The sequence below is a fragment of the Saccharothrix tamanrassetensis genome (assembly GCF_014203665.1).
In the GTDB taxonomy this organism is placed as follows: domain Bacteria; phylum Actinomycetota; class Actinomycetes; order Mycobacteriales; family Pseudonocardiaceae; genus Actinosynnema; species Actinosynnema tamanrassetense.
In genome coordinates, this window is the sequence record NZ_JACHJN010000003.1 from 740030 (window position 1) to 797185 (window position 57156).

At 71.6% G+C, this 57156-nt stretch carries 52 protein-coding genes and 3 pseudogenes (2 of these 55 only partly in view); 26 read left to right on the forward strand and 29 right to left on the reverse strand.

Translation table 11 applies throughout. The annotated features are described in order from the left end of the window. From FHS29_RS12605 to FHS29_RS12625, 5 genes are all read left to right on the forward strand, one after another. Window positions 1–1327: the 3' portion of a S9 family peptidase gene (locus FHS29_RS12605; protein WP_184690754.1), read on the forward strand. The gene continues 581 nt to the left of window position 1, outside the view; the window shows 1327 of its 1908 coding nt (coding positions 582–1908); the start codon falls outside the window, past its left edge; it ends in the stop codon at window positions 1325–1327. A gap of 215 nt (window positions 1328–1542) precedes the next feature. Then, the gene (locus tag FHS29_RS12610) at window positions 1543–2256 is read left to right on the forward strand and encodes a Crp/Fnr family transcriptional regulator (RefSeq protein ID WP_184690755.1); all 714 of its coding nucleotides are present in this window, start codon (window positions 1543–1545) and stop codon (window positions 2254–2256) included. 41 nt (window positions 2257–2297) lie between these two features. Next, on the forward strand, window positions 2298–2903 hold the full coding sequence (locus tag FHS29_RS12615) for a nucleotidyl cyclase domain-containing protein (protein WP_312864886.1): 606 nt from the start codon (window positions 2298–2300) through the stop codon (window positions 2901–2903). A gap of 33 nt (window positions 2904–2936) precedes the next feature. Beyond that, entirely contained in the window at window positions 2937–3497 is a 561-nt protein-coding gene (locus FHS29_RS12620; protein ID WP_184690757.1) for a GNAT family N-acetyltransferase, read from the forward strand. Window positions 3498–3693: 196 nt separating this feature from the next. Then, window positions 3694–4698, forward strand: coding sequence for an IS30 family transposase (locus FHS29_RS12625; RefSeq protein WP_184690758.1), 1005 nt, complete (start codon window positions 3694–3696; stop codon window positions 4696–4698). Window positions 4699–5199: 501 nt separating this feature from the next. Here the strand turns inward: FHS29_RS12625 and FHS29_RS12630 are convergent. Together FHS29_RS12630 and FHS29_RS12635 are read right to left on the reverse strand one after the other, a co-directional pair. Continuing rightward, the gene (locus tag FHS29_RS12630; RefSeq protein ID WP_184690759.1) at window positions 5200–5856 is read right to left on the reverse strand and encodes an RES family NAD+ phosphorylase; all 657 of its coding nucleotides are present in this window, start codon (window positions 5854–5856) and stop codon (window positions 5200–5202) included. A gap of 20 nt (window positions 5857–5876) precedes the next feature. Next, the gene (locus FHS29_RS12635) at window positions 5877–6461 is read right to left on the reverse strand and encodes a DNA-binding protein (RefSeq protein WP_184690760.1); all 585 of its coding nucleotides are present in this window, start codon (window positions 6459–6461) and stop codon (window positions 5877–5879) included. A gap of 249 nt (window positions 6462–6710) precedes the next feature. Between FHS29_RS12635 and FHS29_RS12640 the strand changes: the two genes are divergently transcribed. After that, window positions 6711–7874: a glycosyltransferase 87 family protein gene (locus FHS29_RS12640; RefSeq protein ID WP_184690761.1), complete on the forward strand. Its 1164-nt coding sequence runs from the start codon at window positions 6711–6713 to the stop codon at window positions 7872–7874. A gap of 5 nt (window positions 7875–7879) precedes the next feature. Here FHS29_RS12640 and FHS29_RS12645 read toward each other — a convergent pair whose 3' ends face one another. Then, complete coding sequence (locus tag FHS29_RS12645) at window positions 7880–8707, reverse strand: hypothetical protein (RefSeq protein WP_184690762.1); 828 nt, start codon at window positions 8705–8707, stop codon at window positions 7880–7882. A gap of 446 nt (window positions 8708–9153) precedes the next feature. Continuing rightward, the gene (locus FHS29_RS12650) at window positions 9154–9522 is read right to left on the reverse strand and encodes an FKBP-type peptidyl-prolyl cis-trans isomerase (RefSeq protein ID WP_184690763.1); all 369 of its coding nucleotides are present in this window, start codon (window positions 9520–9522) and stop codon (window positions 9154–9156) included. Window positions 9523–9659: 137 nt separating this feature from the next. On the opposite strand from FHS29_RS12650, the gene FHS29_RS12655 reads away from it, so the two are divergent. Next, window positions 9660–11579: a beta-propeller domain-containing protein gene (locus FHS29_RS12655; protein ID WP_184690764.1), complete on the forward strand. Its 1920-nt coding sequence runs from the start codon at window positions 9660–9662 to the stop codon at window positions 11577–11579. Here the strand turns inward: FHS29_RS12655 and FHS29_RS12660 are convergent. After that, entirely contained in the window at window positions 11572–12324 is a 753-nt protein-coding gene (locus FHS29_RS12660) for an EI24 domain-containing protein (protein ID WP_184690885.1), read from the reverse strand. The two genes, FHS29_RS12655 and FHS29_RS12660, sit on opposite strands and share 8 nt — an antisense overlap. 112 nt (window positions 12325–12436) lie before the next feature. Here FHS29_RS12660 and FHS29_RS12665 point away from each other — a divergent pair, with 112 nt between their 5' ends. After that, the gene (locus FHS29_RS12665; RefSeq protein ID WP_184690765.1) at window positions 12437–12667 is read left to right on the forward strand and encodes a hypothetical protein; all 231 of its coding nucleotides are present in this window, start codon (window positions 12437–12439) and stop codon (window positions 12665–12667) included. Window positions 12668–12796: 129 nt separating this feature from the next. Here the strand turns inward: FHS29_RS12665 and FHS29_RS12670 are convergent, their stop codons facing one another. The 4 genes from FHS29_RS12670 to FHS29_RS12685 form a co-directional block, all read right to left on the reverse strand. After that, window positions 12797–12979, reverse strand: coding sequence for a hypothetical protein (locus FHS29_RS12670; protein ID WP_184690766.1), 183 nt, complete (start codon window positions 12977–12979; stop codon window positions 12797–12799). Window positions 12980–13122: 143 nt separating this feature from the next. Continuing rightward, complete coding sequence (locus FHS29_RS12675) at window positions 13123–13572, reverse strand: DUF309 domain-containing protein (RefSeq protein ID WP_184690767.1); 450 nt, start codon at window positions 13570–13572, stop codon at window positions 13123–13125. Between the two features lie 40 nt (window positions 13573–13612). Then, entirely contained in the window at window positions 13613–14020 is a 408-nt protein-coding gene (locus FHS29_RS12680) for a VOC family protein (RefSeq protein WP_184690768.1), read from the reverse strand. A 22-nt stretch (window positions 14021–14042) separates the two neighbouring features. Next, on the reverse strand, window positions 14043–14450 hold the full coding sequence (locus FHS29_RS12685) for a helix-turn-helix transcriptional regulator (RefSeq protein WP_184690769.1): 408 nt from the start codon (window positions 14448–14450) through the stop codon (window positions 14043–14045). Between the two features lie 31 nt (window positions 14451–14481). Here FHS29_RS12685 and FHS29_RS12690 point away from each other — a divergent pair, with 31 nt between their 5' ends. After that, complete coding sequence (locus tag FHS29_RS12690; RefSeq protein WP_184690770.1) at window positions 14482–15528, forward strand: DNA polymerase IV; 1047 nt, start codon at window positions 14482–14484, stop codon at window positions 15526–15528. Between the two features lie 147 nt (window positions 15529–15675). Beyond that, complete coding sequence (locus FHS29_RS12695; protein ID WP_184690771.1) at window positions 15676–17079, forward strand: choice-of-anchor A family protein; 1404 nt, start codon at window positions 15676–15678, stop codon at window positions 17077–17079. A gap of 80 nt (window positions 17080–17159) precedes the next feature. Here the strand turns inward: FHS29_RS12695 and FHS29_RS12700 are convergent, their stop codons facing one another. Then, the gene (locus FHS29_RS12700; protein WP_221455954.1) at window positions 17160–17819 is read right to left on the reverse strand and encodes a S1 family peptidase; all 660 of its coding nucleotides are present in this window, start codon (window positions 17817–17819) and stop codon (window positions 17160–17162) included. Window positions 17820–18151: 332 nt separating this feature from the next. On the opposite strand from FHS29_RS12700, the gene FHS29_RS12705 reads away from it, so the two are divergent. After that, window positions 18152–18985: an ADP-ribosylglycohydrolase family protein gene (locus FHS29_RS12705; RefSeq protein ID WP_184690773.1), complete on the forward strand. Its 834-nt coding sequence runs from the start codon at window positions 18152–18154 to the stop codon at window positions 18983–18985. Here FHS29_RS12705 and FHS29_RS12710 read toward each other — a convergent pair. Then, window positions 18940–19824, reverse strand: a complete 885-nt coding sequence (locus tag FHS29_RS12710; RefSeq protein ID WP_184690774.1) for an SRPBCC family protein — start codon at window positions 19822–19824, stop codon at window positions 18940–18942. The two genes, FHS29_RS12705 and FHS29_RS12710, sit on opposite strands and share 46 nt — an antisense overlap. Further along, window positions 19821–20129 (reverse strand): ArsR/SmtB family transcription factor, encoded by a 309-nt coding sequence (locus FHS29_RS12715; RefSeq protein WP_184690775.1) that lies wholly within the window; start codon window positions 20127–20129, stop codon window positions 19821–19823. Before FHS29_RS12715 ends, FHS29_RS12710 begins: the two co-directional genes overlap by 4 nt. Window positions 20130–20270: 141 nt before the next feature. Here FHS29_RS12715 and FHS29_RS12720 point away from each other — a divergent pair, with 141 nt between their 5' ends. Together FHS29_RS12720 and FHS29_RS12725 are read left to right on the forward strand one after the other, a co-directional pair. Then, window positions 20271–21410, forward strand: a complete 1140-nt coding sequence (locus FHS29_RS12720; RefSeq protein WP_312864887.1) for an aminotransferase-like domain-containing protein — start codon at window positions 20271–20273, stop codon at window positions 21408–21410. Window positions 21411–21483: 73 nt separating this feature from the next. Continuing rightward, window positions 21484–22089: a response regulator gene (locus FHS29_RS12725; RefSeq protein ID WP_184690776.1), complete on the forward strand. Its 606-nt coding sequence runs from the start codon at window positions 21484–21486 to the stop codon at window positions 22087–22089. Window positions 22090–22105: 16 nt separating this feature from the next. On the opposite strand, the gene rnhA (FHS29_RS12730) is transcribed toward FHS29_RS12725, so the two are convergent. From rnhA (FHS29_RS12730) to FHS29_RS38100, 3 genes are all read right to left on the reverse strand, one after another. Beyond that, complete coding sequence (rnhA, locus tag FHS29_RS12730; RefSeq protein WP_312864888.1) at window positions 22106–22555, reverse strand: ribonuclease HI; 450 nt, start codon at window positions 22553–22555, stop codon at window positions 22106–22108. Window positions 22556–22644: 89 nt separating this feature from the next. Then, entirely contained in the window at window positions 22645–23076 is a 432-nt protein-coding gene (locus tag FHS29_RS12735; RefSeq protein WP_246440169.1) for a DUF1801 domain-containing protein, read from the reverse strand. A 55-nt stretch (window positions 23077–23131) separates the two neighbouring features. Then, window positions 23132–25501, reverse strand: coding sequence for a type VII secretion system-associated protein (locus FHS29_RS38100; RefSeq protein ID WP_184690777.1), 2370 nt, complete (start codon window positions 25499–25501; stop codon window positions 23132–23134). A gap of 170 nt (window positions 25502–25671) precedes the next feature. Between FHS29_RS38100 and FHS29_RS12745 the strand changes: the two genes are divergently transcribed. Next, window positions 25672–26148, forward strand: a complete 477-nt coding sequence (locus FHS29_RS12745; protein WP_184690778.1) for a hypothetical protein — start codon at window positions 25672–25674, stop codon at window positions 26146–26148. An 11-nt stretch (window positions 26149–26159) separates the two neighbouring features. Here FHS29_RS12745 and FHS29_RS38105 read toward each other — a convergent pair whose 3' ends face one another. Then, a complete protein-coding gene (locus FHS29_RS38105; RefSeq protein WP_184690779.1) occupies window positions 26160–28958 on the reverse strand; it encodes a DUF8616 domain-containing protein in 2799 nt (932 codons plus the stop codon). A 1708-nt stretch (window positions 28959–30666) separates the two neighbouring features. Between FHS29_RS38105 and FHS29_RS12755 the strand changes: the two genes are divergently transcribed. Continuing rightward, window positions 30667–31221, forward strand: a complete 555-nt coding sequence (locus tag FHS29_RS12755) for a hypothetical protein (RefSeq protein ID WP_184690780.1) — start codon at window positions 30667–30669, stop codon at window positions 31219–31221. Here the strand turns inward: FHS29_RS12755 and FHS29_RS12760 are convergent. Further along, window positions 31187–32023 (reverse strand): WXG100 family type VII secretion target, encoded by an 837-nt coding sequence (locus FHS29_RS12760; protein ID WP_184690781.1) that lies wholly within the window; start codon window positions 32021–32023, stop codon window positions 31187–31189. The genes FHS29_RS12755 and FHS29_RS12760 overlap by 35 nt on opposite strands. 37 nt (window positions 32024–32060) lie before the next feature. Continuing rightward, entirely contained in the window at window positions 32061–32585 is a 525-nt protein-coding gene (locus FHS29_RS12765; RefSeq protein ID WP_184690782.1) for a YbaB/EbfC family nucleoid-associated protein, read from the reverse strand. A gap of 254 nt (window positions 32586–32839) precedes the next feature. Between FHS29_RS12765 and FHS29_RS12770 the strand changes: the two genes are divergently transcribed. From FHS29_RS12770 to FHS29_RS12790, 5 genes are read left to right on the forward strand one after another with little or no spacing between them, the layout of a single operon-like run. Beyond that, window positions 32840–33229 carry a hypothetical protein gene (locus tag FHS29_RS12770; RefSeq protein WP_184690783.1) on the forward strand — a complete coding sequence of 130 codons (390 nt, stop codon included), beginning with the start codon at window positions 32840–32842 and terminating at the stop codon, window positions 33227–33229. Further along, window positions 33223–33558: a hypothetical protein gene (locus FHS29_RS12775; RefSeq protein WP_184690784.1), complete on the forward strand. Its 336-nt coding sequence runs from the start codon at window positions 33223–33225 to the stop codon at window positions 33556–33558. Before FHS29_RS12770 ends, FHS29_RS12775 begins: the two co-directional genes overlap by 7 nt. Then, entirely contained in the window at window positions 33558–34625 is a 1068-nt protein-coding gene (locus FHS29_RS12780; protein WP_184690785.1) for a sensor histidine kinase, read from the forward strand. The genes FHS29_RS12775 and FHS29_RS12780 overlap by 1 nt, the downstream gene beginning before the upstream one ends. Further along, window positions 34622–35227: a response regulator transcription factor gene (locus tag FHS29_RS12785; protein ID WP_184690786.1), complete on the forward strand. Its 606-nt coding sequence runs from the start codon at window positions 34622–34624 to the stop codon at window positions 35225–35227. The genes FHS29_RS12780 and FHS29_RS12785 overlap by 4 nt, the downstream gene beginning before the upstream one ends. A 46-nt stretch (window positions 35228–35273) precedes the next feature. Next, complete coding sequence (locus tag FHS29_RS12790; RefSeq protein ID WP_184690787.1) at window positions 35274–38936, forward strand: nSTAND1 domain-containing NTPase; 3663 nt, start codon at window positions 35274–35276, stop codon at window positions 38934–38936. Between the two features lie 12 nt (window positions 38937–38948). Here the strand turns inward: FHS29_RS12790 and FHS29_RS12795 are convergent, their stop codons facing one another. The 3 genes from FHS29_RS12795 to FHS29_RS12805 form a co-directional block, all read right to left on the reverse strand. Beyond that, the gene (locus FHS29_RS12795; RefSeq protein WP_312864889.1) at window positions 38949–40334 is read right to left on the reverse strand and encodes an MFS transporter; all 1386 of its coding nucleotides are present in this window, start codon (window positions 40332–40334) and stop codon (window positions 38949–38951) included. Window positions 40335–40835: 501 nt separating this feature from the next. Next, window positions 40836–42239, reverse strand: a complete 1404-nt coding sequence (locus FHS29_RS12800) for a hypothetical protein (RefSeq protein ID WP_184690789.1) — start codon at window positions 42237–42239, stop codon at window positions 40836–40838. 231 nt (window positions 42240–42470) lie between these two features. Further along, window positions 42471–42881, reverse strand: a complete 411-nt coding sequence (locus tag FHS29_RS12805) for a hypothetical protein (protein WP_184690790.1) — start codon at window positions 42879–42881, stop codon at window positions 42471–42473. Between the two features lie 243 nt (window positions 42882–43124). Between FHS29_RS12805 and FHS29_RS12810 the strand changes: the two genes are divergently transcribed. Together FHS29_RS12810 and FHS29_RS12815 are read left to right on the forward strand one after the other, a co-directional pair. After that, window positions 43125–43403 carry a type II toxin-antitoxin system Phd/YefM family antitoxin gene (locus tag FHS29_RS12810; protein WP_184690791.1) on the forward strand — a complete coding sequence of 93 codons (279 nt, stop codon included), beginning with the start codon at window positions 43125–43127 and terminating at the stop codon, window positions 43401–43403. After that, a complete protein-coding gene (locus tag FHS29_RS12815) occupies window positions 43396–43800 on the forward strand; it encodes a type II toxin-antitoxin system VapC family toxin (protein WP_184690792.1) in 405 nt (134 codons plus the stop codon). Before FHS29_RS12810 ends, FHS29_RS12815 begins: the two co-directional genes overlap by 8 nt. An 83-nt stretch (window positions 43801–43883) precedes the next feature. Here FHS29_RS12815 and FHS29_RS36740 read toward each other — a convergent pair. The 3 genes and pseudogenes from FHS29_RS36740 to FHS29_RS12825 form a co-directional block, all read right to left on the reverse strand. Continuing rightward, window positions 43884–43994: pseudogene (locus tag FHS29_RS36740) on the reverse strand (MBL fold metallo-hydrolase); the annotation flags it as partial. Between the two features lie 593 nt (window positions 43995–44587). Beyond that, window positions 44588–45034 (reverse strand): annotated as a pseudogene (rnhA, locus tag FHS29_RS12820) (ribonuclease HI); the annotation flags it as partial. A 393-nt stretch (window positions 45035–45427) separates the two neighbouring features. After that, window positions 45428–46105, reverse strand: coding sequence for an MBL fold metallo-hydrolase (locus FHS29_RS12825; protein ID WP_184690793.1), 678 nt, complete (start codon window positions 46103–46105; stop codon window positions 45428–45430). A 127-nt stretch (window positions 46106–46232) separates the two neighbouring features. On the opposite strand from FHS29_RS12825, the pseudogene FHS29_RS12830 reads away from it, so the two are divergent. Continuing rightward, a pseudogene (locus tag FHS29_RS12830) lies at window positions 46233–47168 on the forward strand (acyltransferase family protein); the annotation flags it as partial. Window positions 47169–47272: 104 nt separating this feature from the next. Here FHS29_RS12830 and FHS29_RS12835 read toward each other — a convergent pair. Then, window positions 47273–48061 (reverse strand): maleylpyruvate isomerase family mycothiol-dependent enzyme, encoded by a 789-nt coding sequence (locus tag FHS29_RS12835; protein WP_184690794.1) that lies wholly within the window; start codon window positions 48059–48061, stop codon window positions 47273–47275. Window positions 48062–48314: 253 nt separating this feature from the next. Here FHS29_RS12835 and uvrA point away from each other — a divergent pair, with 253 nt between their 5' ends. Further along, the gene (uvrA, locus tag FHS29_RS12840) at window positions 48315–51197 is read left to right on the forward strand and encodes an excinuclease ABC subunit UvrA (protein WP_184690795.1); all 2883 of its coding nucleotides are present in this window, start codon (window positions 48315–48317) and stop codon (window positions 51195–51197) included. A gap of 92 nt (window positions 51198–51289) precedes the next feature. Here uvrA and FHS29_RS38475 read toward each other — a convergent pair whose 3' ends face one another. Beyond that, window positions 51290–51400, reverse strand: a complete 111-nt coding sequence (locus FHS29_RS38475) for a hypothetical protein (RefSeq protein WP_184690796.1) — start codon at window positions 51398–51400, stop codon at window positions 51290–51292. Window positions 51401–51419: 19 nt separating this feature from the next. Between FHS29_RS38475 and FHS29_RS12850 the strand changes: the two genes are divergently transcribed. Beyond that, the gene (locus FHS29_RS12850) at window positions 51420–51914 is read left to right on the forward strand and encodes an SRPBCC family protein (protein WP_376774421.1); all 495 of its coding nucleotides are present in this window, start codon (window positions 51420–51422) and stop codon (window positions 51912–51914) included. Window positions 51915–52054: 140 nt separating this feature from the next. After that, on the forward strand, window positions 52055–52945 hold the full coding sequence (locus FHS29_RS12855) for a hypothetical protein (RefSeq protein ID WP_184690797.1): 891 nt from the start codon (window positions 52055–52057) through the stop codon (window positions 52943–52945). 152 nt (window positions 52946–53097) lie between these two features. Here the strand turns inward: FHS29_RS12855 and FHS29_RS12860 are convergent, their stop codons facing one another. The 3 genes in view from FHS29_RS12860 to FHS29_RS12870 are tightly spaced (at most 14 nt apart) and all read right to left on the reverse strand, a layout consistent with a single transcriptional unit that may run on beyond the window. Then, window positions 53098–54492 (reverse strand): GntP family permease, encoded by a 1395-nt coding sequence (locus FHS29_RS12860; protein WP_184690798.1) that lies wholly within the window; start codon window positions 54490–54492, stop codon window positions 53098–53100. Next, the gene (locus FHS29_RS12865; RefSeq protein WP_184690799.1) at window positions 54489–56075 is read right to left on the reverse strand and encodes an N-acyl-D-amino-acid deacylase family protein; all 1587 of its coding nucleotides are present in this window, start codon (window positions 56073–56075) and stop codon (window positions 54489–54491) included. The genes FHS29_RS12860 and FHS29_RS12865 overlap by 4 nt, the downstream gene beginning before the upstream one ends. A gap of 14 nt (window positions 56076–56089) precedes the next feature. Further along, a protein-coding gene (locus FHS29_RS12870; RefSeq protein WP_184690800.1) for an amino acid deaminase crosses the window boundary here: on the reverse strand, window positions 56090–57156 show its 3' portion. Its footprint extends 196 nt past the window's final position; only the last 1067 of its 1263 coding nucleotides appear in the window; its start codon lies off the right edge, out of view — the gene reads right to left on this strand; the stop codon is at window positions 56090–56092.

Here is a 57156-nt window from a genome sequence, read left to right on the forward strand (position 1 = left end):
CCCGGCGTGGACGGCCGACGGGACGGCGCTGCTGTTCGTCGCCGACCGCGAGCTCGGTGTGGTGGAGACGCTGCACAAGGACCTCTACACGGTGTCCGTGGACGGCGGCGAGCCCCGGTTGCTGGTGCAGACGCACGGGTTGGCCGCGTACCCGGTGGCCCTGCCCGACGGCGGCATCGTGTTCTACGCGACCGAGTCCAACGGTGTGCACAGCATCGCGCGCAACATGAGCCTGTGGCGGTACTCCGGCGGCGCGCCGACCCGGGTCACCGAGATGGAGAGCGTCGACTGCGAGAAGGCCGCGGGCGCACCGGTCCCGGTCGGCGACGGCGTGCTGGTGGCAGTGCGCAACCGGGGTGCGGTGGAGTTGCGGCGCGTGCCCGTGGACGGGTCCGAGCTGCCGCTGTCGTCGCTGGAACTGATGGCCGGTGAACGCGCCGAGGTGAAGTCGTTCGCGGCGGACGGCGACACGGTCGTGGCGGTCGTCGCGCGGTCGGACAACACGGGCGAGGTCGTGCGCGTCGGCGGGGAGGTGTTGACGTCGTTCGGTTCCACCGTGCCGTTGCGGCCGGCGATCGAGCTGACCGGGTCGGCGTCGGACGGCTACCCGGTGCACGGCTGGCTGGTGCTGCCCGAGGGCGAGGGGCCGCACCCGGTGGTGCTGGCGGTGCACGGCGGGCCGTTCATGTACCACGGTTGGGGGTTCTTCGACGAAGCCCAGGTGTACGCGGGCGCCGGGTACGCCGTGGTGCTGCCCAACCCGCGCGGGTCGGCGGGGTACGGGCAGGCGCACGGGCAGTCCGTGATCGGCGGGTTCGGCACCGTGGACGTGGACGACGTGCTGTCGGTGCTCGACGTGGCGCTGGAGCGGCCGGACCTGGACGCCGACCGGGTCGGCGTGATGGGTGGCTCGTACGGCGGGTTCATGACGTCGTGGCTGGCCGCGCACCACGGCGAGCGGTTCCGGGCGGCGTGGAGCGAGCGCGCGGTCAACGCGTGGGACTCGTTCTCCGGGTCGTCCGACATCGGCTGGTTCTTCACCGACGCGTACTGCGGGCCGAGCCCGGAGGCGCAGAAGGCCATGTCCCCGTTGACCTACGCGGAGAAGGTCTCCATCCCGTTCATGGTCGTGCACTCCGAGCACGACTGGCGGTGCCCGCTGGAGCAGGCGCAGCGGATGTTCGTCGCGTTGCGGCGCAACGGGGTCGAGGCGGAGATGCTGCTGTTCCCCGGCGAGGGGCACGAGCTGACCCGGTCCGGCAAGCCCCGGCACCGCAAGCAGCGGTTCGACGCGGTCGTGCAGTGGTGGGGCCGGCACCTGTCCTGAGGACCTGTCCCGGCCACCCGTCCCCGGGCACCTCTCCGGGGCACCTCTCCGGGTCACCTCTCCGGGTCACCTCTTCGGGGCACGTCTTCGGGGCACGTCTTCCGGGGCGGCGGTGCGGAACGGTCGGCGCCGGGCTGAATCGGCCGGAATGCGGCGGAATCCCTGATCGGCCTCCTCGTTTCGCGGCACACTTGTCGCCTGCGAGGAGGTCGAGCATGAGCGCGATCCCACCACCCCGGGCCGGGACGTGGCCGGCGGGGACTTTCCTGGACATGCTGTCGCCCGCGAGCCAGACCGCGTTGCTGGGCCTGGGCGTGCCCAAGGTGTACCGGCGCGGCGACGTGATGCTGCGCGAGTCCGAGCGCTCCGACCACGTGGTGCTGCTGGTGCGGGCGGTGGTGAAGGCGACCGTGACGCTGGACAACGGCAGGGTCGCGCTGCTCAGCATCAAGGTCGGCGGTGACGTGGTCGGCGAGATGGCGGCGCTGAGCGGCGAACCGCGCTCGGCGACGGTCACCGTGTGCGGTGACGCGCAGGTCCGGGTGATCTCGTCCGGGCAGTTCCGGCAGTACCTCGGCCGGTTCCCCGACGCCGGGCCGTCGTTGACCCGGATGATCATGCAGACGCTGCGGTGGGCGGACAAGCGGCGGATCGACTTCAACGGCTACCCGGCGTTCGTGCGCCTGGCGCGGGTCCTGGACGAACTGGCGGACGGCTACGGGCGTGCCGTGCCGGAGGGCGTGACGCTGGATCTGGGCCTGACACAACGGGAACTGGGCGCGCTGGTGGGCGCGGAGGAGGACACCGCGCGCAAGGAACTCCGGTCGCTGCGGGACCGTGGCGTCATACGGATGGGGTACCGGACGATCACGATCGTGGATCGCGGGGTGTTGAGCAGTATCGCGTACGACTGGTCGGAAACCCGGTGATACCGCTACTTCCCCGGAGTCCCGGGGGACATGCTGTGCTGGTGAAGCTGGATACCGTGACACCGCTCGACGGACTGGTCTACCGGCTCGTGGTCGCCGTGGACGTCGAGGGCTACAGCAAGCTCGACGCGCTGGACCAGTCCCTGGTGCAGTCGAGACTGGGCGAGGTGCTGGACGTAGCCGCCCACAACGCCGGACTGGACCGTTCCCAGTGGTACCGCCAGGTGCGCGGTGACGGGGAGCTGGCCGTGCTGCCCGCCGACGCGGACACGGCGTCGGTGCTCGCGCACTTCACCGAAGAGGTGGCCCGTGCGCTCCGGGACCTCCGGGCGGCGGGCACCCCGCTGCGGATGAGGCTGGCCATGCACTGCGGCACCCTCACCGCCGGCCAGTTCGGCCTGGTGGGCCACGCGCCGATCGTGACGTGCCGCCTGCTCGACTCGAAGGTCGTGCGCAAGGCGCTGGCGCTCGGCGAGGGCGACCTCGTCCTGGTGATCTCGGAACGCCTCTTCGACGACGTGGTGCGAACCAGGTTCCACGAGCTCGACCCGTCCCGCTTCCGGCCGACCCGGTTCTCCGTCAAAGGAGCCAGCTACGCGGGCTACGTGTGCCCCGGCGCGCCCCGAGGCGAGTTGGTGGAAAGCTAGCGAGCCGGACTGGCCTTGCGGCACGCTCACGGAATGCAGTGGACCGTGCGAGCCGGACGCCCCGACGACGCGCCGGAGATCGCCAGGATCAACGTCGAGGCCTGGCAGCACTCGTACCGTGGCATCGTCGACGACCCGGTACTGGACCGGATGCTGCCGGAGAGCCGACTGCCGGCGTGGGCACGGGTGCTGAAGCTGCCCGCGCCCAGCGGCGTCTTCGTCGCCGTGGAGGAGTCCGGCCGCATCGGTGCCTATTGCGCGGTCGACGCGGTCCGTGAGGAGAAGGACGCCCACCCGGATCTGCAAACCGGTGAGATGGTGGCCATCTATGCCGATCCCCGCTATCGCGGGACCGGGGCCGGCCACAAGGTGCACGAGGCCGGCGTGAAACACCTCGTGGCCCAGGGTTTCCGCTACGCCGTGCTGTGGGTCTTCCAGGACAACACCAAGAGCCGTGAGTTCTACGAGGCCCACGGCTGGCGTCACGACGGTCTCGTGCACCGGTACGAACTGGGAGACCAGGAACTGCCCGAAGTCCGCTACGGCCGATTCCTCTCCGCTCCACGAAAACGAATAGCCGTCAGTCGAAGCTGACTCGACACCTTCTGCGCTCGCCGCTGCGCACCCATCCCAAAGCCGCACAACACCACACCCCAAGCCGCGCGCAGCGCACACCCCTGCCTTGCTGTGTGTCATCCCCGTACGGCCTGCGCGCAGCGAACCATGGCGGTGTCATACGGTCATGGCGACAGCAGATTTGATCTTGCCCGTCGAGTAGTGGGGTTGTCGTATGGCCGGTGGCCCGTTGTTGTCGTTCGAGGAGCGGGAGGTCGTCTCCCGGGAGCTGAGCCGGAACCTGCGCTGTTCGACGCGTTTCCTCGGTGCGCTTCTCGGTCGGCATCATTCGACGGTGGCGCGGGAGATCGCCACGAATGGAGGCCGCCTCGCCTATCGGGCGGTGCGGGCGCAGTGCCGGGCCGCCGACCACCGCCGACGGCCCAGGCTCCGTAAACTGGAGTCGTCGGCGCGGTTGCACGACGCGGTGAACGCCGGACTCGCCCGGAAATGGTCGCCGCGGCAGATCGGCCGGCGGCTGCGCCTGGACCACCCGGACGACCCGGAGATGCGCGTGTCGCACGAGACGATCTACCAGAGCCTCTACCTCCAGGCCCGCGGCGAGCTGCGCACCCAACTCAAGCTCGCGCTGCGCCAGGGCCGTGTCCAGCGGATGGACCGCACCCGGCCGGCCGCCGCCCGCCAGTACATCAAGGACATGGTCCACATCAGCGACCGGCCGAAAGCCGCCGACGACCGCGCAGTTCCGGGCTTCTGGGAAGGCGACCTGATCATCGGACGCGGCAACGCCTCCCAGATCGCCACCCTGGTCGAACGCACCACCCGCTTCGTCATGCTCGTCCGCATCCCGCACGACCGCAACGCCCAACGCGTCGCCACACTCCTCGCCCGCAAGATGGAGACCCTCCCGGAATTCCTGCGCAAGAGCGTCACCTGGGACCAGGGCCGCGAAATGGCCCGACATGCCTACTTCACCATCCGCACCGGCATCCCGGTCTACTTCTGCGACCCCCACAGCCCCTGGCAACGCGGCAGCAACGAAAACACCAACGGCCTGCTCCGCCAGTACTTCCCCAAAGGCACCGACCTCTCCATCCACACCCAAGCCGACCTCGACAAAGTCGCCGCCGAATTGAACGGACGCCCCCGCCAGACCCTCGACTGGCGCAAGCCGATCGAGGTCTACAACGACCTGGTCAACGCCCACACGTCGCCATGACCACTTGACCCCACCCATGCTTGTCTTGGGGATGCAAGCACGCTTCACCGCTTGCACCCCCAAGACAAGCATGGTTGTCTTTTGACCAGGCCGTACGGGGATGACACACAGCACCACGCCCGCAAAGCTCGAAGAGCTTTGCCCTCATCCTTGGTGGTCTGCCCGTCCGGCGAGGACGCTCTTCTTCTTTTCAGCGGGATCGGTCAGCGACTTGGATTCCGATCGCTGTTGGTTCTCAGACTAAAAACCAAAAGCGACGCTCGCCGCTTGGCAGACCTCCGGGGAGGAAAAACGGAAGGGCGGTCGTGTTCTCCCCGCATGGCCTGTCAAAGACGACCACCCTTGTCAGGGGAGTGCAAGCGAAAAGCGTGCTTGCACTCCCCTGACAAGCGCGGTAGCCCTGCGGGCAGGCCATACGGGGAGAACACGAGGCCGGAAGTCTGTGCGGGCGCGCAGGGCAAGGGGGGAGGGCGAGGGTGTGCAAGCGCTTGGTGGTGGGGGTCAGCCGAGGAGGGTGTAGTTCAGTTCCTCGCAGACCCTGGCTAAAGGTAGGTCCAGGCCCGGGTGTTCGAGGGGGAGCAGGACGTCGGGGGCGGGAGGCAGGCCGGAGCCGCCGGGTGGATCCCAGAGGCAGACCGCGGGGGCGCCCGAATCCATGGAGGAGCGGTACCAGAGGCCGTCCAGTTCGGGGTAGGCGGCCCGGATGGCCCGCGCCCACTGCTGGGTCAGGTGCTTGGGGCCGGCGCTGATCTCCTGCGAAGCGCCGACGCGGGTCGGCCAGAGGCCCGCCAGGTCGAGCAGGCGCAGGGTTCGCCTGGGGCGGAGCACCACCAGGAAAGGGCTCCGGGTGCGGCGGTCCACCACCGAGGTCGCCTGGAAGACCTCGGCGATGCTGGTGCGGACGGTCAGCCCGAAGTACAGGACGCCTTGGTCCTGGGCGTGGGCGGGGGAGCCGTCGGGGGTCGGGGGTTGGGTGTCGAACCGGGCGTGCGGGAGCGGGCCGGTGTAGCGGAAGCTGTTCCAGCGTTGGGGGTGCAGGCCCTTGGCGGTGAAGATGCGGACCAGGCGGGTCGCCCGGTGCACCGCCACCACGTCCTCGGTCCGGCGCAGGTTCGCCTGCAACACGGCAGGAGCGGGCGGCTGGGGAAGCCGTGACATTCGGATCCTGTCGGTGAAGGTTAGGCCGGCGTGCCCAGTTGGGTGGCCAGGTCGGCCACGCGGCGCGGGTCGCCGCCGGCCAGCAGCCAGTCGCGTGGCGACATGCGCGTGCCTTCCACCAGCAGGTCCTGCTGCTCGGTGGTCATGAAGCCGGCCACGACCAGCGCCGGCTGGTCGGTCGGCACGGCGGCCAGCACGGTCTCCAGGCCCGGCAGCACGCCGTTGCCGGCGAACTGCCACGCGGGCAGCCGCCAGGAGCCCCGGTCCTTCCAGCCGACCAGTCGGCCCACGCCCAGCCGGTGCCGGATCCGACTGGTGTCGACGCCCAGTTGCCGAGCGGCTTCGGCGACGGTCATCGCCGAGTCGCGGAGCACCGCGTGCGCGACGACGGTCCGGGCCCGGGGCTGGTCGTCCAGCACCCGGTGCCGGCCCAGGTCCAGGCCGACCTCGGTCAGGGCGTCCTGCTGGTCGGGCGTGAAGTAGCCGGCCGGGTCGGGGTGCGGTGGGGCGAGTCGTTTGGCCGCGTCCGCGACGAGGGACAGGAACTCGTCGGGGGTGACCTGTAGGCCTGCCTTGGCCAAAACCGCCTCCAGCGCGGGACTCATTCGCACAGGGTATCCCGTGCGTGCGCCCTTGTGCGCATAGATGCCCCGAATGTCCCATGACTTCGACGGTGTGCGCACACTTCGCGACTGTACGTAAACAGCCGAGGTGGAGCATGGTGACCTCGGCCTCAGTCCGCCGCCGGCTACGATGCCGTGGCACCTGGTCGGGTGTGGCGACAAGGGGAGATGTGAGTGGCCAGGGTGACGGCAACCGAGTCCTCGATCCGGCTGGATTCGCGTGGACGACGCGTGGTCCTCTTCTGGTCGCTCGTCATGGTCGCCAACGTCGTGTACGTCGCGCTCCGGCCGTTGGGCTGGTCTTTGGACCTGCGGGTCTACCGCAACGGCGGGGCGGCGTGGTTGCGGGACCTGCCGATCTACGTCGACGGGTTCGCCGTGCCGCTCGGTGGCCCCGACCTGCCGTTCACCTACCCGCCGATCGCCGTGCTGTTGTTCGCGCTGGTCGCGCTCGTGCCGCTGCCGGTGGCGATCGTGGGCATCGCGACGGTGAACGTGCTGGCGCTGTCCGTCATCTGCCTGGTGGCCGCCGTCCGGGTGTACGGGTGGAACCAGCGCGCGGTGGTGTGGGGGCTCGGGGTCGCCGCGGTCGTGTCGGTGTTCGACCCGATGCGGGAGACGCTGTGGTTCGGGCAGATCAACCTCGTGCTCGGTGTGCTGATCATCGTGGACTGCCTGCTGCCGCGCCGTTGGGTGCCGCGCGGGGCGCTGATCGGGCTCGCGGCGGCGATCAAGCTGACCCCCGCGGTGTTCGCGCTGTTCTGGGTGGCCCGGCGCGAGTGGCGGCCGGTGCTGACGGCCGTCGGGTCGTTCGTGGTGTTCGGCGTGGTCGGGTTCGTGGTGATGCCCGCCGACGCGCAACGGTTCTGGCTGCACGCGCTGCTGGACCCCGCCCGGGTCGGGCGGTTGACCTACGCGAGCAACCAGTCGCTGCGCGGCACGCTCGCCCGGCTCGGACTGGCCGACAGCGGTCAGCTGGTGGCCTGGGTGCTGCTCAGCCTGGTGGCCGTGGGGTTGGCGTGGTTCGTCGCCGCGCGGTTCTCGCGTGCCGGTGACGACCTGACGGCGTTCCTCGCGGTCGCGGTCGCCGGGCTGTTGATCTCTCCGGTGTCCTGGGGGCACCACTGGGTGTGGATCGCGCCGGCGCTCGTGCTGCTCGGCTCCATCCGCCGCACGGACCTCCGCCACCGGGTGGTGGTGGCGGTCGTCGTCGCGATCTTCGCGGTGGGGCCGCACTGGCTGTTCCCGCGCGACAACGACGTCGAACGCGACTGGGCGTGGTGGCAGCAGGTCGTCGGCAACGCCTACGTGTGGTTCGGACTGGCGGTCCTGGTGGGGTTGGCGTGGACCGCTCGGCGCGGTGCCGTCCCCGCCACGACCTTGTCGACCGACTAGGCGGTTCAGGAAGCGGTGATCAGGGCGACCGCGCGGTCCTTGGTGGCGTCGTCCACGTCCGCCACCCGGAAGTCGCGGTCCACGATGTGCCGGACCAGCGCCGCCTCCGGCGGCAGGCCGTGCTTGCGCAGGTAGTGCGGCACCGCCCCGGCCCAGATCCAGGTGCCGTCGGTGCGGAAGTTCAGCGGCACGTCCTGCTCGCCCGGCGCGAACTCGTCCACGTCCAGGTCCCGCGCGGCCAACACCACCGGCGCCGCTTCCAGGTAGGCCAGCAGCGCCTCCCGCAACTGCGGGTCGACGGTCTGCCGGTTCACCACCGGCCGCCCCGCCTCGTCCCGCCCGTCGTACACGTGCGCGGTGCGCAGCTCGCCCGGCGGCACCACCTCGACCCGCGGCGGCAGGCCGACGCGTTGCCGCAGCCAGTCCGGGATGCGGTCGTCGGCACGGGGGAACGTGCGCAGCTCGTCCTGGAAGCCGATCACCGGCGGCGCGTTGCGCCAGCGCGGCTCGTCCTCGGCGTTGAAGTCGACGGCGAACTGGCTGGGGGCCTCGATCTCGTAGACCGCGCTGAGCCACGTGCCCCGGTCCGCCGCGTACATTCCGGTCCGCAGCTGCCCGAACAGCTGCACGACGTCCATCGGCGGGCGCACCGGCCGCCACTGCCCGTCCGCCGCGGCGAACGCCAGGTCCACCTCGATGTGCCGGCCCGCCGCCCGGTACTCGGCCCGGACCTTCGCCCACCCCGGCGGGAGCGCCGGCAGCATGGCCCGCCCGATCAGCCGGACGAGCTGCTGCTGCTCCTGCTCGGACAGCGGTGTGGCTGGCTGGCTCATGCGTCGAACACCCCTTCGGCTCCCCCCAACATGGCGTGGCTGATCTTAACGGCCACACCACGAACCCGTGGTTGGTTGGACGACTGCCCGGTGATGTCGCCGCCGGTCGGTCGGGCCGGGTTTCGTCGGTCTACGTCGGCGTCGGGGTGTCGCCGATCACGGCAGGAAAGACTGCCCACCGAAGTCGTCGTCCGGCGGACGGACGGCGGGTGGGCGGCGGTGGCCGGTGGTCGTCCTCGATGCCCAAGCGGAAGTCACGGCCGGCCGGCGGCGGGGTGTCCTCCCGGGACGGCGCCGGGAAGTTCTTCTTGGCCTCGTCGAACAGCACGTCGGCCGTTTCGTCCCGGGTGCCGCCGTGCCCGAGGGCCGGCGGTGAACGGCCCGGTTCCGGCCTGCTCGCGAGTGTGTCGAGCGGAGCGACGACCGGAACCGGGCACGGGGTGGGCTCAGTTCACGCCCAGCAGGTCCACCACGAAGACCAGCGTCTCGCCGGGCTTGATCACGCCGCCCGCGCCCCGGTCGCCGTAGCCCAGGTGCGGCGGGATGACCAGCTTGCGCCGGCCGCCGACCTTCATGCCCGCGACGCCGCGGTCCCAGCCCGCGATGACCCGACCGCCGCCGAGCGGGAAGCTGAACGCCTCGCCGCGGTCCCAGGAGGCGTCGAACTGCTCGCCGGTGGAGTGCGAGACGCCGACGTAGTGCACGTGCACCAGTTGGCCGGGTGCGGCCTCCGGGCCGTCGCCGACGGTGATGTCCTCGACCAGCAGGTCCGCAGGCGCCGGACCGTCGTGCGGTTCGACCACGGGCTTGGTCATGAGCGATCTCCTAGTGATTTCGGAATCAGTCCGTCGGCGAGTCAATCACGTCCGCCGGGCAGCGACCGATCGGCCTACCGGGGCGGCGATCCGAACCCCCGCGCAACGCATCCCGCCCCCCGGTCCGTCCTGGGGACATGACGCGATGGAGCTGGGGTAGGCGGGCGGCGCTGCTCGGTGGGGCCGCCCTGGTGGCGGTGGTGGGCGCGGCCTCCGCGGCGCCGACGGTGTTCGACGTGCGCGAACAGCCCCCGGTGCGGAACGTGCCGGTGGAGCTGGTGGCCTACGACACGTGTGACGCCGCGCTGGCCGAGATGCGGGCGGCGGTGGCCCCGCACGTCGGCGTGTACGGGCTCGGCGACCAGGGCTACCTGACGGTGGAGAACGGCCGGGCCACGGCGGGCACCCCGAAGGCCGCCCCGTCCGCCGACCGCGCCGCGCCGGAGCACTCCGGGACCAACGTGCACGAGGCCGGGGTCGACGAGCCGGACCTGGTCAAGACCGACGGCCGGCGGGTCGTCACGGTCGCCGACGGCAAGCTGCGGGTGGTGGACGTGGCGTCGCGCGAGCTCACCGGCACGCTCGACCTGCCCGCCGGGTTCGCCTCCCAGCTCCTCCTGCACGGGGACCGCGCACTGGTCATCGCCGGGTCGAGCATGATGCTGGAACGCGGTCTCGTACCCGGTGACTTCGCACCCGAGGGGGCCACGCTGACCCTGGTCGACCTCAAGGGCGCGCCGAAGGTCGTCGGTTCGCTCAAGGTCGACGGCCGGTACCTCGACGCGCGGCAGATCGGCGACGTGGTGCGCGTGGTCGTCCACTCCGGGCCCCGGCTGCCGTGGGTGTACCCGGCGGACGGCGTGTCCGAGGCCGAGGCCCTGATCCGCAACCGCGAGGTCGTCGCCACCGCGCCCATCGAGTCGTGGCTGCCGCACTACGAGCTGACCGGCGAGGACGGGTCGCGCACGGCCGGCTCGCTGGTGGCGTGCGACCGGGTCAGCCACCCGCGGCAGCACTCGGCGACGTCCATGCTGTCCGTGCTGACCTTCGACTTCCCCGGCGAGCTGGGCACGGGTGACGCGGTGTCGATCGTCGCGGACGGCGACACCGTCTACGGCACGGAGAACTCCCTCTACATCGCCGACGACCACCACCTGGTGCCGAACGTGCGCCGGATGCCGGCGCCGCCGACCACCACGGCGATCCACCAGTTCGACATCTCCCAGGCGGGTCCGCCCAGGCACGTGGCGTCCGGCCAGGTGACCGGGTCGCCGCTGAACCAGTACGCGCTGTCCGAGCACCGGGGCCACCTGCGGGTCGCGACCACCGCGTTCGACGCGCCGGGCGTCCCCGAGCAGCCGCCCGCGTCGCAGAGCGCGGTCACCGTGCTCAAGCGGGACGGCGCGAAGCTGGTGGAGGTCGGCAAGGTCGACGGGCTGGGCGTCGGCGAGCGGATCTACAGCGTGCGGTTCGTCGGGCCGGTGGGGTACGTGGTGACGTTCCGGCAGACCGATCCGCTGTACACCCTGGACCTGTCCGACCCGGCGAAGCCGCGCAAGGTCGGCGAGCTGAAGATCAACGGGTACTCGGCGTACCTGCACCCGGCGGGTGACGGGAAGCTGATCGGCGTCGGCCAGGAGGCCACCGACCAGGGGCGCACGCAGGGCACCCAGGTGTCGCTGTTCGACGTGGCGAACGCGGCGGCGCCGACCCGGATCGCCGACCACCACGTGCCCGGTGCGAGCTCGGAGGTCGAGTACGACGCGCACGCGTTCCTGTACTGGCCCGCCCGCGACCTGCTGGTGGTGCCGGTGATGACGTACCCGACGGCGGAGAAGCCGACCTCGCCGCCGTCCGGTGGGGTACTGGTGCTCCGCTTGCGGGACAACACCTTCACGTCGCTCGGGACGGTGCGGCACACGTCCGCGCCGGACCACGACCCCGGTGTGCGGCGGGCGTTGGTCGTGGGCGAGGACCTGTGGACGGTGTCGGCGGCGGGCGCGCAGGTGACCCGGATCGACGGGCTGGCGCAGCAGGCGTGGGTGCCGTTCAGCTGATCTCGTCGTGCAGCAGGCGGTGCGCGAGGACCGTGCCGCCTGCCATCGCCGCCGGGAAGACCACCAGCGCCGCCAACGGGACCAGGCACAGCAGGTAGGTGGGCACGGCGAAGCCGAGCGTCACGGCACGGCGCTTGCGCAGCACGCGGCGGCGGACGTCCAGCTTGAGCCCGCGCCGGGTGAACGGGATGCCGGTCAGCTCGATGCCGAGCAGCGTGGCGTTCACGCAGACCGCGATGACCGGCACGACGGTCTGCCCCACCACCGGGATGAACCCGGCCAGGAACAGCGGGATCGCGCACAGCACGGCCAGGCCCACCAGCAGCACCGCGTCCCGGATGCCCACCGCGGCCGACCGGCCCCAGCTCACCCGCTGCGCCTCGGGCACGCCGCCGAGCTGCTCGTCCTCGATGGTCTCCGCGATGTGCTCGTAGAACGGCCCGCCGATGACCAAGGTGATGGCGGAGAACAGCAGCAGCCCCACGGCCAGGTACGCGCCGATGATCGACACCCCGGCGGCGAACCTGGTGGTGGTGCGCAGGGTCTCGTTCCAGCCGTCCGCGAACGGCGTGACCCAGGCGGCGATCTCGTCGATCCACACGCCCAGCGCGACCAGGCTGCCGATCAGCAGCACGGTCGTGACGAGCGCCGGGATCGCGCCGATCAGCAACAGCTTCGGCGACCGGAACACCAGCCCGAAACCCTTGGCCAACAACCCGACGCCGGTGGAGAAGTCGCGCAGCACCCTGATCACCGGCGGAGCATAACGGGCATCCGGTTGCCGGACGGGTGATCGTGGACAAGTCGTTCCCGCACTCGTCGTGCGGGTAGGGGTGGGAAGACCGCACGATGGGCACATGCGACCGGTGACCCGTCGATCCGACGAACCTGTCCTGCTCGTCCGCAAACGGGGGGAGCGGGTGGGCGAGCGCGATCGCAGCTGCCACCTGGTGCCGCTGCCGGACGGGTCGTCGTCCGCGTTGATCGCCTACTGCGGGGTGCGGATCGAGGTGAACGCCGCGGAGCTGCTGATGGACACGGACGGGATGCCGTGCGTGGCGTGCCTGGTGGCGTCCCCGTCGCGTTAGCCCCGGCGTCTGTTTCGGGCCTCGGTGTCGGATCCCTGTGTCAGATCCGAGTCGGCTGTCGGTGTGGACCGGCCGTCCCCCGCTTCGGACCAGGCTTGCGCGAGGGACCGGAGCGGGGGACGCGAACGGCTACCGGCGGCGGCGGAACGACAACGACCGTGCGCCCGCGCCGACACCCGCCAGGTGCAGCGCCATGCACAGCAGACCGGCCACGAGGAGCGTGCCGCCGTCGATGACGGTGCCCAGCGACACGTTGGCGAGGTCCAGCAGGAGGGCGAGCCCGAAAATGACCGCGGCAATGATCGCCAACACAGGAGCCTCCTAGGGAGTAGGTCTCCTGTCCTTACCCCGCGTCCAGGGCCCCCAAGCAGGCATTCGGCCCAATTCGGAAGGGGTGGATCAGCGCACTCGCGCACCCCGGAACCGGCGGAGCCGCTCCACGACCGGCCCGCGGATCACTTCCCGGTCAGCCGGGGCGTCGCCGGGGTGACCGTGTCCGCCCACGCCACCAGCCCGGCCACGTCCACGCCGTGCGGAGGGGCGTCCCGGTACGGCTCGATGTTGCGCGCACCCCGGCCCAACAGCGACTTCGCGCCCTTGGCGTTGCCCCGCGCCAGGTGCGTCAGCCCCACCGCCAACTGCGCCAGGCCTCGCCACAGCTCACGCTCCGACTCCGGCGCGGACTTCCACGCGTCCTCCAGCACCTCGTGCGCGTGGAACGGCTTGCCGTCGTCCAGCAGCCGCTGCGCCTCGGCCAGCGACTCGGCGGGAGTGCGCGGCACGCCCTCGGGCTGGCGTTCCACGCCCGGCACGCCGTAGGGCAGCGGACGACCCAGGCCGTCGCGCGGGCGGGCGTTGCGGGCTCGGCCGGTGTCGTCGCGGTCGCGGGGGCTGCCTTCTTCCACAGTCGTGATCGTGGCACGGCCGGCCGCCCCCGCGCACCCGTCAGGCCTTGGGCGAGGCGAACCTGACCTGGTTGCCGGACGGATCGCGGAACGCGCAGTCCCGCACGCCGTAGGGCTGGTCGATGGGCTCCTGGACGACCTCCGCGCCGGTCGCGCGGATGCGTTCGAACGTGGCGTCCAGGTCGTCCACCCGGAAGATCACGCCGTCCATCGCGCCCTTCGCCACCAGGCCCCGGACCACCTCGGCGTCCTCCGGCGAACGGGCCATGATCGGGTTGCACAGCACGATTTCGACGTCCGGCTGGGACGGCGGGCTGAGGCTGAGCCAGCGCCACGAGTCGAACGGCACGTCGGTGCGCAATTCGAGGCCGACGACGTCCCGGTAGAAGGCCAGCGCCTCGTCCTGGTCGAGCACCTGGATGAACGTGTGGGAAAGCTTGATGGTCATGGGGACAAGCTATCCGCGCTGGTCAGGAGGGTGCTTCTCGAAATCTGCTCGGTCGGGAGACGGTTTTGGCCCAGCACGCGGGCACCGGTGCGGTGGCCGAGTGGTCGCGGGCCCGGTAGGCGCTCGGCGACTCGCCGACCAGTTCGGAGAACCGGCTGCTGAACGAGCCGAGCGAGGTGCAGCCGACCGCCATGCACACCTCGGTGACGCTGAGGTCGCCGCGCCGCAGCAGCGCCTTGGCGCGTTCGATGCGGCGGGTCATCAGGTAGCTGTACGGCGTCTCCCCGTAGGCGGTCCGGAACTGCCGGGCGAAGTGCGAGGGCGACATGAGCGCGGCACGCGCCATCATGGGCACGTCCAGCGGCCGGGCGTACTCCCGGTCCATCAGGTCGCGCGCCCGCCGCAGGTGGGCGAGTTCCTCCGGGGTCACGAAGGCAGCATGGCACGGTGATACTGGTCGTGTGTCCGAACAGGACTGGGTCCTGCACGTGGACCTCGACCAGTTCATCGCGGCGGTCGAGGTCGCGCGCCGGCCCGGGTTGCGGGGCAGGCCGGTGGTGGTCGGCGGGAACGGCGACCCGACGCAGCGCGCCGTGGTGGCGACGGCTTCCTACGAGGCCCGCGAGTACGGCGTGCACTCCGGTATGCCGCTGCGCGTGGCGGCCCGGCGTTGCCCGGACGCGGTGTTCCTGCCGTCGGACGCGCCCGCGTACGAGGCGGTGTCCGAGCACGTGATGACCGTGCTGCGGGGGCTGCCCGTGGTGGTGGAGGTCATCGGGTGGGACGAGGCGTTCCTCGGCGCGCGGACGGACGACCCGGAGGCGTTGGCGGCGCTGGTGCGCTCGGCGGTGCGGGAGGAGACCGGCTTGTCGTGCTCGGTCGGGATCGGGGACAACAAGCTGCGCGCCAAGCTCGCCACCGGCTTCGCCAAGCCCGCCGGCGTCTACCGGCTGACCGCGGACAACTGGGTGGAGGTGATGGCCGGGCGGCCGGTCACCGCGCTGTGGGGGATCGGCGGGCGGACCTCGGCGAAGCTGGCCGACCTGGGCATCCGCACGGTCGCCGAGCTGGCCCGGTCCGACCCGGCGGACCTGGCCGCCCGGTTCGGGCCCGCCACCGGGCCGCACTTCCACCGGCTGGCGCTGGGCGCGGGGGACACGGCGGTGAGCGCGACGCCCTGGGTGGCGCGGTCGCGCGGGCGGGAGACCACGTTCCAGCAGGACCTGACGTCGATCGAGGAGATCCGGGAACAGGTGCTGGTGCTGGCCCGGCGGGTGGCGGAGGACGTGCGGGCGGAGGGGCGGCCGGCGGTGCGGGTCGCGGTGAAGGTGCGGTTCGTGCCGTTCTTCACCTACACCCGGAGCGTGACGCTGCCTTCGCCCAGCGGTGAGGAGGACGCGATCGGGCGCGGGGCGCTCGCGGCGCTGGCGAAGTTCGAGGTGACGCGGGCCGTGCGGCTGCTCGGGGTGCGCGCGGAGTTCGGCGACCCGCCGGCCGAGGCCGGGTGACCCGATCACGTCGTCGATCCCGGCGGGATGCGGGCGAGGGCCCGTGACGTGCGGCTTCACTCCGTCGGGCGGTTCTGGCTACCCCGGCGGGTTAGGCCACGGCGTTTCCGCGAGCGGGACGCGATCGCCGCACAGAGCATCGAGCGCATGTCCCGCACCCACGTGCTCGGTGTTCTCGGCGCGGCGGCAGTGGTCACCGCTGCCGCACTCCAGGGGATCGGCGTCGCCGACCCGCTGCCCGGCGGCCTCGGCCCCTGCGTCGGCGCGCAGTGCCCGGACAAGTTCCCGCCGGTCAACAACGGGGACTTCGCCGGGCGGGACGACGGGATCAACATCTTCGTCGGCCGTGACTACCTGGTCCGCTACGCGGCGGTGGAGGCCGAGGGCCGGGTGGTGGTGGGCGGGAACTTCGACCAGAACAAGGCCACCACGCCGTCCGTCTACAACATCGGCATCGTCGGCGTGGGCTCGCGGGTGCCCCCGCCGGAGGGATCGGACTTCCTGGTCACCGGCGGCTCCGTGACCATCGCGCCGCAGCAGACCCTGCTCGCCGAGGGCGGCGTCGTGCACCACGCCGGCGCGCTGACCGGCAAGATCACCGGCACCGACAAACCGGACCCGGCCGCGTTCGAGCCGTACGCGGGACTGGCGCCGCAGCTGACCACGGCGAGCCAGTGCTACAAGACCGCCGCGGCCACCGGCACGGCCGTCAACCAGGGTGAACAGACGCTGTTCAGCGGCGATGGGAAGTCCCCGCTCCAGGTGTTCAACGTCGACTTCGACCTCGCCAAGGCGAACGGGGCGCAGCAGGGCATCGTGTTCCAGGGCATCCCGGAGGGCGCGACGGTGCTGGTCAACCTGACCGGACCGGCGCGCAGGATCGTCACCTACACCGGTGAGCTGACCGACGACGGACCGGTCAACAAGCTGCGCGAACGTTTGCTGTGGAACTTCCCGGACGCGACCGACGTGACCATCGGCGGCACCGCCCAGTTCCAGGGCAGCGTGCTGGTGGGAAACGGGGCGAGCATGTCGACGGTCACCGTGTCCGGCACCAGCGGCCGCTTCTTCACCGCCGGCTCGCTGACCCACGGCGGCCCCGCCAACAACGGCCAGGAGCTCCACGCCTACCCGTTCAACGGCGACCTGCCGAGCTGCGCAACCCCCACCACCACGACAACGACTACCACGACAACGACCACCACAACGACCACGACTACGACCGCGCCGACCACCACGACGACGACTCAGCCGACCACGACCACGACGACCGCGCCGACCACCACGACGACGGCCCCCACGGCGACCACGACGTCGGGCTCGGCCACGTCCGGATCGACCCCGACTCGGCCGACGACCACGTCGGCGGGTCCGGCGACCTCGGGCATCGGTCCGTTCACAACCCCGTACGGGGGCGGTGACCAGAGCGACCAAGGCGGCCTGCTGGCGCAGACCGGCGCGAACGTCGGCTGGGTGGTCCTGATCAGTGTGCTGCTGCTGGCGGTGGGTACGGCGTTGCTCGGCCTGGTGAGCCGCAGGCGCCGCACCTGACGCTCGAAGAGGAAGGACCCGCCCGCGCGACCGGGATTCGCCGTTCGAGGTCGCGCGGGCGGGTTGTCCGGGTGCGGGGATCAGACCCCGGCGACGGACTGGATCCAGGAGCGGTACCGGGTCACGTTGGTGTACGCGGTGGTGGTCTGCCGGTCACTGGTGGACGCGACGCCGATCTGGAGGCCGCCCGACATCATCGGGCCGCCCGAGTCGCCGCCGGCGGTGATGCCGTTGCCGCGACGGGCGCAGATCGCGCTACCGCCGTAGGCGTCGGTGCAGGAGCCGGACACGGTCACGTTCGCGACCTTCAGCAGCTGCGACTGGCAGTTGATCTCCGAGCCGCAGCGGGACGTGGCGCCCCAGCCGTAGACCTGCACGGAGGTGCCCGCACCGGGCGAGGTGGTGGCGAGCCGGGCGTAGGTGCCCGACACCGAGCGGTCGAGCTTGACCAGCGAGAGGTCCGACGAGTGGTTCACGGTCTGCACGCCGTTGGCCATGGTGCCGCCGGAGGTCTGGTCGAGGCTGCCGATCCGGAACGACAACCCGCCGCCGCTGACGCAGTGCCGCGCGGTCAGGATCCACGTGGGGGCGATGATGGTCGCGCTGCACGTCTGCCTGCCGTTGGAGAACAGCCGAGCCGCCCAGGGGGCGTTCGACGCGTAGCCGCCGCCGATGATGTACGGCGTCACGCCGCCGTCCGCCGCGGGCGCGGCCGACGCGGACGGGACGAAGGCGACCATCGAGAGCAGAGCGGCTGCGAGCGCAGGGATCAACCTGGTGATTCGCAAGGTTCCTCGTTTCCGAAAGACACGCGATTTCTCGCGCACAGGGTGTCTTTGGTCACGAAAAGTCGTACCACTCAATTGGGTCGAAAGGGATATACCGAACGGCTTATAGCCCCGTGTTAGGGTGCGCTCACCACCCTCTTCTGCCGACCCTACCAGCGGATTTACCTCGTTGACCGACTTTTCCCGGTGAATGGCCGCGAACGCTTCGGCGGTATCGGTTCGGCCATTCGATTCAATGCGGAAGTCGGGCGACAACCGCCCCGGGAACCGCGATGATGCCGATCATGCTGGTCGAACTCGCGATCGGGGACGCGTACGGCGCGGGCTTCGAGTACGCCGATCCCCGGCACGTCGCCGCCCACAACACGCTGCGGGGCTACGTCCGACACCCCACGCACCGGGGCATCGCGCCCGGCGCGTACACCGACGACACCCAGATGACCCTGGCGCTGGCCGAACTGCTGGTCGACGGCGGCCCGTGGACGCCCGAGGCGATCGCCGAGCGGTTCGTGGACGCGTTCCACCGCGACCCGCGCGACGGGTACGCGCGCGGCTTCCGGCAGTTCCTCCAGGAGGTGCGCACGGGCGCGGACTTCCTGGCCCGCATCCGGCCGGACAGCGACAAGAGCGGCGCGGCGATGCGCGCGGCACCGCTCGGGCTGCTGCCGGCCTTGGACGAGGTGCTGCACCACGCCACCGTCCAGGCCCGCGTCACGCACGACACCCCGGACGGGATCGCGTCCGCGTCGGCCGCCGCGCTGGCCGTGCACTACTGCCGGTTCTCCCTCGGGCCGGTCGCCGAGGTCGGGCCGTGGCTCGCCGAGCGGCTCGGGTCGGCGGTGTGGTCGCGGCCGTGGGAGGGCAAGGTCGGCTCGAAGGGCGTGATGAGCGTGCGGGCCGCGCTGACCGCGCTGGCCGGCCACGACTCGCTGAGCGCGATCCTGCGCGCCTGCGTCGCGTTCACCGGGGACGTGGACACCGTCGCGACCGTCGCGCTGGCCGCCGCGTCCACCTCGCCGCAGGTCGCCGCCGACCTGCCCGCGGTGCTGTTCGACGACCTGGAGAACGGCCCCTACGGTCGCGACCACCTCGCCCGGCTGGACGCCCGGTTGCCGTAGTGCCGCACCAGTTCGGCCACCCGGTCCTCCGGCCACGGGCACCGGATCTCGCCGAAGGTGGCCGCGAAGAACAGTTCCAGGTGCACGTGCCACGCGGCCAGCGCGGTCGGCGCGAACGCCGGGTCGTGCACGGTGTGCGTGAGTTCGACGGTGGTGCCCTGGTCGGGGTCGTGCCGGAACTCCCAGCGCACCCGGCCGGTCGGCGAGTCGAACTCCAGCAGCCGGGGCGGTCGCACGTGCGTCACCGGTCCGGGCGGGACGTGCGGGTTGGCCGCCCTGGCGGGCACCCCGTCCGCGCCCTCGGTGAACAGCTCCCACACCTCCTGCAGCGGCTTCCACACCAGGTCCCGGACGAACCGCACCTCGCGGCCGTCGACGTGGCCCTCGTCCAGGCCGAACCGGCGCACGTAGTGCTCCATCGGACCCAGCCGGTCGTCGGACGGCTCGAACGGCCGGTCGGCGAGCCGCGCCCGCAACGCCGCGAGGCACGAGTCCCAGCCCGCCGCGGTGCGTCCCGCCGAGTGCTCGACGTCCAGCACGTGCGTGAAGACCAGCAGGCAGCCGTCCTCGTGCGGGAGGAGTTCGAACCGCAGCACGTCGGTGTGCCAGCGGAACGCGAACACCCTGGGCGGGTCGGACTCCAGCACCTCTCCGTCGTTGGTGGCGTCCGGGAAGACGAACCGCATGGCCTTGCCGTCGATCACCACCTTCGCCGGGAACCAGTGCTCGAGCTCCGCCGGCTCGGTCAGCGCCCGCCACACCTTGGCGGGGGAGTGCCGCAGCAGCCGCTCGAAGCGCAGCACGGGCTTGCCGTCGACCCGTCGCAGTTCGCCGCTCATCCGTCCATCCCGTCCAGTCGCTCCTCCAGGGCGTCCAGGCTGCGCTCCCACATCCGCCGGTAGGGCGCGAGCCAGGCGTCCACTTCGGCCAGCGGCTCGGCCCGCAGCCGGTAGAGGCGCCGCTGCGCGTCCCGCCGCACCTCCACCAGGCCGGCTTCGCGCAGCACCCTGAGGTGCTTGGACACCGCCGGCTGGGTCAGCGCCAGCCAGTCGACCAGGTCGTTGACCGGCCGTTCGCCCGCGCGCAGCACGTCGAGGATCTCCCGCCGGTGCGGATCGGCCAGCACCGCGAACGTAGATGCCATACCGGCAATATAGCCATAGGAGCATATAACCTGTCAACGGCTTCGGTAGGCTGGTGGTCCGGCGCCTCGACCCCAGTGCGACCCGGCTTCCACGCGGCACGACCGCGTGCAGTCCGCATCCTGAGCGATCCGAGGTTCCCCGTGCCCCGCACCACCGACGTCTCCAGCTCGCCCGTGCGCGACCTGCTCGCCCTCACCTCCCGTCCCGAGGTCATCTCGTTCGCCGGCGGCCTGCCCGCGCCCGAGCTGTTCGACGTGGACGGTCTGCGCGCCGCGTTCGACCGGGCGCTGTCCCGGCGGTCCCTCCAGTACGCGCCCACCGAGGGCGACCCGGACCTGCGCGCCCACGTGGCCACCCGGATGACCGGGCGCGGCCTGCCCACCACGGCCGCCGACCTGCTGGTCACCACCGGTTCGCAGCAGGCGCTGACGCTCGTCGTGACCGCCCTGCTGGAGCCCGGGTCGGTGGTGGCGGTGGAGGAGCCGACCTACCTCGCCGCGCTCCAGGCGTTCCGGCTCGCGGGCGCGCGGATCGTGCCGGTCGCCGGGGACGAGCACGGCATGGACCCGGCCGCGCTGGCCGACGTGATCGCCCGGGAGCAGCCCGAGCTGCTCTACCTGGTGCCGACGTTCGCCAACCCGACCGGCCGGACGCTGTCCGCGGCACGGCGGGCCGAGATCGCCGCCATCGCCGACCGGCACGACCTGTGGGTGGTGGAGGACGACCCGTACAGCGAGCTGCGCTACCGGGGCGACGAGCTGCCCGCGCTGGCGTCGATGAGCCCGAAGGTGCTGCACCTGGGCAGCTTCTCCAAGATCGGCGCACCCGGTCTGCGGCTGGGCTGGCTGCGCGCCCCGGCCGGACTGCTGCGCGCGCTGGTGATCGTCAAGCAGGCGGCCGACCTGCACACCTCCACCATCGACCAGGCCGCCGCGGCGGCCTACCTGGACGCGCACGACCTGACCGCGCACGTCCGCTCGCTGCGCGACGCCTACCGGGAACGCCGGGACGCGATGATCGCCGCGCTGCCCACGACCGTCCCGGACGGCACCCGGTGGAGCGACCCGGACGGCGGGATGTTCGTGTGGCTCACCCTGCCCGACGGCACCGACACCGCCGACCTGCTGCCCGAGGCGCTCGCCCGGGACGTCGCCTACGTGCCGGGCGCGCCGTTCTACGCGACCACCCCGGACCGGGCCACCATGCGGCTGTCGTTCACCACCAACACCGTCGGCGAGATCGCCGAGGGCATGCGGCGACTGGCAACGGTCATGCGTTAGCGGTTCGCTCCCCGCGTCCGGTGGTGCACCATCGACCCGGTCCGGTCACCTCCGGGTCCGGGAGGAGGCCGGCGTGATCCGGGTGCTGGTGGCCGACGACGAGGACCTCGTGCGGGTGGCGCTGGCGTCGCTGCTGAGCCTGGAACTGGACCTGGAGGTCGTCGCCCTGGCCGCCGACGGCGAGTCGGCGGTGGCCGGTGCGCTCGCCCGGCGCCCGGACGTGGCCGTCGTGGACCTGCTGATGCCCGGCCCGGACGGCTTCGCGGTGGCCGCCGAACTGGCCCGCGTGCTGCCCGCCTGCGCGGTGGTGGTGCTGACCGGTCAGGGCACCGCGCCGCACCCGCACCGGGCCCTGGCCAGCGGCGCGAAGGGGTTGCTGCCCAAGGGGACACCGGCCGGGGCGCTGGCCGACGTGATCCGCCGGGTGCACGCGGGCGGGCGCTACGTCGACCCGGCGATAGCGGCGAACGCCCTGCTGCCGCGCCCCTGCCCGCTCACGCCGCAGGAGCTGGAGGTGTTGCGGCAGGCCGAGTACGACACCCCGGTCGCCGAGATCGCGCGGCGGATGGGCCTGGCCGGCGGCACCGTGCGCAACTACCTGTCGGCGGCGGTCGCGAAGCTGGGCGTGGCGGACCGTTCCGACGCGTTCGCGACGGCCCACGACAACGGCTGGCTGTAGGTCCGCCCGTGGTGGCCTAACGCCCGGCCGCTTCCCGGACGCCGCGCACCGCGAGCTGGTCGGCCCGCTCGTTGTCCACGTTGCCCGCGTGCCCCTTGACCCAGTGCCACTCCACCTCGTGCGGTGCCGCCGCCTCTTCCAGCCGACGCCACAGGTCGGCGTTCTTCACCGGCTGCTTGGCGCTGGTCAGCCACCCGTTGGCCTTCCACCTGGCCATCCACGACAGGATCCCGTTGCGGACGTACGTGCTGTCCGTGTAGATCCGCACCGCGGCCGGCCGGGTGAGGCTCTCCAGCGCCTGGATGGGTGCCATCAGCTCCATCCGGTTGTTCGTGGTGGGCCCGGCGTCGCCGCCGTACAGGTCCTTCTCGTGCCGCCCGTACCGCAGCACCGCGCCCCAGCCGCCCGGACCGGGGTTCCCGCTGCACGCCCCGTCGGTGTAGATCTCCACCACGTCACCCGCCACACCGCGCAACCTACCGACCGGTCACGCCCGCGCCGCGACCCACCACGGGTAGCGGCGGCGGCGTCGCCCGCCGGGTGATCCGGCGGTGGTCACCCGGATGCCCCCGGCCGCCCGTCCCGCTTGAGCTTCCGCCACCCGCCGGCCCGGTTGTCGGCGATGACCTGCCGGAACATGGCGAGCAGCGCGGGCGCGTTGACCACCTCGCCCCGCCGGAACGCGACCGTCCGAGCCGTCTTGTTGTCGTGACCGGCCGTGATGATCCCCTCCGGGTCGGGCACCATCGCGCCGTCGTAGAGGAACACGTTGACGTGGGTCTTCGCGGCCAGCAGGGCGCAGATGTTGCCCTGGAGCACGAAGTACGGCCGGTTGGTGAACTTGATCGTCTCGACCACCTCGGGATCGGCCTGGTGCACCAGGTCCCTCACCTCGCGGCAGATCGCCTGCTGCCACTCGGGCAGCTTCTCGATGTAGTCGTCCACCCGCGGGTCGACCGGGTACGTCATGGCGAACCTCCCGAACATCCGGATCCTCTGCCGGTGACGTCGAAGCTGCCCGCCCGTTCTCGACACCGGTCCACTAGCCGGCCGCGACGAGGTCGTCACCGGGCAGTTCGGTGCCCACCGCGCCACCCGGGTTGACCACCAGTGTCACCCCGGCCAGCGCGGGCAGCAGCGCACGGCCCGACGCCTGCATCGGCGTGGCCGCGTCCGCGGGCACGTAGCCGGGCGACGAGTACACCGGGAGGAACCGCCGCCCCTGCCCGTCGACCCCGATCCGCAGTCCGCCTGCCCCGTCGCTCTCCACGATGAACTGCGCGTCCAGCGCGGCGGCGATCACCCGTTCCTGCGGCAGCCAGCCCGCCGCGACGAAGCCGAGGACCAGCTCGAAGTCCGACTGCGGCTCGGGGAAACCCAGCCGGCGCGGGCTCGGGCGGTACTCCGGGTTGAGGAACGTCTCGCCGGTCAGCTCGCCGTCCGGGTCCACCCGGTAGGCGCCGAGCAGCGCGAAGTCCGGCACGCCCTCGATGTGGCGGGGATCGACGTCCGGGTCCGCGCACCACACCCAGCCGCCGGGGTTGCGCCGCGCCTCGGCCCGCAGCGCGTCGGTGATCGGCGGCAGACCGGGGTGCCCGGCCGCCGGCGTGACCTCCTGCGCCTGGCCGGACGCCACGTAGTCCCCGATCGGCAGCGGCAGCAGGTACGCCCGGCCACCGGCCGGCGACACCGCCGTCATCACGCTCCACCGGCCGGGCAGGCGGTAGCGGTGGTACTCGCGGTCCGCGTGGTCGGCGGGCAGGCCGCGCTGCTCGAACGGGGTGTCGGCGGCGAACACCAGGTTGCCGTCCGGCGTGCCGTAGCGGTCGACCTCCAGGTCGACGGTCCCCGCCAGGGCCACCCCGGTGAACTCGGCCAGCGCCGGGTCCGCCTCGGACAGCACCTGGTACGGCGACTGCCACCAGGGGATCTCCTCGTCCACCTCGTACCGCAGCCGGTCCCTGTCCAGCACCAGCCGCCCGGCCAGGTAGGCGGCGGCGTCCCGGACGTCGCCGAACCGCGCGGCGGACCGCTCCTGCTCGCCCTCGGCCCAGTAGACCCGGTACCAGTCGCCGTCGCGGACCAGGCACCACGACTGGTCCTGGTGGCCGTCCAGCCGGTAGAACCGCGGGCTGGTCCGGTAGGCGCGCAGGATGTCGCGCACCGGTTCCAGCGCGGCTTCCAGCGCGGTCGCCTCCTGCGCCGCCAGGTACGGCCGGCCCATCGCCAGCGCCGCCGCACGGCCCTTCACGATCGCGGGCACCTCGTCGGGCAGCCGGTAGCGGTTCTCCCGGATGTGGTCGACCAGCGGCAGCGGCGGCGGCACGCTGTGCTTCCACAGGTAGTAGGCCGCCGCGCTGGACCACACGAACCGCCCGTCCGTGTGGTAGCCCATCGGCACCACCTGCTCGTCGTCGTCCGAGAGCATGTCCGCGGTGAGGCCCCGCGACGAGAGCACCAGCGGCGCGTTCTCCAGGTAGAGCCGGATCGCGGTCACCTCCCGGCCGCCGACCATCGGCCGGTACCAGGTGGGACGGCCGTCCTCCAGCACGTCGAACAGCCGCACGATCTCCGGCCCCGCGTCCTCGGCCGCCCGGCCGGGGTGGGCCAGGGCGTCGGCCCGGCCGCGCTGCTGGACCTTCGCGGCGGCCTCGTACATCCACGGGAAGACCGCCTCCGGCCGGCGCGGCAGCAGCCGCAGCTCGTCGGCGTAGTGGTCCTGCTCGTCCCGGAAGCTCTGCGGCACCTGCCAGGCGGGCTTGCCCTCGATGTCGAAGTGCTGAGTGGACGTGCCGTCGGAGGAGAACTCGAACCGCGCGGTGAACCAGACCCCGATGGTCGACCGGTACTCGCGCACCCGCAGGCGGTGCAGCCACTGCGACACCATGGCGGGCGGCGACCACCCGCGCGCCACGCCGTCCGCCAGCGTCACGGTCGCGGACAGCTCCATCCGGCGGGCCGTGGCCCGGCACTCCAGGGCGAGCGTGCGCCAGCCCTCCGGGGCGTGGGCGAGGATGCCCGCCCGCACCCGGTCCCGCACCGACCCGTGACCGGCGGGCAGCGAGTCCCCGGCGAGCACGGTCGGGAACTGCGGCCACGCGCCGGGCGGCGGCGGCATCAGGCGCAGCTGCACCAACGGCGTGTCCGCGTTCGGCGCCAGGTACCCGACCACCTCGTCGGTGCGGTCGAGCTCGGCCGGGCCGTCGTCGGACAGCCACCAGGTGGACAGCGCGAGGACCGACTCGAACCGGGACGCCTGCACCTGCTTGACCGAACGGCCGTCCGGCAGCTCGAACACGTGCCCCTCGATGTCGGGGGCCGCGTCCGGCGCGACGTAGGCGGTCGTGCCGGGCCCACGCTCGAACCGGAACGCCTGGGCCCCGTCGATCGCGATGTCGAACGGCTCGCTCACGTGCGCTTCTCTCCTGTGCTCGGTACACCCGACGGCGGACCCGACCGTAGCGCGGGTGCCCGCACGGCCGTTGGCGGAACGGCGGAACCGGCCGGTCGGGACCGGGCCGGCTGGTAGCGTCCGACGTGGACGTTCGCCCGGATGTCGTTGTATTCCAGTGAGGTGCGCCGATGGGCCAGGACCACCGCGACGTGGTGACCACCGCGCAGGGCAGTCAGGTCCGGATGATCCTGCGCTTCGAGCACGACCTGGGGGACGGCCACTGCCTGGCCCGCCTGGTGCTGCGCGAACCGCCGTTGCCGCCGGTCGCGGTGTTCACCTCGATCCGGAGCAACCCGCGCACGCGGGGGATCGGCACGAACCTCGGCCGGCTCGCCGACGCCCTCGTCGCGGCGGTCGGCGACACGCTGCCGGTGGAGTGGGACCGGGTCGTCTGGATCGCCCACCACGGCGAGTTCTCCGACTGGCACATCGACGGCGCGCCGGAGACCTTCACGATCGCGGGACTCGCGCACTTCAACGACCACTTCCACGACGAGATCGACACCCACCGCAGACTGCGGCGGCGCGAGTTCGAGGAGGAGTTCGGCGACCTCGGCCTCGAACCGGTGCCCGACGCGGTGCGTGCCCTGGGTTGGGAGTTCTGAGCCCGCGGGCATCACGTGCCCTCCGGCCGCACCACCCGCCACGGGGGCAGGTCCGGGTTCACGTCCATCCTGACCAGGCGTTCCAGCAACACGGCCATCTCCACCGGGCCGATGCCGCCCGGCACCGGCGTGATGTGCCGGGGGATCCCGGCCGCCCCGCCGCGCACGTCGCTCGCGATGGAGCCGTCCGGCTGGGGCACGAACCCCGAGTCGACCACGAGCAGGTGATCGGGCCGCAGGTGCTCCGGCCCGAGGATGCCGGGCGAACCGGTCACCGAGATCACGACGTCCGCGTCACGCACCCGGGTCAGGTCGTCGCCGAAGTCCAGCCGCACGGGATCGACGCCGTGCTGCTCCAACATGCGCAGCACACCCGCGCCCACGAAACCCCGGTAGCCGACGACCGCGACGGTGGGACCTCCCGCCAGGAACGGTTCGACCACCTTCGAGATGCCGTCGGCGGTCGCGCACGCCGCCTGCGGTGAGTCCTCGCCCAGCAGGGCGTCGATGTCCTTGTCCGGCGGGAGGAGCGCCCGCACGTCTTCACCGAACGCCACGGGCGCGGGCATCTGCACGATGATGCCGCTCACGCTGGGGTCGTCGCCGAAGCGTTCCAGCAACTGCCGGAACTCCGCCTGTGACGTCGCGGGCGGCAGCAGCAGGTTGTCGACGTGGTAGCCGAGCGCGCTGATGTTCTTGACCTTCTGGTCCGCGGACACCCGTGAGGCGTCCATCTTGGCCTTCCACGAGTCCGCGTCGTCCGGCGCGGAGTCGAACCGGATGACCGCGACCTGCTTCTGCTGCGGCTCGATGACGGACCGGTAGCTCTCGACGTAGGCCTCGCGGACGTCCTTGAGGATCGACCGGCCGGAGATCCTGTTCGGTTCGTCGACGCGCAGCTCGGTGCGGACCTCACCTGCGGGCTGCGTGGTGTCGGTGCCGTCCGGATCGGTGCCGTCCGTGCTGTCGGGGTGGCTGCCGTCGTCACCGCGTTGGGCGGCGTGCGACGGTGCTTCGGCGGGGGTGTCGTCACCCCAGGTCGGCTCCCTGCCCGGTGGGTAGGGGCTCTCGTCCACGCGGTGGGCGCCGTCCGGGCCGTACGTGTGCCACTCGCCGTTCGGCGGCCAGCCGGGACGCGCCCCGTCCACAGTGGAGTGACCGGAGGACGCGAACACGTTGCCGTCGTAGTCGACCCACGCGTCGGTGGTCGGAGCGGTGACCGGCACACCGGTCCGTTCGGCCAGCCGGGCGGCGAACCCGTCCGGCAGCTTCCCGGTCTGACAGCCGACGAGGAGGATCGGCGTGCGCCCGTCCCAGTCCGGGTTGGCCATCAGGATGTCGGCGACGTCGTCCGGTCCGAGGTTCGACTTGTCGACGCGGACGGAGTTCGCCGAGCCGTGCATGTCGACCACGAACTGGCCGGGCACCTTCGGCACCACGTTGGCGGTGTACTGCTGGTTGCGGTCCCCGTGTCCGAAGACCGACATCCCGGCGGGCGTCGCGCGCACGAGCGGTCGGAGCCGGTCCAGCCGTTCGTCCGACAACTCCCCGAGCCGCTGGCTCAACGGGCGCTGCGGTCGCTCCACCCGTTCGTAGGTGGGGGTGGGTTTCGGGGTCTCGGTGGTGGGCGGTGTCGCTTCGGCTTCGGCGCGTTGGCGGGCTTCCCAGGCCTGGCTGCCCGAGGGGCCGAACGACGGGGTGTCGTGGTGCTGGGGGTGGAGCGTGTCGGCGTAGGGGGTGGAGCCGTAGGGCGTTGAGCCGTGAGGCGTGGAGCCGTAGGCGGCCGGGGGGTGGTGCTGGGCAGGGTTGGCGGCCTGGCCGTGGTACGGACTTCCGGGGAACGCCTGGCTCGGGTGAGCTTGTCCGAGGTGCGGTTGGACGTTCGGCGGACCGGCATACGGGTTGTGCTGCCGGAAGCCTGGCGGCGGACCCTGCGGCACCTGTCCGGGGTGCTGCTGCGGGTAGCCGGGCCGGCCGTACCGCGAATCGCCAGGCTGCCCGCGCCCCGGCTGTGCGTGGCTCGGCGGTGCTTGGGTCGGCGGTGTGTGGCTCGGCGGTGTGTGGCTCGGCGGTGTGTGGTCGGTCCGCGCCGGGGGTGGCAACGGGCGGTCGAAGGGCGTCCCGCCGTGTTCTGCCGGGCCGGGCACTGTCCTGCTGGGCTGCGTCCCGCCGGGTTCTGTCCTGCTGGGCTGTGTCCCCTCTTGCATCCCCTCTGAAGCCTTGGACGAGTCGTCAGCCGAGCCCCTGTCCGGCCTGCCGACCGGCTTGTCGCCGATGTAGTCCGGGTTCGGCACGAAGTCGCCCGGCACCAGCCGACCCTCACCCGGGTCGTACCGGACCTCGTGCCACCCGGCCACGTACCGCCAGTCGACACCACCGGGGAACAGCACCTCGGCCTCGTTGTAGCCCCGGTTGTCGCCGTTGGCCCGCATCGTCGGATCGGTGTGGATCCCACCCGGCGCCCTGATGACGTACACCGCGCCACGCCCCGCGCGCTCCACACCGACCTTCTGCTCGGTCGACGTGCTGACGAACGCGTTCGTGTCCCCGTGCACGTGCCGGCGCAGATCAGGAGCATCCGGCTGGTGCGGGTGGAACCCACCGGCCGCACGGATCTCCTCCGGCGAGCGCGTGTCACCCCGGTAGAGCGCGTTCTCGTCACGCCTCCACCCCTCGACATCGCGCGTGACGACTGTCGACACCCCGTACTCGGACTGGTCGACGTGGTGCAACGCGACCGGTGGCAGCCCGTCCCCGTCGCCCGGACGTTGCGGCGCACCCTGGTCCTGCTGCGGCGTGCTGTCCTGCACCGGCCGCGCGTCCGAGGGCTGACTCGCCGAATGGGGCTGCGGGGCACCGCCGTCGGGAGCGTCGAACGGCAACGTCTGCGACGGCCGAGGACTGAGCGCGTCGGTCGGCGGATTGCCGTAGCGCGGCGGACCGGACGGTCCGTCACCAGGCCTGCCCGACCCCTGCCCCACACCGGACGGCCCGGTCTGGCTACCAGTCCTGCCCGGCATCCCCGCCTGCGGCGCTCCGGTACGGGGCGCACCTGCCAGCGGTGTTCCGGCACGCGGTGCACCGGCCTGTGGGTCTCCGGCACGGGGCATCCCGGCCTGCGGCGTTCCCGCACGGGGCGGACCCGCCTGTGGGTCTCCGGCACGCGGCACACCTGCCTGCGGCGTTCCCGCACGCGGCGTCCCGGCGTGCTGCTCCCCGGCGCGGGGCATCCCCGCCTGCGGCCCTCCGGCCGGGGTCGTGCCGGGTCCGAAACCTCCCGGCGGCGGACCACCGGGCCTGGACATGCCGTTGCCGGGCAGACCTCCCTGCGGCCCACCGGTTCGCGGCACGTGCTGCCCGCCGGGGTTCGGCGACGCACCATGTCCCATCCCCGGCCCCCCGCTGTGCGGACCGATCCCCGGACCAGGTCCGGCAGGGTTCGGCCGGCCGTTGGGCGAACCGAAGCCCGGCCCGGCGGCCTGCGGCCTCGCACCCGGCGTGGCACCGTGCGGCACCCCACCCCGCGACTGTCCGGCTTGCGCACCACCGGTCCCGGGCCGGCCACCCTGAGGCGTACCCGGCTGCGGCCCGCCAACCCCGACACCCGGAACCCCCGGCCCTCCGGTCCGAGGCCCGCCCTGCCCGCCCCCGGGATGCGCCCCGCCGACACCGAGAGGCCCAGCTCCGGGAAAGCCCGCCCCGGCAGCAGGTCCACCGGCACGAGACGGGTTCTGCCCACCTCCGGCTCCACCGGCGTGCGAGGTCCCGGCACCGGGAAAGCCCGCCCCGCCAACGGTTCCACCACCGGGTCCACCACTGCGAGCCGCGCCCTGACCGCCCGGGTGCGGACCTCCCGCACCGGACAACCCAGGCCCCGCACCGGGCACACCACCACGAGCCGGAGCCTGCGCACCCCCACCAACGGCCGGGCCACCGGGCTCGCCAGGCCCGAAACCCGGTGCGCCACCAGGAGAACCGCCCCGGGGAACACCCGTCCCACCGCCCGGCGACCCGCCACCGCGGTTGGCACCCGAACCCGCGGGCGCCCCACCGGGCACACCGGTCCCGGCCGGACCCCCGCCACGTGCCGGCGACCCGCCACCGGTGTTGGGACCACCGGGAATCCCACCGCCACCGGGCAGGCCAGGGCGTGGCCCGGCAGGCGCACCCCCAGGCGGAGCACCCCCAGGCGCACCCCTGGGAGGCGCACCCCCGGGAGGCGAAGTTCGCGGAGCCGTGCCCGCGGGCGGCGTACCTCCGGGAATCGGCACCCCGGGCGGCTTGCTCCCGGCCGAAGTCCCCGCCGGCGGACCACCAAGCCCAGGCCCGGCGGTCGGCACCCCGGTCCGTGCGGGCGTCGTGCCACCGCCCGGCCCGCCGCCCCCCGGCCTGGCCGTCCCATCGGGACGCGCGCCACCCGGAACAGCAGGAGCCGCAGTCCGAGGCATCGCGACAGCAGGCCGAGCCGACCCGGTCCCGCCACCCGTCCCGTCACGGGGAAGCGAAGGCGGCGCGGAAGTGCGCCCACTCCCGGTGCCGGACGAACCGGACGCCGACGCCGTGCCGCTACGCGACCCGGTAGGCCCGACATCGCCGGTCTTGCTCTCGATCCGCCGCATGGCCGACGCGGCGGACTGGTCACTGTCACGCGTGGTCTGCGCGGTCGCCTTGGTCTTCGCGCCGGCGTTGTCCGCAGCGGTCGCCGCCTGGTCCGCACCACTGCGCGCGGTGGCGATGGCGCGGTCCGCCTGGGCCATGGCGACCTGGCCGAACACGCCCGCGCCGCTCTGGCTGGCGTTGATGTTCAGCTTGGACGCCACCCCGTTGCGGAGCTGGTCGCCACGGCTGGAGATGCGGCCGCCCAACGTCTCCACGGCGTCGGTGTCCATCCGGACGCCGCGCCCGCCCACCCCGCCGGTCGGGCTCGAACCCGTGGACGACGGGGGCGAGGACGGCTTGCCGCTGTCACCGCCGTGGTCGGAGGACGGCCTGCCGTCGCCGCTGTGCGAGGACGTGCCGCGGTTTCCCCTCGGCGCCATCAGGCTTTGGCCGGCGACATCTCATAGGGCTTGACCGCGTCGTACGCCGTCTTGGCGTAGCCGCCGTACTCGGCGAACCGCTCCAGGCCCTTGACCAAGCCCTGCATCTTCTCGGCGAGCTTCGCCATCCGGCCGCCCATGCGGGCCATCGCCGCGCCGAGCTTGGTCAGCCTGCCCGCGATCCTGGTCGCCATCATGGCCGCCCGCGTGCCCGCGTAGCCCGCGAACGCCGCCACCGAACCGCCCAGCGTGACCACGGCGGACGCGGCGGCGATCAGCGCGCCGGCGATCAGCTCGCCCAGCAGGTCGGAGATCCAGCCGAACACCAGGGAACGCAGCTCGCACACCAGCGCGCCGGACAGGGCGTAGATCGCCGCCGTGCCGTCCATGGTGGACCCGAGGGCCTCGTACTCGCCCGCCATGCGGTCCATCTCGGCGCGGAACGCGTCGCCCGCGTCGCCTTCCCACTCGCTGACCGCGTTCAGGTCCTGGCGGTGCTCGTCGGCGATCATCTTCATCTCCAGCGCGGCGGACTTGAGCTGGTGGACGTTCGCGTTGATCTCGTCCGGGTTGCCCAGCAGCGCGTCCAGCGGCTCGCGCAGGAAGCTCACGTGCTCCAGCAGCCAGCCGACGCCGGCCGACGCGAGCGCGCCGAGCGGGTTCGCGGCGACGGACACCAGGTCCACCACCACACCCGCCCCGCCGAGGGCCACGTCGATGACGTCGACGCCCTCGCCCTCGGATTCCGACGTCAGCGAGTCGACGAACCCGTTGACGCTGTCGACCACGCCCGCGCCGGTGGACCAGGTAGTGGTGGTGCCGGCTTCCTCTGCCACAGTCGTCCCCCCGGTCGACTCGCTGGTTCTCGAAGTCTCACTGGTTCTTGAAGATCGATTCGCTGCTGAAGTCCCGGTCGTCGTCCACGCCGTCGCGCGGCGCGGTACGACGTGGTGGTTCGCGACGCGGCGGCGGCTGCGGCGGTGGCGGCGAGCCACCGTCGAACTCCTGCTCGAACGCGTAGCGAGGACGCTCCAGCGCGTCCTCCTCCTGCTCCTCGTCGGGCGGGAGGTACTCGGTGATCAGCCGGTAGGTCTCCGAGTCGGTCCCGTTGACCGCCTCGAACGTCTCCGCGACCTGCACGGCGGCCGACCGCTGGGCCTGCCGGGCGACGGCCACGATCTCGGCGGACAGCTGGGCGTGGGACTTGCGCATGGCGTCCGCGGTGAGCCGGACGTCGGTCAGCGCCCCGTTGGGCGCGACCGTCACCGTGACCGCCCCGTCCTTGGACGAAGCCGTGCCCTGCGCGCTCTCCAGCCCGCGCTGCACCGCCTCGGCCTTGACCTTGGCGTCCGCGATCTTGGCCTCGAACTCGCGCATCCACTCGTCGGGCGTCTTCACCTGTCCCCCCACATCGACCACCGGCCGGAAGGCAGGATGTCACAGCCCGCCGCCCGGCGGGTTCCGAATGGACGAAACCGGGCGACGCGCCGGTCAGGCCGGCTCGGCGCACAGCAGCACCGTCCGCGTCCCGGCGCACCGAGGGGCGACCGTCCGGTCACCGGGACCGCATGGTGCACCCGTGCGATCCGCACGGGTTTTCGATGACGACGTGCGGGTGGGACTTGTGCGCCATCAGCCGCAACGTGGTTGCCATGACACGTTCCTCGCTCCTCTCCCTGGTGGTGTCGACCGCCCTGGGAGTCGTGATCGTCGCCGACGACAACGGCGACTGGACCGGATTCGGCACGTGGGGCCTGCCCGCGTGCGCACTCGTCTACCTGGTGGTCGGTCTGGCGCGCGGCTTCGCCAAGCGCCCGCGCGTGCTGGCCGTCCAGGCCGCCGGCGTGCCGGCGTTCACCGGGTTGGCCTTGGCCGCGCTGTCGCTCGCACCCGAGGTCGGCCGGTACGTGGTCGCCGCCGGTTGGCTGGCGCACGCCGCGTGGGACCTCGTGCACTACCGCGCACGCCTGGTCGTGCCGCGCTGGTACGCGCTGGCCTGCGTCGTGGTCGACACGTTCGTGGGGGTGTCGCTCGTATGGTGAGGCACTTCTCGGAGATGCTGGTCGCGATGGTCGTCGGCATGGTCGTGCTCGACCCGGTGTGGGGCCTGGCCGTCGACCTGCCGGACCGGGCGGATGTCGGAGCGCTGGTGATGGCCACGAACATGACGATCGGGATGTCGCTGTGGATGTGGTTCCGCCGCCACCCGTGGCGGGAGGTGGTGGCCATGGGCGTGGCGATGTACGTGCCGTTCCTGCTGCTGTTCGGCCCGTACTGGGCGGGATGGGTGTCCGGCGCGTTCATGCTGGTCGCCGGGCACGTGCTGATGCTGCCGGCGATGGCCCTCGTGGTGTGGCGGTACCACCGGTGATGCGGCGCGCGAGGCTGCTCACCCTGGTGTCGGTGGCCGTGGCGTGGTCGACCAGCCTGGTCGGCCCCGGCATCGGCGTGCTGATGGAGTCACGGAGCGAGTGGGTCGTGCTCGGGACGGTCGGCGTGGTGCTGTTCGCCGTCGCGCACGCCGGCGTCCTGTACGCAGCTGTGTCCCCGGTGCGGCGCGGACCGTGGATCGCGGCGTTCGCGGTGGCGTCCCTGCTGTCGGTGTCGCTGCTCGTGCCGGTCGCGCCGGGGCACTGGGAGACGTGGGCGTGGGTGGGGGCCTCGATCGTCGGAACGGCGCCCGTCCTCGCGCGGCGGTGGTGGGGGATCGTGGTCGCGGTGATCGCGGCGGCCGTCGTGCTGGCGGACGATCCGCTGCGCGGCCTGGTGATCGCCGGTGGCGTCGGCATCGGCCTGGCGCTGGTGCACGTGCTGCCGGTGTGGCTGTGGGACCTCCTGGTGCAGGCGCAGGAGGGACGCGAGTCGCGGGCGCGGCTGGCCGTGATCGAGGAGCGGCTGCGGTTCGCCCGGGACGTGCACGACCTGCTCGGCCACCGGTTGACGGTGATCGCGCTGAAGGCGGAACTCGCCGAACGACTGGCCCCGGTGGACGGTGCCCGGGCCGGCGCGGAGGCGGGGGAGGTGCGGGGGCTGGCGGCGTCGGCGCTCGCCGACCTGCGGGAGGCCGTGCACGGCTACCGGACCGTCGACCTGGCCGAGCAGGCCGCCGCGATCGAACAGGTGCTGACCTCCTCGGGCGTGCGGTGCACGGTCACGATCCCACCGTCACTGCCCACCGTTGCCCGTGAGCTGTCCTGGGCGCTGCGGGAAGCCGGCACGAACGTGCTGAGACACAGCCGCGCCCGGTGGTGCACGATCGACGTCGCACTGGAACCGGACCTGGTCCGCCTGGCCGTGGCCAACGACGGCGCGTCGGGCGGCCCCGGCGGGGGTTCCGGCTTGGACGGCCTGGCCGAACGCCTGGCCAAGGCAGGTGGGACGCTGCGCACGGGAGAGGAGGGCGGGGTGTTCACGCTGGTGGCGACCGTGCCGACGTGATCCGCGTGCTGCTGGCCGACGACGAGGAGCTGATCCGCGTCGCGGTGGCCGCGCTGCTCGGGCTGGAACCCGACCTGGAGGTCGTGGCCCAGGCCGCGGACGGCCGCGCGGCGGTGTCGCAAGCCCTGGCCCACCACCCGGACGTGGCCGTGGTGGACCTCCAGATGCCCCTGCTGGACGGCTTCGAGGTGACCGCCGAACTGGCCGAGGCCCTGCCGACCTGCGCGGTGGTCATCCTCACCGGCCGGGGCAAACCGCCGCACCTGCAACGCGCCCTCTCCACCGGCGCCAAGGGCTTCCTGCCCAAAGGTTCCCCCGGCGGCACCCTGGCCGACGTGATCCGCCGGGTCCACGCGGGTGGCCGTTACGTGGACCCGGCCTTGGCCGCGGACGCCCTGACCACCCCACCGTGCCCGCTGACACCACGGGAGCTGGAAGTGCTCAGGCTGGCCGAATACGACACCCCGGTCGCGGTGATCGCCCGCAGGACCCACCTGTCCGCGGGCACCGTGCGCAACTACCTCTCAGCCGCCGTGACCAAGCTCGGCGCGACCACCCGCACCGAGGCCTACCTGACCGCCCACGACAACGGCTGGCTCTAGTGTCCTGAGTCGTCGATCCGAATGCGTTGGTGGGGAGGGGTGATCGATGAGCGCCGGCGATGATCCCACCGCGCTTACTCCCGGGGGAGTCCACCAGCAGGCGACGGCGATCGACGGATCCCACATCACCATGGTGGGCCGTGACCACAACGTGTACTACAGCGACGGCAAGCACGGTCGCCGCCGCACGGTGTCCGGCCCAGTGGTGGCCGAGTGCCCGTATCCCGGCCTGGCCGCCTTCGAGCCGGAGCAGGCACGGTGGTTCTTCGGGCGGGACGCCCTGGTCGCCGACCTGCTCAGCCGCCTCGACCGCCGCCTGACGACCGGAGGGCTCCAGGTCGTCGTCGCACCTTCGGGTGCGGGGAAGTCGTCGTTGCTGCGGGCCGGCCTGCTCTCCCGGCTCCACCGGGGCGCGCTGCCGGGATCGGAGGGCTGGCCGACGCTGGTGTTCACCCCCACCGCGGCACCCATGGCCGCGCTGGAGGCGCACCTGTCGAGCGTGCCCCACGAGCAGGACCGGCTCGTGGTCGTGGTCGACCAGTTCGAGGAACTGTTCACCCTGTGCGACGACGACGGGGAGCGCGCGAGGTTCATCGACGCACTCGCCGATCTCGCGGACGACGACGCGCTGGTGGTCCTGGGGCTGCGGGCCGACTTCTACGCGGCCTGTGTGGACCATTCCCGCTTGGCGATCGCGCTGCAGGACGCGCCGCTGGTCGTCGGGCCGATGACCGACGCGCAGCTGCGCGAGGCGATCCTCCACCCGGCACTGGACGTGGGGCTGGAGGTGGAGCCCGGACTGGTCGAGCTGCTGCTGCACCACCTGGGCGCCACCGGCGAGGGCTACGAGGCGGGCCGGCTTCCGCTGCTGGCCCACGCGTTGCGGGTCTGCTGGCAGGAGCGCCACGGTGCGACGCTGACGGTCCAAGGCTATCGGGACACCGGGGGCATCCGGCACGCCATCACCGTCACCGCCGAGCAGGTCTACACCAGGCTGGGTGACGAGGGGCGCCGCGAGGCGCAGTCGCTGTTCCTCCGCCTGGTCCGGATCGGCGACGGTCCCGAGGACACCCGGCGGTTCCTCGACCGCGCCGAGCTGGTGGACGTGGCCGACACCGCGACGGCGGTCGCGGTCGTGGACGCGTTCACGCAGGCCCGGCTCATCACACAGCAGGACGACAGCGTCGGGATCACCCACGAGGCCCTGCTCCGGTCCTGGCCGCGCCTGCGGGACTGGATCGCCGCCGACCGCGACTGGCTGCGGACCCGTCAGCGCCTCGTCGACGACACCCTGGCCTGGGAGGAAGCCGATCGGGATCCGTCCATGCTGTACCGGGGCAACCGGCTGGCCGCGGTGAGCGGACGGGACACCGCCGAACTGCCGTCCACGGCCGCGGCGTTCCTGGCCGCCGGCCACCGGGCGGACCGCGCGCGGCAGCGCCGACGCCGAGCGGTGCAAGCGGGTCTGGGACTGCTCACCACAGCCGCCCTGATCGCCGTGTTCATCGCGGTGCGCAACGCGGACAACGCCACCACCCAGCGCACCATCGCGCTGTCCCGGCAGCTGGCCGCGCAGAGCCTGGTCGTCGACCAGACCGACCCACGCCTGGCGCGGCAGCTGGCCGCGGCGGCCTGGCACGTGTCACCGACCGATCGGGCCGGTGCGGCCATGGGCACGCTGCTGGAGAGGCAGGAGCACAACGGCATCCTGATCGGGCTCGGCGATGACGTCACCGGGGTGGCGTTCAACCCGGCCGGTACGGCGCTGGCCGCCACCGACGGCCTGGAGGTCCGGCTGTGGAATGCCGCCGACGGCCGACCCGCCGGCACTCTCGCCAGACCGGACTTCGTGGACCTGATGCAGGCCGTCGCGTACGCCCCGGACGGCACGAAGCTGGCCACCTCGGGCACCAGCGGCTCGGTGCAGGTGTTCGACGCGGGCACCCGGCGCGAGATCGCCCGCGCCCGCCCGCACGAGGAAGACCCGGTCGCTGACGACGGTGAGGCGGCGTTGGCGTTCAGCCCGGACGGCACCCTCCTCGCCACCACCGATGTGGCCGAGGTCCGGCTGTGGAACCCCGCCGACCTCCGGGAGACGGGCCCTCCCCTCCGGGTGACCGACCCGGGGCGCAAGGTCACCGCGGTGGCGTTCCACCCGAGCGGCACGACCCTCGCCACGGCGGCCGACGACGGCACCGTCCGGTTGTGGGATCCGGTGACGCACGCCGGCATCGGCGACGCGATCACGGCCACCACGGACGAGTCCTTCGGTGTCGTGGCGCTGGCCTTCAGCCCGACCGGCACCGCGCTGGCCACCGGGGACGGCGATGGCATGGTCCGGCTGTGGAACCCGTCCACCGGGCAGCCGGTCGGCGCTCCGCTCGCAGTGCACCCGTCCGGCAAGGTGGACGCGCTGGCGTTCAGCCCGGACGGCGCCACCCTGGTCACCCAGAGCAGCGGGGTGGTGCGGTTCTGGGAGACCGCCACCGGACGCGAGACCACCGGCTCCATCCCGATCGACGACGGCGCGGTGGCAGGGGGACTCGCGTTCCGCCCGGACGGCACCGTCCTGGCCATCGCCTCCGGCGACGGCACGGTCCGGCTGCACAACCCGGCCAACGGGCGTCCGATCGGCGAGCCCGTCGACGCCGCGGCCTTCGGCTATCAGGCGTCCCAAGCGGCGTTCAACCGGAGCGGCACGCTCCTGGCCACCGCCGACACCCAGGGCACGGTGCGGTTGTGGGATCCGGTGACGCAACGGCGCCACGGCCGCCTACTGGCCACCACCACCGGTTACGGGCTCAACGACCTCGCCTTCAACCCGGACGGAACCGTGCTGGCAACCGCCGGCCAGGACGGCACCGTGCGGCTGTGGGATCCGGCCACGCAGGAGGAGACCGGGCCCTCGATCACGATGCCGCAGACCTATGGCCCGGACGGGTTCTACGGCGCCGTGGACGTGGCGTTCGATCAGGGCGGAACGGTCCTGGCCACGGCGAGTGGCGACGGCACGGTCCGGCTGTGGGATCCGGCCACCGGACACCAGATCGGCGAGCACATCGTCGCAAACCCCTTCTCCCCCGATACGCCCCGCTACAGCGCGGTGCGCGCGATGGCGTTCCACCCGAGCGGCACGATCCTGGCGACCGTGGGTGGGGACGGGGTGGTGCGGCTGTGGGACAAGGCGACGCAGCGCCAAGTGGGTGCGGACATCAAGCACCCCGGCCCCCACTCCGAGGTCGATGACCTGGCCTTCCACCCCGACGGCACGATGCTGGCCACGGCCGGCACCTACAACAGCGAAGTACGCCTGTGGAGCCCGACCACGCAGCAGGAGATCGGCAGTCCCCTCGTCGTGGACGAGGATTCCCCGTTCAGACGCGGTGTCGACCACCTGGCCTTCAGCCCGAGCGGCACCGTCCTGGCCGCTGCCACCGGGGACAGGGCGGTACGGCTGTGGCACCCGGGAACCGGCAGGCAGCTCGGTGTCCCGATCTTTCCCGCCGAGGTCGGACAGGTGTGGGACCTCGTGTTCAGCCCGACCAGCGACGCACTGGTCACCGTGGTGAACGCCGGCACGGCGGCGACGTGGCACACCGATCGCTGGGCCGACCCGTACCGGACGCTGTGCGAGGAAGCGGGCGCGATCACTCGGAAGGACTGGGAGGAATTCGCGCCCGGCGAACCGGCGCCCACATCGTGCACCTGACGTCATACCCAGTCACCTGCTACGCCGATGTGGTGCTGTCGCGTCGACCTTCTGCCGTAGCAACAGGTTCGCACCGCCCGCGGCGACAACCCCGAAGCAGCCCAACGCGAGCACCACGGTCCGCAGCGCGTCGGTGAACCCGTCGCCGACGAGGTGCCCACCGCTCAGGAACGCCAACGCGGACCCGACCGTCGCCAACGTGACGGTCTCCGTGGCGAGACGGGCCGTGTTGAACAAGCCGGCGGCCGTACCCGCCTGAGCGGTGGGTGCGCTGGAGATCGCCAACCCGTCGACGACGCCCGTCGTGACGCCGATTCCGGTCCCGATCAGCAGCAGCGGCCCCAGCAGCGTCCACGGAGTGGCCGCCGGCCCGATCGTGACGAGCGCGACGACACCGACCGTGCTCACCAGGATCGCGCCGATCGACAGCAGTCGCGGCGACCGCCGGGAGACCGCCGCCCCGACACCGGGGAGCAGGACCGATGGCAGCGTGAGCATCAGCATCCACAGTCCGGCCTGAGCCGCGTCGAGGCCGATGACGTCGATGAAGTACGAGGGCAGGTACACCAGCAGCGGCACCAGCAACCCCATCATCGCGGCGGCGACCAGCGAGTACCCGAGGAAGGCCCGGTCCCCGAGCAGCGCCAGGTCGAACATCGGCGCACGTCGGCGGCGTTCGACCCGCACGAACCCGACCGCGCTCGCCACGGCCAGCAGCACCGCCCCGAGCACCACCGGATGGAAGAGCCCGAGCACCGGCGCTTCGACGAACACCCAGATGAGCGCCCCGAGCCCGACCGTGAACAGGGAACCACCGGACCAGTCGACCGCCTTGTCGCCGACACCCGGCACGGCGGGCAAGGCCGGGCACAGCAGCAGGACGAGGCCCGCGAGCACCGCAGGAACGCCGAAGACCGCCCGCCACCCCACCACGTCGACCAGGAACCCCGACACCGTCGGTCCGCAAGCCAGTCCGATGCCCAGGATCGTCCCCAGCGCCCCGAAGACCCGCGCACGGGCCTGCCCGTCGAACGCAGCGGCGAGCAACGACTGCCCGGTGGCCGTCGCGACAGCGGCACCGACTCCCGCGAGCAGACGAGCCGCGATCAGGACACCGATGTTGCCCGCCACGGCACACAGCACGCTCCCGACCAGGAACGCCACCACACCGGCGACGTACAGCCGCCGCCTGCCGAGCAGGTCCGCGAGCGAACCGCCGAAGGCCAGGAACGCCGCGAAGCACAGGTTGTACCCGGTGACCACCCACTGCGCGCCGGTCAGTGACGCGTCCAGGTCACCGGCGAGCCCCGGCAACGCCACCGACGCGCCGGTGATGGTCAGCGGAAACGACAAGGACGACAGCAGGACGGCCGTCAGCACGAGGATCCGACGGTTCACCACGACCACCGCCCCGGACGGTCGAGAGCGGGGACGGCGTCAAGCACAGGACGAAGACGAAGGACAGGACGAGGACAGTTGTGCACAGGAGGCTCCAGAACGCACGAACGGAGCCGGTCAGCTCGAACAGCCACACCGGCGAGGACTCGCGGATGCGGCGGAGCGCGAAGCTATGCGCTGGGGAAGTCGGGGTTTCGCGCCGCCGCTAGGGACGGCGCACCCTGTCCGAGGCGGGCATGCGCCAAGTCTATCGGAGCCGCTCGGCGGTGCGGACCGGTCCACCCGGCATCGCGGTGCCGAGGCCCGGAGTTCAGCCACGCGCCTTCCAGCTGTTCGTCCCGGTGCGCTACGTGCTCGCGTTCGTCGCGCCGGCCGGGGTGCCACCGCGAATCGACGCATCGACCGAGCCCGGACGTCCACCGCAGACCCCGGCGTATCAACCGATCGACCGATGCGCGACCGCGCGATCTGGTGCCGTGTAACAGATACCGCCGCAGCCGCCTAGCGTTGGGGCAGGCGCAGCCAGTCGACCTTGGCGGTGCGGTTGGCCGGTGGACCGAGGCGGAACAGCAGTTGGCCCTTGTTGTCCTCGCTCTCGTCGATCTCCTCCAACGACGAGGTGATCTTCGTGCCCGCCCCCACCGCCGCCGTCCGTGCGGCGCCCGGCTGGCCGACTCCCGCGCCGAACACGTCGAAGTGCGACCCGGAGAACGGCGTGGTGCAGCGGTTGTCGCCATTGCCCACGATGACGGCACCGGAGCCGCGGGTGACGCCCGCGAGCCGCCCGAAGGTCTTGACGATCGCGAGCAGGTCCCCGTTGGTGGCCAGGTATTCGTCTTTGTTGGCCCCCCAGCCGAACGCGGGCAGCCAGTGCGTGATGTGCATGCACACCGCGATGGCCGTGTCCGACCACTTGGCCTTGTCCGCGGCCTGCGCGGCGGCGTTGATGTGGTTGGCGCGGATCACGGCGACCTGGGCGTCCACCACCTTCGTCTTGGCGGCGGGATCCTCCCCGGTGGTCATGAACAGGCTCAGCAGGTGCGCGTCGGCGGCGAACACGCCCATCGCGGCGGCACCCTCCACGACGGACCCGTCGGCCTGCAACGCCTGGATCTTCCCGCCCCCGACGTCCAGCCCGGCGAGCCGGAACTTCTCCCGCGAAGCGGGGTCGCCGCCCAGCCACGTGCTGATCCACCCGATCGCCGTCTGCTGGAGGAAACCGGCTCCCAGCGTCAAGGGCGGGCGGTTGTTGTCGAACGTGTTGACGGCCGTGGGGCCGCCTTCGTGCAGGATCTCGTCCCGCGCGATGCGCTCCAACCGGGACGCCGAGGGCGACCGGAACGCCCCGGTGTCCCCGGCGTACTGGAAGCCGCCGCCCGGCATCGGCTTGAGGTCCGCCCGGATCGGCACGGCAGCGCGGTTGGCCAACGCCTGCCGGGCGACCCGCACCCGCATGTCGGCCGGCAGTGCGCCCGGCCCGGTCGCGAGCGCGAACTTCTCCGGCCACTGCGGCAGCTGGAGGTGGGCCCGGTAGTCCGCCGGGCCACCGAGGAACGCCACGATGTCGATCAACTGGTCCTCGGGCAACGGCGAAGCGGCCGTACCGGCGTCCATCTTGAACGAGTGCTCGACCACGAACGCGTTCCAGGGGCGCCCCCTCGCGGCAACCGCCTTCATCGCCAACACCAACCGAGGTCCGCCCGACGCGAGCCCGGCGTCGTAGTCGGTGTGGACGTCGACGGGCAGGCCGGCAAGCCGACGCAGCAGGTCGTGCATGGCCAGCCCCTGGACCGGATCGAGCACCCCCCGGCGCTGCGCCACGACCTTGGCATCGGGCGTCCGCTGGACCAACGCGACAACAGCCGAGTTCCCCACCTGCCGCTGCAACCCCAACAGGCCACCCACGACACCAGGCCGCCGCCCCGCCGCCACCTTCCGCCGGCGTGCGCCACCCTCGGCATGCTCCCGCACAACCCACCTCCGACCTCAGCGTCGGTACCCGTCACGGGTCGGCACAAGGTCCACGGGGGCGTCCGTCGGGGCAGTGCGGTCGCGCAGGTGGCCCAATGCTTGTAGCTCGATGTGCTGACGCACCTCGCAGCTGCGGGGACTGGTGCCAGGCAGTGCTGGTGGTGATCACGCTTTGATGATCAGAGTGATGGTCGCGGCGACAGCGGAGGCGAAGCTGCCCACTGCGCCGACTGTCGCGGCCTGAGCACCGATGGACGACCACGACCGCCGGCACAACTCCGCCCACCGTTGGCGCCTGAAGACCATCTTCAGCTTCTCCCACTTGTGCTTCCTGATCCAGCACCCGATGAGCAGCCCGTGCGCGTTGTTGCTGCACGGCTTTCCGTTAGTGGTGTTGGGCGCCATGCACCACATGGGCGCGGCGAACAGCATGTACAGCAGTGACAATGCGGACAGTGACAAGGCGACAACGATGTTGGTGTCGTTGCCCAACCACACGTACACGGCAGCCGCCAGAACCAAGTACCCCCAAAAGCGCCAGAGCATCTTCTTGGTCCGACTCTTCGTTCTCCCCATCGGCTCGAAACTAGTCACAGGGGTCGACATTCGACACGGCCGAACGGGTCGACAGAGCACTCGTTCGGGTGGACCAAATTCAATCGCGCACCACGAGTGTCGATAGGCTCAGGATTCACATCGATCATGCGCCGGATCGGGGCCCGCCCGACGAGCGGCCCTGTTCGACGAATCGATCAACTCACCAACCGCGTAGGTACAGCTCCTGTAGCCCACTGTGCTACAGAAGGCTGCAATCGGGCTGTGAAGGTGATCAGCCAGCGGGAGGTCCGCAACAACTCCGCCGCGGTCATGGACGCGGTCGAAGCGGGGGAGACGTACCACGTCACCCGCAACGGTGTGTTGATTGCCGAGGTCCGCCCGCTGCCCCGTCGTCGGCGTCCGACCGCGGAGGAACTGGTCGAGCGGCACAGGAAGCTGCCGGAGGTCGATCACGGCCTCATGCGGCGTGAAGCCGACGAGTCGTTCGGCTCAGCAGACCGGATCGGTGACGACGATCCGTGGGAGCGCAGCCGTGGCTGACCGGCACGAGTCGGGCGTACTGGACACCTGCACGTACATCGACCTCGGACTGCTGGACCCGGCGGTGCTGCCGGAAATCCCCGAGTTGACCGCGATCACCCTGGCCGAGTTGCACCAGGGCGTGGCGATGGCCAAAGACGCCGCATCGCGCGCCGCGCGGACCGAGAAGCTGGGTGCGGCGATCGGCGAGTTCGAGCCGCTGCCCTTCGACGGTCAGGCCGCGGCTCGCTTCGGCACGCTCGTGGCGCTGGCCCTCGAAGCGAACCGCAACCCGAAACCGCGCCGCCTGGACCTGATGGTCGCCGCCATCGCTTCCGCACGCGGCCTGCCGCTCTACACGCGCAGTGCCAAGGACTTCGCAGGACTCGAAGGCATGGTCGAGATCGTCGAGGTATGAGAAGCAGGACCGCTCGACCTCGCTCTGGCGTGGCGGTCTCGGCTGGCAGCGGGGGTGATCCGACCCCACCACAGATGGAATCAAGAGTCGTCCGGCTGTTCGGCGAAGACGCGCGGCGACACGTCGTTGATCAAAGAATCGAAGTCCTCCGGCGAACTGGTCTTACCCACCCAACGCGGGAACAGTGAGTCGCCTCAGGGGGGTAACAGATTCCCCGTTCCCGGGCTTGGTGCATCGCGTGCGCACGGGGGCCGGCACTCGACGTCTGCAGGTTGTGCCTGGTCGTCTCGTGCGACTCATCGTTCAGCGCGCAATCTCTCGGCCGCCACCTCCGGCCTGTCCTGGGCGGTCGGCGGAGGCGTCACCGTCACGCCGACTTTGATCGGCATACTCAGGTCGAGCGCCCACGTCACGCGAGATCCTGGCGTCGCGATTCCTCGGGTGCCGACGAAGGTGCTCTCACGGTTGGGGCTACAACCACGCCTTGATCCTACGATCGGTCCGTCGGTGTGGGGTCGATGGTGAAAAGCCCACTATCGACATTTGTGCTCGTCGCCTGGTGATGAACGCAGCGCCCACCGCCGCTGGCGACCGTGCAGCGCTTTCCGTTGGGTTGTGGAGCGCCGCACTGCAATTCGGGATCGTGCACGTGGCAGAGCCCCGACGGGCGTGCTGTGGTCGAGCACTGCTGGCCCGTTCGAGTGGTGGCTCGACAGAGCTGCCCGGGAGTCGTGGGAGTCCGCGGTCGACCGGCCTTCCGGCGCAGGGGCGTGTCGTCCACGTCCAGTCCAGACACCTCGTACACGCCCCTGGCTGCCAACCGGTCCGCTCTCTCGTTGTCCGGATGACCAGCGTGCCCCTTCACCCAGTGCCACTCCACCTCGTGTGGTCTCAGCGCTTCGTCGAGGCGCTGCCACAAGTCGATGTTCTTCACGGGCTCCTTCCTGCCGGTTCGCCAGCCGTTGGTCTTCCACCTGGGCATCCAGGACGTGACGCCGTCCTTGACGTAGGCGCTGTCCGTGTAGATCCGCACGACCGACGGACGTGTCAAGGTTTCAAGCGCCTGGATGGGAGCCATCAACTCCATGCGGTTATTCGTAGTGGTGGCGGCTTCGCCGCCGTACAGTTCGCGTTCATGCGGGCCGTACCGCAATACTGCACCCCATCCGCCCGGTCCCGGGTTGCCGCTGCAAGCGCCATCGGTGTAGATATCCACAACGGGATGGTTGGTCATGGGGTCAATGTACCGAACTGCGACTACCGGTGGTACGGGTGACCGAGGGTTCCGATAGTTCGTCGCCTTCTGGTGTAGACGGTCGACGCACCTCTGTTGCGGAATTGTTTCGACGGGTCGTCGAGATGGCGGCATAGTGGGTATGCGACTGGAGAATATATTCATGAAGCGAAGCGCCTGCTGGTCGCGTTCAGTGACGATGACGGAAACGGTCCATGGCGGCCTTCTCGGAGTTGGTCTTGCTTGTCCCGTGTTCCAGGTGGCGTCCCAGTGAAGTCGGGCGCTGGTGCTGCCGGCACTTCGGCCGGTGGCATTCGGGGCGGCCCGTCGCGATGCGCCAACGGCACGGGCCGCCTGATGAGTCAGGCGGCCGCGTGTGGGAGATCCTTCACTTCACCAGCCGCGCGAGCGCCACTCGTCCAAGTGGGGACGTTCGGCCCCGAGGGTGGTGTCGTCGCCGTGTCCCGGGTACACCCAGGTGTCGTCGGGCAGTTCGTCGAAGACGCGCGTCGACACGTCGTTGATCAACGACTCGAAGTCCTCCGGCGACCCGGTCTTCCCCAGCCCACCCGGGAACAGCGAGTCGCCGGTGAACAGGTGCGCACGTCCACCCGGCTCGCGGTACAGCAGGGCGATCGAGCCGGGGGTGTGGCCGCGCAGGTGGATCACCGTCAGCGGTGATCGGCCGACCGCCACGGTGTCGCCGTGCTCCACGAACTGGTCCGGCGGCACGGGCAGCACGTCGGCGTCCAAGGCGTGCGCCACGGTGTTCGAGCCGTTCGCTCCCGCCACCGCCCCCAGCGCCCCCCAGTGGTCCGGGTGGCGGTGGGTGGTGACGACGGTCTTCAGGCGTGGGCGTTCCAGGGAGTGGCCTATCAGGTCCGACAGGCGCGACGGGTCGGCGGCGGCGTCGATCAGCAGGGCCTCGTTCGTCGCCCGGCACACCAGCAGGTAGGCGTTGTTGTCCATCGGCCCCACCGAGACCTTTGTGATGGTCAGTTCTGCCAGCGTGCGGCGGGTGGCCGGGCCGTTCGGCGCGACGTGCCCGGTGTAGTCCTCTAGTACGTCCACGGACCCCGACGGTAGTCGAAGCGGCACCCTTCAGGGTCGCTACAGGTTCGTCCAATAGGGTTGGTAACGATCAAGCTCGGACCCACGACCTCATTTGAATACGCTCTGAACTGGGTAACTCGCTCTCGTGCCAAAACCTCGCCGGATCAACTGGGACGTCCTGCGCGTCCTCGCCGTGGCGGCCGTGCTCCTCCAGCACGCCACCCACGCCGGTCCATCCGTCCACAGCGAGCTCGGCTCCCCCGTCTTCACCGTCTCCCTGGAGATGGGCGCCAGCACGCTCGTCGTCATCTCCGCCTTCTTCGCCTGCGCCTCCCTCGCCAAGGGCGAACCCGCCCGCTTCCTGCGCAACCGGCTCGCCCGCCTGCTGCCCCCGTACGCCGTCGCGGCCACCCTCACCTACCTGGTCCTCACCCGGCTCGCCCCGGAGGGCTGGAGCCGGTTGGAGCCCCGCGACCTGGTGGTCAACGTCCTGATGCTGCAGAACTGGTTCCCCGAGGCCCGCCTGGTCGACTTCTCCTACTGGACGCTCCCCGTGCAGGTCACCGGCTTCATCGCGGGCGCGGTCCTGGCTTCCCGGGTCCGCGGCAACGGCCTGCGCGTCCTCCTGTGGACCCTCGTGGTCGGCCCGCTGGTGCTCCGCGTCTGGACGAACGAGCCCGGCGTCGTCCGCACCTTCTACGACGGCCTCGGCATCCACCGCGCGCAGCTGTTCGCCGCCGGTGTCGCCATCTGGCTCTGGTCGAAGGGGCGGCTCGGCACGGGGCACCTGACGGCGCTGCTGCTCGCCGCGCTCGCCGCGCAGGCCACCCACAGCGACGACGTCGAGTCCACCGTCGCTCTCGGCGTGCTGCTGGTCGGCATCGCCGCGTGCGCCAAGGGACCGGACTGGGACATCCGGCCCCTGCGCGTCCTCCAGCGCCCGATCAGGTGGCTCGCGGGCATCTCGTACGGCGTGTACCTGGTGCACCAGGAGATCGGCTACGTCGCCATGGCCGAGGTCGCGCGGTTCGGGCCGTGGGTGGAGCTGGTCACGTTCCTCGGCCTCGCGGTCGTCCTGGGCTGGCTGCTCACCAAGTTCGTCGAACGCCCCGCGTTCCGGGCGCTCACCGCCGGCTCCCGCCCGGTCCTGGTGCGGCTACTGCTCGCCGCCCGCCTGCACGCCGCTCAGAGCCACTTGGGCAGCGTCGGCGCGGTGCCGTTCAGCAGCGCCCCGCTCTGGCGGCCGGTCAGCCAGCCCAACACCGCCGCCGCGGTGCCGCCGACCACCTCGGGCTCGCCCGCCCCGGTCAGCGTCCAGCTGCGTTGACGGCCGTCCGGCAGGGTCACGTCCAGCCGCGCGGCGGGCACGTCGGCGCGCTCGGCGAACTGGTCGACGACCTCCTCCAGGAACGTCTCCACCAGGTCCTCCGGCAGGTCGTCGAACCCCACGCCGGAGTCCAGGTCGACCAGGTGGATCCACACCTCGCGCAGCCGCAGCCAGGGGATCCGGTGCGCCGGGAACGGCCCGGTGCGCGGGTGCGCGACCTCCGCCTCCCACGCCGTCGCGGGCAGCTCGCGGGCGGCCGTGGCGAACCGCTGGCAGGCCGCGTCCAGGTCGGCCCGCAGCAGCTGGGGCAGCCGGGCCGCGCCTTGGGCGATGTCCGCGTCCCGGTCCGCCGGACTCGGGTACATCTGGTGCTCGACCCCGGTCTTGGCCCACGTCAGCAGGTTGACCAGGGCGTCGGCGTTGCGTGCGAGATGTGTCACGACGTGCGCCCGGCTCCAGCCGGGCAGCAGGCTCGGTCCGCGCAGTCCGCCCTGGTCAAGGCCTGCCACCAGGTCGTACAGCTGCTCCGTCGCCCGTTCCGCCTCGGCGAGTCCGGCGACCGCGTCCTGCGCCGCGGCGGACTGCTCGCGCGGCGCGGGTACGCTCGTTCCGGAGGACCGGACCTGGGCGGCATCAGCGAAGCTCATGGGCACCTCATCCCCGACGTCTGCGGCCGAATGGCCTATCGTCCCAGCCTAGGGGCGTTCACTACCGACCGGTAGAGCCGTTGGCGCACGATCGCGGATGGATCGACCCGTTCGCCGGTGCGGGTTCTGCCGCCGACTTCGTCGGTGGTGGTCCCTACCATGGTGCACGCCCTGCCCGACAGGTCTGTCGTGGTGGTCCAGTACGCTTTTCGAACGTCTGTTCGGGGATGGCCGAATACCGAAGGGAACCGTTGTGGCTGACCGCCTTGTCGTTCGCGGCGCGCGCGAGCACAACCTGCGGGGCGTGGACCTCGACCTGCCGAGGGACAGCCTCATCGTGTTCACCGGCCTGTCCGGCTCCGGCAAGTCCAGCCTCGCGTTCGACACGATCTTCGCCGAGGGCCAGCGCCGCTACGTCGAGTCGCTCTCGGCGTACGCCCGGCAGTTCCTCGGCCAGATGGACAAGCCGGACGTCGACTTCATCGAGGGCCTGTCGCCCGCGGTGTCCATCGACCAGAAGTCGACCAGCCGCAACCCGCGGTCGACCGTCGGCACCATCACCGAGGTCTACGACTACCTGCGGCTGCTGTACGCCCGCGCGGGCAAGGCGCACTGCCCGACCTGCGGCGAGGCGATCTCCAAGCAGACCCCGCAGCAGATCGTGGACCAGGTGCTGGCGATGGCGGCGGGCACCAAGTTCCAGGTGCTCGCGCCGGTCATCCGGGGCCGCAAGGGCGAGTACCTGGACCTGTTCTCCACCCTCCAGTCGCAGGGCTACTCGCGCGCGAAGGTCGACGGCGTGGTCTACGCGCTGGGCGAGGTGCCCAAGCTGAAGAAGCAGGAGAAGCACCACATCGCGGTGGTGATCGACCGGCTCAGCGTCAAGGCGAGCTCGAAGCAGCGGCTGACCGACTCGGTGGAGACCGCGCTGCGGCTGGCGGACGGCCTGGTCGAGCTGGAGTTCGTGGACGTGCCGGAGAACGACCCCGGCCGCGTCCGGGGCTTCTCGGAGAACCTGGCCTGCCCGAACGGCCACCCGCTGGCGATCGAGGACCTGGAGCCCCGGTCGTTCTCGTTCAACTCGCCCTACGGCGCGTGCCCGACGTGCACCGGCATCGGCGTGCGCAAGGAGGTCGACCCGGAGCTGGTGGTGCCGGACGACGAGTTGTCGCTGGCCGACGGCGCGATCGCGCCCTGGGCGTCCGGGCAGACCGCCGAGTACTTCACCCGGCTGCTGGAGGCGCTCGGCCTGACCATCGGGTTCCGGATGGACACCGCGTGGCGGCAGCTGCCCGCGAAGGTGCAGAAGGCGATCCTGCACGGCGTGCCCGAGCAGGTGAACGTCCGGTACAAGAACCGGTACGGCCGCGAGCGCTCGTACTACGCGAACTACGAGGGCGTGATCCCGTTCCTGGAGCGCCGCCAGGAGCAGACCGAGTCCGAGTACATGCGGGAGAAGTACGAGGGCTACATGCGGGAGGTGCCGTGCCCGGTGTGCCAGGGCACCCGCCTCAAGCCGGAGATCCTGGCCGTCACGCTGCACCACGGGCGCAAGGGCGACAAGTCCATCGCCGAGGTGTGCGCCATGTCGGTGGCGGAGTGCTCGGAGTTCCTGGACGGCCTGAAGCTGGCCAGGCGCGAGGCGATGATCGCGGGCGCGGTGCTGAAGGAGATCCAGGCCCGGCTGCACTTCCTGCTGGACGTGGGCCTGAACTACCTGTCCCTGGACCGGGCGTCCGGCACGCTCTCCGGCGGTGAGGCGCAGCGCATCCGGCTGGCCACCCAGATCGGGTCGGGCCTGGTCGGCGTGCTCTACGTGCTGGACGAGCCGTCGATCGGGCTGCACCAGCGGGACAACCACCGGCTGATCGAGACCTTGACCCGGCTGCGCGACCTGGGCAACACGCTGATCGTGGTCGAGCACGACGAGGACACCATCCGCACCTCGGACTGGGTGGTCGACATCGGTCCGGGCGCCGGCGAGCACGGCGGCAAGGTGGTGCACAGCGGCCCGTACAAGGAGCTGCTGAAGAACAAGGAGTCGATCACCGGGGCGTACCTGGCGGGGCGCAAGCAGATCCCGATGCCCGCCAGCCGCCGCAAGGTCGACAAGAAGCGGCAGCTCACCGTGGTGGGCGCGCGGGAGCACAACCTGCGCGGCATCGACGTGTCGTTCCCGCTGGGCTGCCTGGTCTCGGTGACCGGCGTGTCCGGCTCGGGCAAGTCGACGCTGGTCAACGACATCCTGGCGACCGTGCTGGCGAACAAGCTGAACGGCGCGCGCCAGGTGCCCGGCCGGCACACCCGCATCCGCGGCCTGGACCAGGTGGACAAGCTGGTGCAGGTCGACCAGTCGCCGATCGGCCGCACACCCCGCTCGAACCCGGCCACCTACACCGGCGTGTTCGACCACATCCGCAAGCTGTTCGCGGCGACCACCGAGGCGAAGGTGCGCGGCTACCAGCCGGGCCGGTTCTCGTTCAACGTCAAGGGCGGCCGCTGCGAGGCGTGCGCGGGCGACGGCACCATCAAGATCGAGATGAACTTCCTGCCGGACGTCTACGTCCCGTGCGAGGTGTGCAAGGGCGCCCGGTACAACCGGGAGACCCTGGAGGTGCACTACAAGGGCAAGACCATCTCCGAGGTGCTGGACATGCCGATCGAGGAGGCGGCGGCGTTCTTCGAGCCGATCAACGCGATCCACCGCCACCTGCGGACCCTGGTCGACGTCGGCCTCGGCTACGTCCGGCTGGGCCAGCCCGCGCCGACGCTGTCCGGCGGCGAGGCGCAGCGGGTGAAGCTGGCGTCGGAGCTCCAGAAGCGCTCGACCGGCAAGACCGTCTACATCCTGGACGAGCCGACCACCGGCCTGCACTTCGAGGACATCCGCAAGCTGCTGGGCGTGATCAACGGCCTGGTGGACAAGGGCAACACGGTCATCGTGATCGAGCACAACCTGGACGTCATCAAGACCTCCGACTGGGTGGTCGACATGGGTCCGGAGGGCGGCTCGGGCGGTGGCATGGTCGTCGCCGAGGGCACGCCCGAGGAGGTCGCGGACGACGAGGACAGCTACACCGGCCAGTTCCTGCGCGAGGTCCTGGGCACCGGCAGCACGGCAGCGGCGGCGGGCTGACCCCCGCGAACACCGCCGACACCGCGCACCCAGCCGGCCCGCCGAGTCGACGACCCGGCGGGCCGAGCCGGTTCCGGAGTCCCCCGAATGGCTCACTGGTGCGGCCGTTCGCCCTGGACGACCATCTTGGCCATGCCGCTGAAGACCACGCCGCTGAAAAACGTGCCGCTGAAGACCGTGCTGGTGAGGACCGTGCGATTCAAGACCGGGCTGTTGAAATCGGTGCTGTTGAAATCGGAGCAGCCGAAATCCGGGCGGCTGAACTCGTACCGCTTCCGCAGCGTCTGGCAGGCCGCCCTCCCGCCGGGTGAGATGTTCGACGTGCTGGCCGACCTGGGCAGCTACCCGCAGTGGTGGCCGGAGGTCCGGGAGGCGCGGCAGATCGCCGAGCACGCCGCCGAGCTGCGCTGCCGGTCCCTGCTGCCCTACGACCTGGTCTTCCAGACCTGGCACAACGCCAAGGAGCGCGCGTCCGGGGTGCTCAAGGCCGACCTGGTGGGCGACCTGGACGGCACGGCGAGCTGGCGCATCCTGCCCGACGGCAGGGGTTCCCGGCTGGTCTACGAGCAGGAGGTCACGGTCCGCAAACCGCTCCTGCGCACCCTCGCGCTGATCGGCCGCCCGTTCCTCAAGGCCAACCACGAGCTGATGATGCGCAACGGCCAACGCGGCCTGCGCACCTACCTCGCCGGCTTCCAGGCGGCTCGGCGCAGCTGACGCACCGGCCTCTTCGCCGGCCCGGCACCGACCGGGCGGGAAGAGGACCGACGACGGGTGAACCTCCTCGGCGCGCCGTCCGTGTTGGTGGCAGTCGGTTGCCGCAGCGGATGTGAGCGATCACCCCAAGGAGGTTCACCATGACCCGCACTCGTGCGGCCGTTCTCGGGACTGCCGCCCTCATCGGGATCGCGTTGCTCGGCGCGTGCGGCGAGGCGACGCAGGCCGGCGCGCCTCATCCCACCGCCCAGGAAGCGCGAATCGTTGTGGCGGAACAGGAAACACCCGATGCCGCCGCAGCCGACGGCCCCGCGCTCGCCACCGCGGTCGTGTCCGGCCTGGGCACGGTGCTCACCGACGGCGAGGGCCTGACGCTGTACCGCTTCGACAAGGACACCGCGAACCCATCACTGTCCACCTGCGACGGTGACTGCGCCGCCAAGTGGCCGCCCGCCCTCGCGACCTCCGCCGACGTGGAGGTGCAGGGCGTGGACAAGGTCCTCGTCGGCACCGTCCAACGCGACGACGGCACCAAGCAGCTCACCGTGGGCGGCTGGCCGGTGTACCGCTTCGCGCAGGACGCCGCGCCCGGCGAGGCCAAGGGGCAGGGTGTGGGCGGCACGTGGTTCGTGGCCGCGCCGGACGGCAAGAAGGCCGCGAAGGCCGCCACCGGTCTGGCGCTGACCACCGCGTCGGTGGGCGACCTCGGCACCGTGCTGACCGACAAGGACGGCATGACGCTGTACCGCTTCGACAAGGACACCGCCAACCCCTCCCTGTCCAACTGCAACGGCGACTGCGCCGTGAAGTGGCCGCCGCTGGTGGCCGAGTCGGACGACTTCGCGGTGCAGGGCGTGGACCGGACGTTGGTCGGCACCGTGCTCCGGGCGGACGGCAGGAAGCAGGTCACCGTCGCGGGTTGGCCGCTCTACCTGTTCGCCGACGACAAGGTGTGCGGCGAGGCCAAGGGTCAGGGCGTGGGCGGCGTGTGGTTCGCGGCCAAGCCGGACGGCAGGAAGGCCGGCGTCTGAGCAGGACCTCGCGAAGTCCCTGCAGACTCCTCGAAGAACCCTTGCAGACTCCCGAAGACCGCGCGCAAGACCCTCGAAGACCCCCTGAACAACCCCTCGAAGATGCCAGTGCCCCGCCGGAAGGAGTCCGGCGGGGCACTGGCGCGCGGTGGTCACACCACGAGGCTGAGCAGTGCCGCGACCGCGAACCCCACCACGGACAGGATGGTCTCCAGCACCGTCCACGTCTGCAGGGTTTCCTTGACCGACAAGCCGAAATACCGCGACACGATCCAGAACCCGCCGTCGTTCACGTGCGAGGCGATGATCGAACCGGACGCGATCGCCATGACCACCAGCGCCAGTTGCGGCTGCGAGTAGCCGAGTTCGGTTACGACGGGTGCGACGATGCCGGTCGTGGTCACGATCGCCACGGTCGCCGAGCCCTGCGCGATCCGCATACCGCAACTGATCACGTAGGACAGTGCGATCACCGGCAGCCCCAGGTCGGACAGCTCGGTCGCCAGCACGTTGCCCACGCCGGTCGCCGACAGCACCGCGCCGAAGAACCCGCCCGCGCCGACGACGAGCAGGATCATCGCGACCGGTCGCAGCGAGGCCGCCGACAGCTCGGTGACCTGCGCCCGCGTCATGCCGCGCCGGTACCCCAGCAGCCAGAACGCCAGCAGCACCGCGATGGTCAACGCGACGGCGGGCGTGCCGAGGAACGTGAACACGCCGAGCACCGTGGAACCCTTGGGCAGCAGGATGCTCCCGAACGTCCCGGACAGGATCAGCACCAGCGGCACCGCGATGATCCCGAGCACCAGCGACAACGGCGGCTCGTCACGCGACTCGTCGCCCCGGACCTTCTCCGCCGCCGCCAGCATCTCCTCCGGCACCGGCACGACGATCCGCTTGCCGACCCACGCCGAGAAGATCACGCCGCCGATGAACCACGCCGGGATCGCCACGGCCAGCGCCATGATGATGATCCAGCCCAGCGACACGTGCAGCAGACCCGCCGCCGCGACCGGTCCGGGGTGCGGCGGCATGAACGCGTGCATCACGGACAGGCCGGCCAGCAACGGCAGCGCGTACAGCACGATCGACCGGCCGCTGCGCTTCGCCGCGACGTAGACCAGCGGTGCCAGCACGAAGATGCCGATGTCGAAGAACACCGGGACGCCGAAGATCAGGCCCGCCAGGCCCATCGCGAGCGGCGCGCGCTTCTCGCCGAACGACTTGAGCAGCGACCGGGTCAGCACCTCGGCGCCGCCGGAGGCCTCCAGGATGGCGCCGAGCAGCGTGCCGAGGCCGATGATCGCGGCCACGTGCCCGAGGATGCCGCCGAACCCGTTCTCCAGCAGCGACCCGGAGGCCTTCTGGGCGGAGCCGACCAGCTTCTCGACCGGCAGGCCGGCGGCCAGCGCCACCAGCAGGCCGACCACCAGCAGGGCGATGAACGGCTCGACCTTGACCTTGATGATCAGCACCAGCAGCAGGGCGATGCTCAGCGCCGACAGCGTGAGCAGCCCCCCGGTGGAGTGCTGCAACCAGTCGATCATGCGCGGCTCCGGGTGTTTCGCAGGGAGTGGCCGGGCAGGGCGTCGGTGCGCCTGCCGTCGTCGATCACCGGCACGCCGTTGACGAGGACGTACGGGATGCCCGCGGCGGCCTGCCGGGGCTCGTCGAAGGTCGCGGTGTCCGCCACCGAGTCAGGGTCGAACAGCACGAGGTCCGCCGCGAAGCCTTCCTTCACCAACCCCCGGTCGGTCAGGCGCAGGCGTCCGGCGGCGCGTCCGGTCAGGTGCGCCACGCACTCCTCCAGGCCGAGGACGCCGAGTTCGCGCACGTACCGCGCCAGGTAGCGGGGGAACGTGCCCCACGCGCGGGGGTGCGGCCGGTCGCCGACCAGCAGCCCGTCGCTGCCCCCGGTGTGCGCGGGGTGCCGCATGATCGCCTGCACGTTCTCCTCGTGGCCCACGTGCATCAGGCACGACGTGCCGAGCCGTTCGGCGATCAGCACGTCGAAGTACAGGTCGGCGGGGGACTTCCCGGCGGTCCGCGCGGACGCCGCCACGCTGTGCCCGACGAGGTGCGCGTGTTCGGCCTTCCGCACGCCGTTGATCTCGATGGTGTCCCAGTCGACCGGCACGCCGTGGCACCCGTCCGACCCGGTCTCCTCGATCTCCACCCGGATGCGTTCCCGGGTGTCCACGTCGGACAGCCGGGCCAGCGTCGCGTCGGGACCGCCCTCGCCGCTCCAGCTCGGCAGCAGCGCGGACAGGTAGGTCGCGCCCGGCAGGTACGGGTAGGTGTCCAGGGTGATGTCCGCACCCTTCGCGATCGCGTCGTCCAGCAACGACAACAGCTCGCCCGCGCGTCCCCGGTTCACCTCGAAGTTCATCGTGGCGTGCGCCAGGTGCAGCGGGCAGCCGGACTCCCGCGACACGTCCACCATCTCGGCGTACGCCTCCAGCGCGCCCGCGCCGTAACTGCGGTGGTGCGGGCTGTAGAACCCGCCGTGCTCGCCGACCACCCGGCACAGCGCGACCAGTTCGTCCACCCCCGCGTACATGCCCGGCGTGTAGGTCAGGCCCGACGACATGCCGACCGCGCCCTGTGCCAACGACTCCGCGAGCACGGACCGCATCCGGTCCAGCTCGGCCTCGGTCGCCGGCCGGTCGTCCCAGCCCACGCACAGCATCCGCAGCGTGCCCTGCGGCACCAGGTAGGCGGCGTTGACCGCGATGCCCCGGTCGAGCCGGTCCAGGTACTCGCCGACCGTCCGCCAGTCCCAGTCGAAACCGGCCGGGTCGTCGTTCCAGCCGGCGAGCTGGGCGCGCAGCGCGGCCAGCACGTCGTCGTCGACCGGCGCGTAGGACAGCCCGTCCTGGCCGATGACCTCGGTCGTCACGCCCTGCGAGACCTTGGCCAGGTGGTCGGGCCTGGCCAGCACCTGGAGGTCGGAGTGGGAGTGCATGTCGATGAAGCCGGGCGCGAGCACGAGGCCGTCGGCGTCGACCGTCCGCAGGCCGCTCACCGAACCGATCCCGGCGATCCGGCCGTCCCGCACGCCCACGTCCGCCCGGTAGCCGGGCGCGCCGGTGCCGTCCACCACCCGCGCGCCCTTGAAGACGATGTCCACGCCGTCGTCCCTTCTCAGAAGTACGTGCGCACGAGGTCGACCACGGTGGTGCCGTCGACGACCGGGAGCAGTTGCCACTTGTCGAACACCGTGCAGGGGTGGGAGAGCCCGAAGCCCACCCAGTCGCCGACCTCCACCGTGGAGTCGGCGGGCAGCCGCAGGAACGTGTGCTGGTCGTTGAGCGCGGTGACCACACCCGTGGCCGGTCGCTCCACGCCGTCCCGACCGCGCACCACCTGCGGTTCGGGCAGGCCCTCGTCGAACGACGCGTCCCGCTTGCCCATGGTCAGCAGCGCCAGCTCCGGCTCCGGCTTGGACGTCACCTGCGCCCACGCCCGCAGCGCCGACCGGAACGGCTGCTCACCCGCCCCGCGTCCCAGCGGCGAGATCCCCCGGTAGAAGCCGTCGTCGTGGGTGATGTACGCGCCGCTGCGCAGGACCGGCCGCACCGGGAACGGCCACGGTGCGGTCAGCGCCGCCGCCACCTGGTCGAAGTACGCGCTGCCGCCTCCGGTGACGATCGGCTCGTCCACCTCGAACAGGTCCCTGATCCGGAAGACCAGTTCGCGCAGGACGCCCAGGTATCCGTCCACAGCGGACAGCGCCGGCGCGGAGGCGTCGTGCGCCAAAGCGCCCTCGTACCCGCCGACACCGGCCAGCCGCAGCGCCGGGCTCTGCGCGGCGGCTTCCGCGACCTCCACCGCCGTCGCCAGGTCGCGGGCGCCGGTCCGCCCGCCGGGCGCACCCAGCTCCACCAGGACGTCGACCGGGCGTTCCGGCGAACCCAGCGCCTCGGTCATGCGCCGGACCCCGGCCACGGAGTCCACCCAGCAGGTGAACTCGAACGACGGGTCGGCGGCGAGTTCCGCGGCCAGCCACGCCAGCCCGGCCGGGTCCACGAGCTGGTTGGCCAGCAGCACGCGCCGCACCCCGAACGCCCGGTAGACGCGCAGCTGGCTGACGTTGGCGGCGGTGATCGCCCACGCCCCGTGGTCGAACTGGCGGGCGAACAGCTGCGGTGCCATGGTCGTCTTGCCGTGCGGGGCGAGCAGCACGCCGCGCGCCGCGCACCACGCCGACA

Excerpts from the sequence above, each read along its gene's own strand:
- FHS29_RS12610 (WP_184690755.1), top strand. The coding sequence starts at position 1,543 with ATGAGCGCGATCCCACCACCCCGGGCCGGGACGTGGCCGGCGGGGACT.
- FHS29_RS12620 (WP_184690757.1), top strand. The coding sequence starts at position 2,937 with ATGCAGTGGACCGTGCGAGCCGGACGCCCCGACGACGCGCCGGAGATC.
- FHS29_RS12625 (WP_184690758.1), top strand. The coding sequence starts at position 3,694 with ATGGCCGGTGGCCCGTTGTTGTCGTTCGAGGAGCGGGAGGTCGTCTCC.
- FHS29_RS12630 (WP_184690759.1), bottom strand. The coding sequence starts at position 5,856 with ATGTCACGGCTTCCCCAGCCGCCCGCTCCTGCCGTGTTGCAGGCGAAC.
- FHS29_RS12635 (WP_184690760.1), bottom strand. The coding sequence starts at position 6,461 with ATGAGTCCCGCGCTGGAGGCGGTTTTGGCCAAGGCAGGCCTACAGGTC.
- FHS29_RS12645 (WP_184690762.1), bottom strand. The coding sequence starts at position 8,707 with ATGAGCCAGCCAGCCACACCGCTGTCCGAGCAGGAGCAGCAGCAGCTC.
- FHS29_RS12650 (WP_184690763.1), bottom strand. The coding sequence starts at position 9,522 with ATGACCAAGCCCGTGGTCGAACCGCACGACGGTCCGGCGCCTGCGGAC.
- FHS29_RS12655 (WP_184690764.1), top strand. The coding sequence starts at position 9,660 with ATGACGCGATGGAGCTGGGGTAGGCGGGCGGCGCTGCTCGGTGGGGCC.
- FHS29_RS12665 (WP_184690765.1), top strand. The coding sequence starts at position 12,437 with ATGCGACCGGTGACCCGTCGATCCGACGAACCTGTCCTGCTCGTCCGC.
- FHS29_RS12680 (WP_184690768.1), bottom strand. The coding sequence starts at position 14,020 with ATGACCATCAAGCTTTCCCACACGTTCATCCAGGTGCTCGACCAGGAC.
- FHS29_RS12695 (WP_184690771.1), top strand. The coding sequence starts at position 15,676 with ATGTCCCGCACCCACGTGCTCGGTGTTCTCGGCGCGGCGGCAGTGGTC.
- FHS29_RS12700 (WP_221455954.1), bottom strand. The coding sequence starts at position 17,819 with ATGGTCGCCTTCGTCCCGTCCGCGTCGGCCGCGCCCGCGGCGGACGGC.
- FHS29_RS12705 (WP_184690773.1), top strand. The coding sequence starts at position 18,152 with ATGCTGGTCGAACTCGCGATCGGGGACGCGTACGGCGCGGGCTTCGAG.
- FHS29_RS12710 (WP_184690774.1), bottom strand. The coding sequence starts at position 19,824 with ATGAGCGGCGAACTGCGACGGGTCGACGGCAAGCCCGTGCTGCGCTTC.
- FHS29_RS12715 (WP_184690775.1), bottom strand. The coding sequence starts at position 20,129 with ATGGCATCTACGTTCGCGGTGCTGGCCGATCCGCACCGGCGGGAGATC.
- FHS29_RS12735 (WP_246440169.1), bottom strand. The coding sequence starts at position 23,076 with ATGTTCGGGAGGTTCGCCATGACGTACCCGGTCGACCCGCGGGTGGAC.
- FHS29_RS12745 (WP_184690778.1), top strand. The coding sequence starts at position 25,672 with ATGGGCCAGGACCACCGCGACGTGGTGACCACCGCGCAGGGCAGTCAG.
- FHS29_RS12770 (WP_184690783.1), top strand. The coding sequence starts at position 32,840 with ATGACACGTTCCTCGCTCCTCTCCCTGGTGGTGTCGACCGCCCTGGGA.
- FHS29_RS12775 (WP_184690784.1), top strand. The coding sequence starts at position 33,223 with ATGGTGAGGCACTTCTCGGAGATGCTGGTCGCGATGGTCGTCGGCATG.
- FHS29_RS12780 (WP_184690785.1), top strand. The coding sequence starts at position 33,558 with ATGCGGCGCGCGAGGCTGCTCACCCTGGTGTCGGTGGCCGTGGCGTGG.
- FHS29_RS12790 (WP_184690787.1), top strand. The coding sequence starts at position 35,274 with ATGAGCGCCGGCGATGATCCCACCGCGCTTACTCCCGGGGGAGTCCAC.
- FHS29_RS12805 (WP_184690790.1), bottom strand. The coding sequence starts at position 42,881 with ATGGGGAGAACGAAGAGTCGGACCAAGAAGATGCTCTGGCGCTTTTGG.
- FHS29_RS12835 (WP_184690794.1), bottom strand. The coding sequence starts at position 48,061 with ATGAGCTTCGCTGATGCCGCCCAGGTCCGGTCCTCCGGAACGAGCGTA.
- FHS29_RS12855 (WP_184690797.1), top strand. The coding sequence starts at position 52,055 with ATGACCCGCACTCGTGCGGCCGTTCTCGGGACTGCCGCCCTCATCGGG.
- FHS29_RS12860 (WP_184690798.1), bottom strand. The coding sequence starts at position 54,492 with ATGATCGACTGGTTGCAGCACTCCACCGGGGGGCTGCTCACGCTGTCG.